Below are 57671 nucleotides of genomic sequence, written 5' to 3' on the forward strand. Positions count from 1 at the left end.
ATATTTATATTCCTGCACATGTCTACATTCATGATGCTGATAAAATATATCCGATTACAATTTGCTGGAAATCCTCAGATTTCAATGATTTGAAAGCGATTCAAAAAAGTAATCTTGAGGGTAAAAAAGTAGACTTCGAATGGTGTAAAGATTTTCCCTTCGATGAGTTAAAAAAAACACTAAGCCAAGAAAAAAAATATGAAAAAATAAACAATCTGAGTTACATCATTATCCCTAAGTATTATCCTGATTTAGTTATCAATTTTAATATTAAGAGACCATTATTTCAAAACGAAAAAGAAATCATTGAAAATATCTTTAAGAAAAATAAGAATGTTTACGTTTCTAACCTTATTGATGATTCAATCATGCTCGATTTTCAAGTTGATTCAATGAATTTTAAAGAAGAGGATTTTTATAAAGATATGGAATATCTCAAAACTTCAATCAAAGAGATATCAGAACAAGAGTTCTCGAATCAGATAGAAAACGTTGAAATAAGATAGTTATTTACATACAATAATATTATGGCTCTGTGGATACTTCTAATCGAAATTGGTCAGAAAGCCGGCCTATAAAAATTCAATTTTTGTCTTCCAAGATTTCAATACAAATCAACACTCCTTCCGTATAACTATATCCATATCCGAACCCATAGCTTCCACCCCCACTTACTTTTTCTGTATCAGATAAAAGCCGAGGTGAACTCGAAATACCTTGTGAACTATATTGATAATTGTAGCGACCTGATGTAATTGGAGAAATTGAGATAATTCTGACATTTTTAGAAGACCACTTTTCCACTTCGCTGTTTATATCATTAGACAATCGCTCTCCATCAATTTCCGAATCTGACCAACCAACAACTTTTTCTGATACGATTCTTTTTGTGATTGGCTTTTCAGCTCCTAACCAATTTCGTTTTGTTTCTCCGGTGGGAATATTTTCACTGACATTTTGCAGAATAGGCTTAAAATATGCTGGAATAAAAATGGTCTTTATCATTAGTTTTTTTAAATTATAGTTACTAACATAAAAATACGTAATAATGATTAAAAATCAAAGAAGTAAAGCTCTTTACCTTCATAAAAAAAGTCCCCAACTCATCCGGGGACTAAAAACTAATAACCATGAAAACTCAATTATAGATGAGATTCAATACAAATATATATATCTTGTTTTATAACGGAAAATATTTAAGAAAATTTAAGATTAATATTACGGATCATGTTTTCGCGCCGAAAATATGCATTATAAAACTACTTATTCTTTCAATGCATTTTCAACTTCCTCTATAAGCTCTTGCTTATCAGGTAAAATTGTTACATATTTTGAAGCAAATACATTATTTTCAAATCCTCCTAAGATATACTCTGCTGTGATATCGTCTTTTTCAGCGCACAGAATTATTCCTATTGGTGGATTATCATTATCATCGTTAATTTCTGTTTTGTAATAGTTTAAGTATGTATTTAATTGACCTCCGTCAGCAATGTTAAGTTTAGTTGTTTTAAGCTCGATGAGGATATACGATCGTAGAATCTTGTTGTAAAACACCATATCGACGTAATAATGGTTATTATTGATAGTTATTCTTTGCTGGGAACCGACAAACATAAATCCACGCCCTAATTCCAACAAAAAATCTTCGATATGCCTGATTAGTTTTGCTTCCAAATCTTTTTCTAAAATTGGCTTATTCTCAGGAATTCCAAGAAATTCAAAAACATAAGGATTTTTTAAAATATCACCCGCATTTGCTATTTCCTGTCCTTTTCGAGCTAATTCTAGAACTTTTTCTTTATTCTTAGACCCTTGTGAAAGCAAAAGTCTTTCATATAAGGAACTATCAATTTGTCTTTTCAATTCCCGAATAGACCAGTTTGAATTTACGGTTTCTTTCTCATAGAAACTACGTTTTGCTTTATCTTCTATAATTAAAAGCTCACAAAAATGTGTCCAGGTTAAGTGTCCAGTCAGCGACTGGACATCCGGATATTCGGTATAAAGCTTTCTCATATTAAAAAGGTTGGAACGAGAAAATCCTTTTCCAATTTCCTTTGTAAGAAGTTTTGATAAATTCAAAATTATCTGCCTTGATGACTGATTATCTAAATTATTCTTCTGTTCTGTATCGACAATCTCTTTACCGATTCTCCAATAAGTAAAAATCAATTCCTGATTGACACGTTGAGATAAACTTTTTCTTGACGATAAGATTATAGATTTAATATTTTCAACTAAATCTCTATCAATAACCGTTAATTTATCTATATCACTCATACTACAAAAATAGCAAAATATTAAATCCTTCTAAATATAAAATTGTACGCCACTCAATCCTTTGGCCCATAAGTGCACATTTAATTCTCAATCCAATCAAACTTCTTGTTGGCTACTAAATTTGATTTTATTAATTTGTTTATTGAATGCTCAACCGTTAACAAGCCTCTAGTTGTTTCTCCGGTTCTTTGAATAGCTTCATACCCTGAACAAGAATGATAATGCCTAAATATATTGAAAATACTTTGCTTTCTTAATTGAAGTGACATTTTTATATTTTGCAGATCAGCAACATTTATGATGGTCAGCGGGTGAATTTTATGCAATTCATTTTCTATTTCAATATTTTCGGAGAGAAGCAAACTCTCAAATTTGCGCTTAAATGCCATTGAAGTATAACCGGAACTGAAAATAAAATCATTTACAATCAAAGTGGGATATAGATGAACTTTTCTACTAAAATCAAATAAAGGATCTTTTATATAATGTTTGTAGTTATGGAATTCTTTAATAGTCTTTTTCGCAAGCTGTATTAAGCCATAATCTTTGTAAAATTTTTCAAAGTCAATTTTGTCAAAATCCTCAAGCGTTTTAACGGTTTTATACCCATTAACTAAGGGAAGGTAATTACTTTTTGCTTCTGCCAGTATAATCTTGTTTTTTTCACGAATATAGTAATCGGCATATTCAATTTCATTTCTTCCATCCAGTTTAAATTTTAAGTCATTAGTATGTCTGAAAACTACTCTTGGGTTATCTCTGAAGGCTTCTGAAAAAATATTTTCAATAAAGGGTTCAAAAAATTTATCCCCGATGAAATTTCCCCAATCATTTCTATTACAAATATTAAAAGGTTTTAAATAATCAAACCAGAAATCATTGATGAATAAAGAGTATGTTTTTTCAAGCAATAATTTATTGTCAAGAATTAAATAAGTTATTAAATTTCTATTATATTCATCACTTGCTCTAAATAAAGGATTCTTCTTGATTTCCATAAAATCGAAAATTTTTAAATCTGTTTTCTCAATTTTTCCAGTTACATTTCGTTTACTAAAAGCATCAAGGATATCTACATATTCCCTATTGTCTGCTAAAATATTAATGTAACTAACATCCAACTTATTGTCGAAGCTTTTAAAGTAGGTATAAGCTAAAAATTTGAAGAACTCTATCAAGGATTCAATCTTGAAAGTCTTTTTCAGATAATCAGAAAAATGTTTACCAAAAAATTCATCTTTCTCAATTGTTGTAAGTAATGAAAATGACTTATAAAGGAAATTGACGGGGTTAAGGCTATGATAATATTGATTTTGGGGTAATTCTTTAAACATAAAAAACTCGAAAAATCTTTCACCGAGTTTTTCATAACCACTTGACCTGTATTCTTGGTCAAATACCAAAACATTGCTGTTTACACATAGCAGATATCGAAGAATTTGCTCCCTATTCTGAATTGTATACCGAGGTGTCTTCTCTGTAAAATTGTTAGAATTTAAAATTTCCTGCAAAGCATAGAGACAGGTTACCCGCGAAAATAGAACATAATTTTGCGGTGTTTTTAAATATTCATTTATAAAATCTAAACAATTTGAATCCTCTAGGTTATTATGATTATCCAAAAATAAAAATCTTAAGCAAGCTACTTGCGTTTCGCGCGAATCATCTATGTATGAGCTATAGACAGGATTTATTTTTGAATTTATAGCTACAACCGTAGCAATGAGTTCTTCTTTTGGAATTTCTGCGATTAAATCCAAAGGTTTACTAGGAAAGGGCTCCTCGTAAGCTTCTGAAAATTTTATTAGATGTCCGAACATGGTTATTATTTAGTAGTTTAGCTTTATAGTGATGTTGTGAAAATTTCTCTCCAGGAAATATCTATTCTATTTCGATATTTATATAATCAAATTCCAGTTTCAAATTCTGTTTTAAAAATTCAATGTACTTTTTATCACTATCGTTTGCCGGATATTGTCCAACCACAATATGTTTTTTTGGCCTTTCATCGCAGTCATTAAATGAATATAGTAAAACCTGTCCCAGAGCTTCTTTTATACATTCAGAAGCATAAGATGATGATTTTACTTCATAAAAAGTAATGTAGTCCTTTTGAATAAGTTTTATATCAACAAAATTTTCTTCAGGAAACACGTTTTTTTCACCATATTGAGCACATAGTAACTTATACAGTGCTTGCTGAATCTTACCATGTTTCTTTTGAGCAATAAAAGAACGGGCTACAGTAGTCCTAATATGTTCTTCCGTATTTATTTTGCTTGCGGCTTTCCTTGACCGTAATTTTTTTCTTAGATGATGTATCGCAACCGCAACATCGACGGCATTTTCAGTATTTCCGAACTGGTCATAAAGTTGCCTCATAAAAGAATATACATCCAGATTTACAGGCTTATTTTGCATCATCACATTTTGTATTTGTGAAATTGTTGTACGCCGATTTGTTTTCAGACCAAAATGTTCAGCTATTTTAATTAAAACATCATTCTTGAAAATTGGGATAAGCCTCTCATTAGAATATAAAAACGCAACCTTCCACTTAAACAGATCAGGCAAAACTAAATCATCAATTTGCTCAAATTTTCCAAGTTCAGACAGCTGAATAATTTTTATGATTTCATCTTGTACTTTTTTAAATGCTGCTCCCCTCTCCTCTCCGTAAGCTGCCAACCAAGAATATTCATCATCATTTTCGTAATTTTTAGGTCTTTTGGCCTGATCCTGTCTTTGATAAATACCAAATTTTATAGAAGTCATCCCCTTTATACTTCCTAGCATTCGTGTTTTAGTTTCTACCCACTGGCAGAAAGTGTCTTTATTTTTTAATCCAACATATTCTTGTAAAGACATACTTTTAATGTTTTCAATAGGCCACCGATTTAGAAATTGGTCAAGTAGCTCTCTTAATTCATCGATATTCATTTATCAGCTTTTATCTTCAATATACAAAAACATATTGATACAAAATTTTTCATTTTTTTAAAACTGCATTAGCCCTACTAATTTACTATTTGTTGTCCCAAACGTCCTGAGGGGCTATTGTGTTTTCATTTCCACGACAATATGAATGCTATTTCGAAAAAGTTTGTTATCTTTATGAAAATACAAATATGAAAACAATGAAAATCTACAGCATCTTGGCTACAATATGTATTATTTTACTATCCATCTGGATTGTTATTCTACACAAAAATCTGAAAGAGACCGAAGAAGTTCTACAACAATGTTCCGAAAGATATTATAAAGAAATCAGTGAAAAATAAATGGAAAAGGAATTATCTTTTTACGAATTTACTCAGCTCCCAAAGGAAGAACAATACAACTTGGCATTCACCCTCGGCGAGTTCATCAATACGTCAGAGAAAGGCAATGTTAGATTTGCATTGTATAAACTTTTCAATTTCTATGTCGAAGCAGTTTATGATTCCAAGGAAAACAAAATTATTACCCTAACTAGCTTTTTGAAGTCTGACTAAAGAAAATAAAAAATATTACACCTATCGATGCAATGCCTTACGTAGCTATCACTTCTCTTAGAATAAATATTTTATTTCTTAGCTATTTCATGATTCTTTATAGGCTTTCTTGACTAATACTCCTTTTCGATCTTTTTTAAATTTTAGCATCTTATTTTTGTCTTCAACTCTACTGAAAAATTCTGACAATGAAATCTCAAAATAATCGCAGATTGCAAATAATTTACTACAAGTAATATTATGGTCAGTAGAAGTATACCGCTCCAAAGCAAGATTTTTTCCATATTCAGTAAAATATTCATTGTTAACATCTAACAATGCCTTGCCACTTTGTTTATAAAGGTCTTTAATTACTTCTGAAATTGCATCAGTTAATTCTGGAATTTTAGTTTGCTTTCTCATACTAACAAATGGAGTAATAAAAAACAACCTTAACAATTACACATATGTAAATTATTTTTATTATATTCGCATATTGAAACATCAAAATATTGATGTATTTTTGCGAAACTTTAAAAAAATATTAAAAGCATTCGCTTAGAATCTCGGATAGAAAAACTGGCACTTTTTAGCAACGAGACGATAAGCAGATTGCTCACGACCGCGCGGCGTGGGCTCTCTTATCTGTTGCAAGGTATGCCAGTACCCCTATCCAGTAAGTAGAGTTCCACGCCGTTTTTATTCTAATGCTGTCCGCCTACTCCACTATTTCTAAGCTGCTTTTACTATAAAGATTAGGCAGGTTACAATGGCAGCGCATCCATTGGGGCATTTTAGCTCACACCAATTTTCATTCATATTAAATTTCGACCTGTAGAGGCAGGGAGTTTTCTGCACTGGTAAGGCTTCCTCCAATACGGTCTTTAAAATCAAAAACTACTAAAAGACAGCTATTGAAAAACAAAAAAATAGATTTTGAGTCACGGTTCTGGTCTGGCAGTAAAACGAATTCAAGGATAAAACTTATTGAAAAATTCTTTCAATTCAACGACCTTGTTACTGCCAAAGAACTATTGAACCAAATTATGATTTATTCGGGCAAAAAGAAGTCTGTAATACCGGAAGATTCTTCGGCGATATTTCATTTTCATCAAGCTTTACGGTCTTTAGTTCGTGCTTGCTTTCTCCTATTGCAGAAAGAAAAAAGATGGAAAGTCAACGACCCAGCGGAGAATTATTCGCCATTAGCACAGGGTTCACTTTCAGATGGTGAATTTATAAACCCAATGCTGGTATTTCAAAAGGCTTTTGGAGAATACTCCATCAAAGATTTCGAGTACTACATTTCGGTGGCTGTCTATTTTTCGTTGGGTACCTATTCTCACACCGCTGAAAGTAAAATCTTTGTTCCATACCTGCATTTATGCAAAATGCTTGATGCATCATACCTCATCTTAGAAAGAGGAATCCAAAAGAAAAAATAACCATTAATCAAATAAGCAAAGAATGAATAACACTACTTAAGAATCCCCTAAAACATAATAAAAAAGCCCTTTCCGCAAAGTTGACGCTGGTTGGAAAGAGCAAAGTCTAATAAATTAAACTATATCAAAAGTATGAAAAAAAACTTTTGCAGGCTAGGCTGTATTCAACTTTCAGCCACTTTAACCCTGCTAGTCTCGGGAATGGCAATAGGACAAGTAAGAACCATCTCGGGAACGGTCACACAAAATGGGCAGCCAGTCAGTAATGTCTCGGTATTTCAGGAAGGCAGTACAGAAGTTACAATTACTAATTCTTCCGGGAAATATCAGATCCAAGTTGCCGGAAACAATCCCGTTCTTATTTTCAAACATCCAGATTATGCAGAACAACGGCTAGACATCGGAACAATATCCACTGCCAATATTGCTTTAAGCAATAGGGAAAGGCAAATTGAAGAAGTTGTGCTTAACGCAGGTTATTACAAAGTAAAAGAAAAAGAAAGTACGGGAAATATCGCGAAGGTTACAGCAAAAGAAATTGCAAACCAGCCTGTCACTAATGTTCTTTCTTCTATACAGGGGCGGGTTTCCGGAGTGAATATCACGCAAAGTACGGGAGTTCCCGGTGCTGGCTTTGATATTCAGATTCGTGGCAAAAACAGTCTGAGAAGTGCTGGAAACGAACCTTTATATATCATCGATGGTGTTCCATACGGAGGGCGTGTCAATGCACAAAACTCTGCCGCCATCCTTCCTTCCGGCAATATTAGCCCTCTAAACTCCATTAACCCCAACGATATCGAAAGCATTGAAATCCTTAAAGATGCTGATGCGACAGCCATCTACGGTACACGTGGTGCGAATGGCGTTGTTCTCGTCACGACTAAACGCGGCACAAAAGGACGGTTAGAAGTTTCCCTGAATACCAACTATGGACTAAGTAAGGTGGCAAACCATATGGAAATGATGAATACCGAGCAGTATATTTCAATGAGAAGGCAGGCTTATGCGAATTCTGGAATCGCTACCTATCCTTCCAATGCCTACGATATCAATGGAAAATGGGATCAATCGCGATATACAGATTGGCAAAAAGTCTTAATAGGCAATTGGGCAGAGTTACAGTCAACTATGATTTCGTTAAGTGGCGGAGGAGCCAACAGTAGCTTTTTAATTAGCGGAGGGCATACTGAGCAAACCACAGTTTTTCCGGGCAATTTTCGCTATAAGGTAAATACTTTGATGTCAAGCTACAATTATAAATCTCCTAATAAAAAGTTGACCCTCTCATTTACAAACAATTTCAGCACTTCTGATAATAATGTAATTAACACGGATCTCACCAACCGATCCCTGTTTTTAAGCCCCAATGCACCTGCTCTTTATAAGCCAGATGGAACATTAAATTGGGAAGATGGGACATTCGCCAATCCAATTGCTTCGCTGGAAGGCGTGTATAACAATACGATGAAACAGTTTAATCAAAGCCTTAATGTGGACTATTTAATAGGGCTTGGCTTAAATTTCAAAATAAATGGTGGTATGAACTTTCAGGACTTTGAAGAATTTGCCGTCAAACCAAACACAATGTACAACCCGGCTTCAACGTCAGGTTCCAGTCCACAATATTCAACTTCCTCAAAGGGTCTTAATAAAATATTCTCATTCATAGTAGAACCGCAATTATCGTGGAACAAAAAAATCAACAGACATGAACTGCAGGTCTTGGTAGGAAGTTCATTGCAAACGACAAGGAATCAGCAATCAGGCATAACAGGGACAGGATTTTCAAGCAACGCTTTACTGTACAATATTGCAGCGGCAACAACAAAGACATTCAGAGACGAAATCGATATTGATTATCGCTATGTTTCTCTATATGGAAGAGTAAATTATCAATTTGCAAACCGATATATACTTAATCTAACCGCAAGGCGGGACGGTTCCAGCCGCTTTGGTTCAGCTAACAGATTTGCAAACTTTGGAGCACTTGGCGCAGCATGGTTGTTCTCAGAAGAGAGCTTTTTAAAAAACAGCAGATGGCTCAGTACAGGAAAATTAAGAGGAAGCTTCGGTCTGACCGGAAGCGATGCTATCGGTGACTACCAGTTTCTTGATACATATACCTTATCAACAAGTTCCTACAATGATGTCGTAGGATTTTATCCATCAAGGCTTTACAATCCTTATTTCAGCTGGGAAAAAACAAAAAAACTGGAGGTTGCGATTCAGCTCGGCTTCTTGAAAGATAGGCTGATGCTCCAATCCGCATATTACCAAAACCGTTCATCCAATCAGTTGGTTGGAATCCCATTACCCGCTACAACAGGTTTTTCATCGGTGCAATCCAACCTGGATGCAACCGTTGAGAATACCGGATGGGAAGTAGAGCTGTCAGCACATCCTATCAGAGGTAATAAATGGAATTGGAGCTCTTCCTTCAATATCACGATTCCCAAAAGCAAACTGTTATCTTTTCCAGGACTGGAGGGTTCATCATACGCTAATACGTATGTAATAGGCTACCCCACTTCTATCGTCAAGCTATACCAATATGAAGGTATTGACCCCAGCACTGGATCATATCTCTTTAAAGACTACAATGGGGATGGCAAAATAAGCAGTCCCGATGACAATAAAGCCATTGAAAATATCGGAACGAAATTCTTTGGCGGATGGCAGAATGAAATTAGCTACAAAAACTTGAGCCTGTCATTCCTATTCCAGTTCGTAAAACAGACCAACTACAACTACATAAGTACTATGCCCTACCCCGGCAATATGAACAATCAGCCAGCTGCGTTTACAAATGTATGGTCTCAAAACAATCAAGGCGGTTTTATTATGCCTTACTCAGCCGGAACCAATGCACAGATTAATGCGCTTACAGCGAACTACATCGCAAGTACAGCAGCGATCGGCGATGCATCATTTATAAGGCTAAAAAATATCCAGTTAAACTACAAAATACCTGTTAGGTCTTCATGGATAAAGCAGGCTTTAGTATATGTTCAGGGACAAAATCTGGCGACATGGACGAACTATTTCGGTCTCGATCCCGAGTTTACGTCAACCGGATATCTTCCCCCTTTGAAAACTTATTCTTTAGGATGTCAAATAACTTTTTAAAATTATGAGAAATAAATATAACATACTTTTTCTTTTTGGGATCACAGCATTTAACTTTATCTCCTGCGACAATTTGATAGAGCCCGACCAGCCGACAAACCAAATTAGCAGTACAGATGTATATAGTGACGTCGGCAATGCCGATGCTGTATTAAGTAATTTATACGCGGAATTACAGTATAATTCCGTATTGTCTGGCGGGACAAGAGGCTTGGGAGCACTCTTGGGAAGTTACGCTGACGATCTCGATAATTATATGGCGGCGTCTCAAACGGCTTACCTGGACATATATAATACTCAGGTATTACCAACCAATACGGTTCTAAAAACATTGTGGACAAATGCATACAAAGAAATCTACATCTGTAACAGTATCATCGAAGGAGTATCAAAATCATCCTCTATAAAAGATGAGGATAAAAATAGAATTATCGGAGAGGCGGTTCTAATAAGATCAATAATTCATCTTCGGCTTACCCAGATCTTTGGGGACATCCCATATGTTACTTCTAGCGACTATACGATCAATCAAAGCATTGGAAAATCTGCTTCTGGACAGGTATTGATGAATATAATAAATGATCTTGAAACCGTAAAAGATTACCTTAAAAATGATTACCGAAATGCTGAAAGGATTTATCCCAATCGTTATATCGCTGTCATGCTGCTTTGTCAGTCTAATATGTTATTGGAACAATGGGAAAAAGCAAGAATGTATGCAGAGGAAATTATTGCCAGCCCTTTATATCAATTAAATACAGATCTCAATCTGACTTTTAAAAAAGATGGTAAGCATATCATGTGGCAATTGAAGCCGCTAAAAGCAGGTGATGCCACGGAAGAGGCAAAATTGTACTTAATTTCAAGTGTGCCGCAGAACTATGCATTATCTAACAACCTTGTAAGTACATTCACATCCACGGACCTGCGGAAATCGTTATGGATTAAAACAATAACCTCAGGGTCAAATACGTATTATGGTAGCATAAAATATAAAAATTCATCTTCAAATACAAACGAATATTCAATCGTATTCAGAATTGAAGAGGTGTATTGTATGATGGCTGAAATTTTGGCACGGCAAAATAACGTGAGCGATGCGCTTACTTATATTAACAAAATACGAAACAGAGCAGGTTTGGCCAACATAAGCAATACAATTTCAAAAGACCAATTGTTAAATGAAATATTAGCAGAAAAAAGAAGGGAATTTTTTACTGATGGTGGACTGAGATTTTTTGACCTAAAACGATTCGACAGATTGGGTGATCTTTCTCCCAATAAACCCAATTGGCAAAATTTCAGAAGCTTGTGGCCAATCCCACAGTCTGAACTCATCCTGAACCCAAATCTGAACCCGCAAAATCCTGGCTATTAATGAAAGTTTTGCTGAAAATATATTCGGGAATGGTGATGCTAATCTGCGTACAAATCCTGGGACAAATGTCAATAGACCTTCCCAAGAGATTTAGGAATACTGTGTATGATGTAAAATTCCTGAAGATATCACATAATGATAGATGGATTTGTTTTCAGAAGTCATACGATTCAAATAGTGATACCCTTGTAGTTGTCGACCGTCAAAAACCTAATAAGGAATTTTATCAAAAATCTGATGTTATTCCTCTATATACAACCTTTACGCCCAATGGATACCTGTTCTTGCGAGGACAAAAATCGTCTGAGCTGTTAAAACTTCCCTCTACTGCTAAAGTATCGTGGAACAATGTTAAAGATGCAGTTTACGACAGTGTTTTTAATGTTATCCTGCTGATACAAGATGATGATCTCCTAATTGCTGATCAGGAAGGAAAAACCATTAATATGGTAAAAAATGTAAGGTCTATTCTTACCTCAAAACAGCGGAAGTTTGCAGTTGTTTCAGAAGGAACCAAAGAATCTTTATATATGATTTCAGGAAAAGACATCTTTAAGATATACGAAGGGGAAGAAAAGATAAAGTTTGTACTTGACTCAAACCTGGAGAACACAATCATCCTGACAGAAAATAGCGCAAAAAAGAAAAACCAGATTGTTAGCCTAAGCAATACAGGTCAGGAATTACCAAAGCCATTTAGTGTCAGCCAGGAGGTTGACCTAAATATCAGATCAGCTAAAGTTTTCCCCGTTACTCAACACCAGTATTTCGTGACATTGACCGTGAACAAGAAACGAAATGATAAAAACGCTCCGGACATATGGTATTCTAATGACAGTAAGCTGGAAACAAAGTTCTATGATGATACTGTTGAGTGCAGTTATCTGTGGAGAACTGATTCAAATACAGGAGAGCTGCTCGGCTACGGTGATGAAGATAAAGCCGCTTACTTTGGTAATCCCGACTATTATTTTAAATACAATCCTTATAAAGGTCAGGACTATTCGACGAACGTTTTGACCTATGAAGCTGAATTGGTTGGAATTTCAACGAAAAAGCCTGCTCTTACAATAAAAAGCAATATTATTATTGCCTCAAAAACCGGAGAATTTATAATAACATTAGAAAATCAATACTGGAAATTATACAATCTTTCTGAACTATCACAAAAGCAACTGCCGGTGGAATATACGCGCTATCATAAATATGGCTTTCCACGATGCTATTTTGCAGATAATGGGGAAAAAATTTTGTTCGAATCCAAAGGATTATTATATGAATATGATATAAAAAAGGGTATCACGAAGAAGGTGCCACTGATTGATGGTTACGAAACTCAAATATTGAACGGTGAACGTTCCACTTTTATTAAGGAATTTTCAACTAATACATACGATGCTTCAAAACCAGTTATTATTCGGTTCTATAATCGTGAGGAAAACCGATCTGCGCTCGCACTATACAATGGAAAGTCCGTTCATATTGTTTTAAAGCCCACGGCTGAAAATATTAGCACTATTAATCTTGCCAGTGGCTCACAAGCAGTAACCTATACCAAAAATACAATGAAGGACGTTCCCACGATCTTTTACAACAATAGAAAAGAGCAAGAACTTTATATAACAAATAAGCATGACCTGTCAGCTTTACAGAATCTGAGATCGAAGACAGTACAATATTACGGTCCTGACGGAGAAAAGCTATATGGTATTCTTATCTATCCGCTGGATTACCATCAAGGGGTAAAGTACCCGATGCTCGTTAGTATCTATGAAAAACAAAGGTACTTTGAAAATAAGTATCTTAAAGATGGCTTTGAAGGGCCTTCCGATGGCATCAATATCAGAAATCTTATCCAAAAAGGCTATTTTGTGTATTTGCCGGACATTAGTCTTGGAAATAGAGGGACCGGTGAAGCGGCTTTGGCTTGTGTTCATAGCAGCCTTGATACGATAAAAGATATAAGTGAAATTGATTTTCGGAAAGTCGGCCTGATCGGATTCTCCCATGGAGGCTACGAGACCAACTATATTGCAACACAATCCGACCGCTTTGCCGCATATATTTCCGGAGCCGGAAACAGCGATTTGGTACGGTCTTACTTTTCATATAATTATCAATTTAATGGCCCGTTTTACTGGCAGTTCGAAAACGGTCAATATGAAATGCCCAAACCCTTTTTTTCAGACAAAGAGCTGTACATTAAAAATAGTCCGGTCTACAATGCCGATTCTGTAAGAGCTCCAATCCTTTTATGGACTGGTTCTAATGATCAGAATATTGATTGGCAACAGACTATAGAATATTTTCTCAGTCTAAAAAGAAGTGGTAGAACTGCATTTGCTATCGTTTATCCTAATGAAGGACACGGGCTTGCCAACACAAAAAATTTGCTGGATATAGCCGTTAGGATTGAAGACTGGTTTGATTTTTATCTGAAGGGAGACAACAGTGTTGACTGGATAGAAAAAGGATTATCAAAGAAGGATGCTGATTAGCATCCTTCAATTTTGATGTTAATTAATTTTGTGGAATCTCAAACAGATTGTTTGGGCAGCTGGTACCGCTAAGATCACGTAAATTCTCTGTACCCATTCCCACATTTGCCGTACAAATGACACTACCAGTATCACTGCATGAAATGTGGGTATTCTGGCATTCCTCCAGTTCACCTGGTCTGAATACATAACCGTCTTTTACAGCTTTGTGAGCATTTTTGTTCACATTGGTGGCAAAGGCGCTTCCTGCGCCAAAAATTACAACTACTGCCGGTAAGATGAATTTTCTAAGTGTTTTCATAATACAATTATTGTTTGTTATGCCTACTCTGATCGGGTTTTCGGCTTTCCCCATGTTTAAAATTACGGGCTAAAGTTTGCGCAATACGATAGCTGGTAATCTGTTTTCCTGCCAATACAAAAAGATACTGGTCAGTAACAAGCAGCTGAGACATCTTTTTACTTCCGCGGCGTTGTACATAAAAGCTGCCCCAATATTTTGAAGATTCGGTATCATAGACATCTACAATATCATTTTTATTCCATAGGTCCCTGGATTCATAGCGCCCCATTGTTCCTGATTGAATAAACAGCAGCCCTCTATGAGCAAAAGAATTAGGGTTTAGGACGACAGGTGGTGCTGACATCTTTTTCCTTCCGTCTTTTAACTGCACTACTCTGATTTTAGAAATGCTTACGGTATCTATGGTTTTGATCTTATCAATGTTTTCAAGATTCCTGCTGGTACCTAATGCCTGATTTCGGTAACTGTAAACATACCAGATCTTACCACCATATTCATCGTAATGTAGCTTACCATCCACATCAAAAATACCATCCACCTGTTTTTCAAGTATATTTGGATAGAGCTTCACTTTCTCTTTCGATTTAAGATTAAGGCTTCCCAAGATAAGCCCTCCTGTAGTATTGCTTTGGGTTCTTAACACAAAACTATCAGGTCCAATGGCGGCAAGTTGATCAAAATAAACATCTTGAAAACTTATCTGATTAATTTTACCACTGAAATCATTTGGTTCTGATCGATAAATCGCCGGAACAATTCCATCGTACATATACAGATACTTATCAGTCACTAAAGATCTTACTGCATGAAAAGTGTGAAGCTGATCTGGAACTAAACGTATAGTATCAACTTTTGCTAAATCCCTGTCAATAGCCAGAAGGACAAAAGGCGAAGTGGGATTACCCAAATAAATTCTACCATTTGTTGCGCCAGCAAAATAATACGAATTATATTTCAGGTCATAAGATTTTTCCTCTATGATAGGATGTTGTGGGAACCTTCGGATGAAGTTGTTTTTTTCTTTTATGATATGTTCTGATGAATAAAAAAGATAGGTTACAATCGAAGAAAATATCGCAATAATACAAAGTATTGATAAACTAGGTCCAACCAAAACATTCTGTCTATATTTTGCAATAATCAGTATTGCCAGAATCGCAGCCATAACACAAACAATATTGAAGATCAAATGTTCTGTCCAGCCCATTTTCTCCAATATACCGCCACACGAACAGGGTACAAAATCACTATAATGAAGAATAAGGTAAATATATACAGTAAATGAAGACATTATACCTAAAGAAGCATAAAGACCAATCGTCCTTAATTTCGGTATCACCAGTAGCAAAACGATAACCACTTCAGATATAATGGTAGCGTACGAAATAAAACCCGCATAAGCACTAAGCAAGGGAGATTGGGCAATCTGAACCTGGAAATTTTCAAAATCCCTCATTTTACTGACGCCTGCATAGCAAAATAAAAATATAAAAAAATAAGCAACAACTGCCGGAAAATAGTTAATTAGCTTTTTCATAGTATATCAAATTAGCGGATGGTTTCTATACGATGTAACAAAATCCTGAAGTGGTTTTAGTTTCCTATTATAAAAGACTATTGTTGTGGACTCATTCTCCAATTGTCGCGATCTTTTGGCGGGTCTTTTTTCTTAAATTCGCGCGCCGTCAAACTGTCACCCTTCTTCAGTAAAGAATTTTGTTCAAATGCAGCTTCATTGTTTTCTGTTAATGTTTCATTTTCCCGACAAGAATTTAATGCTAATAAGGTAGCTCCTGTCAAAATAATTGTTAAAAGTTGTTTCATGATCTAGGATTAAATAGTGAATAATCCCGGCCGGTTTTTTTTTAGAATTCTGCCAACGAATTTAGAGAAGCACGCATCATCGAGAAAGCGAGCATGGACCCAATTTATAAATTGTACCGGGTACAATTTATAAATCGTACCCCCCTTATCATTTTACAAAATACTAAAAATCAACAATTTACAACGCTTTTAAACATTATTTTAGCCTGCACTTAATTTTCACTTGTAAATTATATTTCTCTCAAAAAGAGAACATGAACAACGAGAACTCTCGTGGGCAATAATCTCAAAAATTGAAAGGAAAAAATTAGAAGATTTAACGATTTAGCATTAAATGCAGGACGAGAAAATGTCAATATTAGATGACGCAAATAGTCAGATAGCGGATATTATCTTTTTTATTGTAAAAAATACATTTTTACAGTCGATATTCTTGCAATTAAGCAAACACTTGTTTAAATTTATACTCAAATTATAAGAAACTATTAATTAACCTTGAACTCAGTAAAAAGTTGGGATGAAACTGGTAAATGAATTCTAATGCATTTATTAAAACATTTCAATTACATATCTAATTTCTTATATTAGAATTCTAAACATCGTAGATAATTTGAAAAAAATTTTATTTTTATTAACTTTTACCTGTAAAATATTATGTGGTCAGGATTTTTCTGATTACAGGATTCAGTACGATAATTATGAAGAAAATGACGTGCGAGCATTTACCTTTATAAACCAATACATAAAAAAAGCAAAGGAAGAGAAAAACTATACCGAATTAGCACAGGCTTACAAAGATGCTACAAGCTTTTCGCCTGACAAGAAATTACAATATGCTGACAGTATGATCTGGGCTGCTAGTAGAACAAGAAGCAAGGATTTAATTGGAAGCTCCTATCTAACTAAGGGTACTATTTACTATTTTAATTTAAAAAAATTCAAATTTGCTCTGAACGAATATCTAAAAGCTTGGAACTACTTAGAACATACTAACGACGAGTATCTTTATTATAAAAATCTATATCACATTGGCGTTGTTAAAAGTTACCTCGGCCACTATGAAGAAGCAGTAAAAGTATTTGAAAAATGCCGGGCACATTATGGTGCAGAAAAAGCAATCGCTAATCTTCCCAATCTATCTTATAACAATAAGAAAGGTTTTTTAAACAGCCTTCAACAAAATGCTTCATGCCTTGTAGAGCTGAACCGTTTGGAAGAAGCTCGTTTATTAATTAACGAGGGCTTAAAAAAGACTGCTGGCGACATAGATTTTTACATTGAAAGAAGTTACTTTTATAAGTTACAGGGAATCATTGACTTTAAAAACAAAAACTACAATAGAGCAATTTCAAACTTTAATAATGCCCTCGCAGGTGTAGAAAAGAAAAATGATTTCACTAACATTTCCGCTGTCTATTTCTATAAAGGAAAAAGTCTTCTGCATAAAAACAAACTCAATGAAGCTATACAATATTTTAAAAAAGTTGATTCCATCTTTAAAAAACATGAGTTCATCTTACCTGAAGTAAGAGAAAGTTATGAGATATTGATCAATTTTTCTAAAAATACAAATAATGATAAAAAGGAGCTCTACTATACTAAACAGTTACTTAAAGTAGACCACATTCTTTCGACTGACTTCAAATATCTGTCTGAAAAAATCCATAAAGAATACGATACTAAAGATCTGCTGCAAGCAAAAAGAAGATTGGAAATTTCTAGTACCAACGGATATAGTATAGCATTTGTATTATTTTTCTTCCTGCTCGTTCTTTTCCTTATATTGTTTTTCAGATGGCAAAATGAAAAAAGAATCCAAGAAAAATATAACGAACTGTTGGCAAAAATGAAATCCGATGCTGAGCAAAAGCCAGCTGAAAAAGTAGATTTTAAGTTAAAAAACTCAAAACTAAATGAAGAAAAAGCCAATGAACTTTTATCTAAGCTAACAGCGCTTGAACGAGATAATTTCTTTCTTGAAAAAAGTATGACACTTAATAAACTTTCAATAAAATTAAAAACAAATACAACTTATCTATCTGAAATTATAAATGACTACAAAGGTTGCAATTTTAACACCTATTTAAATCAGCTTAGAATAAGCTATATAACGCAAAAATTGTATGAAGATAAATTATGGCGTAAATATTCTACTAATGCGTTAAGTGCTGAAGCAGGATTCACCAACAAATCAAAATTTTCAAAGGCCTTCTACAACAGAAACGGGCTATCACCAATTGAATTCATAAGAAAAAGAAATAAGGAATTAGGTGATGATGTGTAAATACTTTCATTTTTATTTCCTACACCTGCTTTCGCCTCCAACTCTGAGCTTTTATCCACTTCTAATTAATACCCATTGCACGTACTTACCGCAGTAATCTGGCATTATTTCTCCTTTCGATATATAGATTACGGTACTAATGGTTCCATCAACCTCCCATTCACCACTTACAGTACATTTTTTACCTGTTGCTAAAGAAACTTTCAAATTTTAGTTATTGTTTTTTAATTCGACTAACACGATATCGAGAATCGGGATCACGAATTTAGAGAAGCAATGCTTTTCTTAATAATGCCAGGTGGTACGATTTATAAATTGTACCCGGTACAATTTATAAATCATCCATTACACCATCCAATACAATATATTGATTATCAGTATCTTTTAAAACAAAGATCATCTTAAGTAAATATTCAATTAACTAATACCTTCATCTATAACGGAAGTTGCTAATAGGCTTTAAAAGACCATCTAAAAAGTTCAATTCGTCACTATTAGTCCGAATTTTACGTGTTAATAAAAAATATGCATATGAATCGACAAGTTTTTAGAAAAAGAATTGATCAATTATGGAACAGTTTAATGACGTCAATAGACCAGATTAACAGAAGTGACTTAGATATTATCTTTCGAGCTGAGGAAATTCTTATGGAGACGGATAAATCTATTACAAGTTTGAAAACATTGTTACAACAATACTCTTTTTCAGACTGGAGCGACGAAATCTATTTCTTTAAAAATACCAAACCACAGTTTGTAGCAATCTACATTTATTACTCTAAAGTTCTATCAATAGAAGCCTCAAAACCATATGCCGATCCGCAGGCATTAAGGTCATATTACGAAAGTGAGCGAGCTGCTTTATTATATTTTTATAATGAGCAAAAAGAATTTATCAGCTATTATCGCAGAAAATCAACGTTTCTTGATAAAAAGTATTTCGTACGTTTCAAATTTGACTTTAAATTAAAACTCAGTCCAGAATTATATAATTACGATAAGGAGTTCTGCACATCACACGACCATATCGTTGCACAAATTATTGCAAATGACCTCTTAGATCAATATCTAATGGACAAGGTGAGTACAAAAGATAAAAACGACAGATTACCCATAAGTCAAGTCAGGAAACTAGAATGGACAGCTCCTAAAGTTGCCTTGATTGAATTGCTATATGCGCTTTATCAAACGAAGTGTTTTAACGGTGGTCAGTCAGATCTCGCGGAAATCTTTAGGTGGGCAGAGAGCTCATTAAACATTAACTTAGGTAATTACCATAAGACTTTAAGTGAAATTCGGTTACGAAAAGGGGAAAGAACTAAATTTATATCTTTACTAGACAAGAATTTGAAACATTTTCTTGATGATCTGGATATTTAATGGTGAAAAATCTTTAAAATTTTTCTCATACTGTGAAAAAATAGCATAACAAAAGCTTAAAGCAGATCAATTATTAAGCCTATAGAGCTATTTCTGATTTTCCATTTTAACAAAAGCCTGTCCTACAACTGGCTACAAAGAAATCTTTCGGTAGTAACGAAAAACTACCGAAAGATTTCTTTTCTGATTTGCAAATTTTGTCAAGTGATTAAAATTTGAACTATGGAAATATCTATTGTAACCAAAGAAGATCTTAAGCAGTTAGAAAAAGAACTGTTGGAAGAGATTAAACACCTGCTGGAAAATAGCACTCCAATACAAAAACAATGGCTTCGCAGCTCTGAGGTAAGAAAATTACTGAATATATCGTCCGGTACCTTACAAACTCTACGGATTAATGGTACTTTAACATATAGCAAGATCGGGGGCTCTCTGTTTTACAGCTACAAAGACATTCAAAAACTACTCGAACAGGTTACCAGCCATTAATATTCATTAATAATTAGCAGCAAAATGAAACAAGCTAAAAACATCTTCCGGTTGTTTGACAATGTAGTATCCGATGCACAAATGCTTCCTTCTCACATCAGTATGTACGTTTCACTTATTCAGTTATGGTCTGTTCACAACTTTAAAAATCCCTTTCGAATTCATCGCGAAGAAGTTATGAAGTTAAGCAGAATAAAATCACTCGCAACTTATCACAGATGTATAAAGCAATTAGATTCTGTCAGACTGATCAATTATTTGCCAAGCTATGATCCGTATAAAGGAAGCCTTATTGAAATTATTGAGGACAGAGAAGAGGCATCCCTGCAGATAAATAAATCTTCAGAAAAGGAATTTCATTTCGCCATACCTGAATTATTTATGGTTGAATTATATTTTCGTGAAAGGGATTTTTCTTCATCAGAAGCAAATAAATTTTATTCATACTACCAACTACGGCAATGGAAATTGTCAAATAATAAGTCTATGACCAGTTGGCAGGCCGCGGCTAGAAACTGGATTCAAAACACTAACAATGAAAAGAAAAAAACCAAAAACTATCTTAACTCAAATTCCCACCATCAATGAAAAACATAGATCCTCAAACACCGCTGTGGAAGCTCACTGTTGAAGAATATCTGGAAATCATAAAAAATTTCTGTTCTGAAACTACATATGAATACGGACTGAAGGGATTGGCAAAGATCCTTGGATGTTCAATTTCAAAAGCTTCTGAAATAAAGTCTTCCGGAATATTGGATGAAGCCATAATACAAAGGGGTAATATTATCATTATCGATAAGAAAAAAGCAATAGAACTCTTCGGTGGAAAGTAACGTGTACTATCTGGAACTTATACAAAAGTTTTGGTCTTTTAACCAAAAAGCACGGCTTAATACTACGGCTGTTGCAATGTATCTGTATCTTTTGAAATTGGCAAACGATAACGGAGGATACGAGGTTAGCATCACGGACTCGACGATCGCCGACGCATTGTCCCTTACCCGCAAAACGGTCAAGCCGACTAAGGACAAGCTGCGGGCTTTGGGGCTTCTACAATTTGAAAATAAAAGAGGGCATCCCTGTTCTTACAGATTATTGCTGGATTATGCCATACCTGTGTCAGAAAGTGCGACTATTCAAAACACCACTAGCAACCGTAAACCCATTGAGGCGATGGTTGATCATAAAGTGATTAGGTTATCAGATAACGACATCGGTGACATTGCCGTACAAAACGTCGAAGAGCCGTCGGTATGTTTCAATTCCGGAAGTTATCCTTCCTGGGAGGAATTTATTCAATATGCGCGAACACTCGAAGCTTACGATGTTACCCTGGATTCCGAGATCAGGAATAAATACCTTTTGTGGTTAGAAAACGATTGGAAAAATGCAGCTGGCAGGCCAATTACCAACTGGCGTTCTTCTCTGAAAAGTACTTTACCGTATATGAAGACACAAGTGACTAATACCAGTCCTCTATCTATGGAGTATATTTCTAAAATTAAACGTCCAAAAACATCATAAAAAACGATTCTGAAAGATTATTATGGCTATTCCGGAAAAAGACCTGAAGCTTATACGTAAAAAATTTGAGGCAAAGCCCGAAAAAAATCCAGACAGGATACGCCTTGGAAATCATTTCGTAGACGATTTTATTTTTGAAGATCAAGAGGCTGCTGACATACCGATCAATGCCTTGCGGGTGATCTTTAATATTATTTCGATTATCAGCAATGAGCAGTTTCGACCAGAAGACAGGCCCAAACAGCTTTCCCTTTTTGATGAAGAATTCGAAACCGATCATAATATTTTTGCGGCAATGAAAATCAGGAACAGTAAAATTTCCCCCAGTGGCTCAACAAAACAGGTGGTGGACGCCTATGAGTTTCTTGCCCGATTCAAAATGAGCTGGTATAAATCTGTAAACTCAAAAGGGAAAGAGATTAAAACATTCGGAGGACTTATTTCTAATCCGAGTTATGACAAGCGCGGATATACAAGTTTTCTCATAAGCAGCTATTGGTTAAAAAAGCTGATGATTATTCCAGAATATAACTATATTCTTTACAATTTGGTATATAATATCAGGAATAACAAGCATATAATCTTTGCAATTTGGCTTTCTAAAATTAACGAGAATGGAACAGTTTTAAAACTGTCGACCTTCAATAAAAAGTTCGGATTAAAGTATAAGAATGCTAACGATTTTTGCTTTAAATTTTTGAAACCTGCCAGAGAAAACCTTAACAGGTATAATAATCTGTCATTCAACTATCATTATAAAGGCGATTCTATTTTCATCCAGCCTTTCTATATTAAAAGCACCATTGACATATCGTCAAATTCTGTAAAGGGATCAGAACTGATCAGTACGGTACGTGATCAAAATAAAAAAATCACAAGAAGACTTCATTATTTCAAAAAAAGGTATGGCTTAAAGCAAGAAGAGATGCTGCGTTTTTCTTACCAGTACAGAACAATTTCTCAAACCCGTGAGCTGATAGAAAAAGCTTTTGCGACATTTATCAAAAAAAACAGATTGAACGGAATAAGTTCTACTCAGTTCCAGGGAACTGACTTTCTAAGAAAGATTCAGGAAATTATCATTGAATTGTATCGTGAAACAAAAATGGGAGAACTTCTGCCGAATGGCTATCCTGTCATTTTATGAATTCGGAATTGCACTCATTCCATTTTCGGAATTGCACTCATCCCCTTTCGGATTTGTACTCGCTGAAGTTAAAGAATTATTAAAACAGCGTTCTTTTCTCCGGAGATTTCGGAATTGCACTCATCCCCTATTTTACAAAAATTAAAAAATTGTGGATAAATATTAGATTTTGTGGATATAGTACAAAAAAGATGAAAATGAAAAAATACAATTCGGATTTGTACTCATTTGAAAAAAGCTCAGATTTCGGAATTGCGCTCATCTCTCTTTCGGAATTGCACTCATTCTCAAATCGGATTTCTACTCATCCGGAAAACCACCGCAATTGCTTACAGCAGCTAAATACAAGAAATTATTAAAAGTAAACTAAAAAGTAATTAAAAGTCTTTTTTTACTTAAAAGGAAATTGAGAAAAATATTTGCTCTAAAAAGAAAAAAAAATGAACTGCGAAGAAATCAAACAAAAGATCGACATTCGGACGGTTTTAGAAATGTTCGGCCGCTTTCCAGTAAAAGAAAATAAAAGGTCTGCATTTTACTTTGCACTGGACCGCGAAGAGAAAACACCCAGCCTTTCTGTTGATTTCATCAAAAATAAGGCATTTGACTTTGGTACCGGAAAAAGTTACGATGTGATTTCCATTGTACAGCAAATTAAAAAATGCTCTGTATCGGAAGCCTTGAAATATCTTTGCAGCTCTGATTTTTCTTACCAGAATCCGATTCATAAGGAAAAAAAAGGCGAGATCCGGTTAAAGGACAATTATAAAATTCTAGAGATTAAAGAAATTATTCACCCTGCCTTAATCCGCTATTTGAAATCAAGAAATGTTCTTGAACAAAAACATCTGGTTCAGGAGGTTCACTACGAACGCCAGGATAAAACATATTTCGGAATAGGATTTCAAAACGATTCAGGTGATTTTGAAATCCGTAATCCCTATTCTAAAATTTGTTTGGGAAGTAAAGACGTTTCCTGGATTAAAGTCCGAAGTAATTCAAAAAATGAAGTCGCCGTGTTTGAAGGCTTTTTCGATTATCTAACCTTTCGGAATCTTAGTAATGAAGATCATCCTAATTGTGATTGTTTGATTTTAAATTCTACGGCAATGCTTTTTAAAGCCAAAGAAAAGCTAAAAGACTACAATAAAATCATTCTGTTTCTTGATAATGATGCTAACGGAAAATCCGTAAGATCAATCATTGAAAAGGAATACAAAAATGTGGAAGATAGCTCTTTAATGTATGCAGATTATAAAGATTTAAACCAATGGTTTTGTGTACAAAAAGAAGTCCCTTAATATTATATTTATTTACATTATTTCATTTTAAATGATCAATTACTGTAATAAAAAAACCTGCTTTTCGCCGAATGCGAGGTCGGTCTGCCGAAGGCGGTTGTATTGATTAATCGGGCAAACAGATGGATGGGAACGAATTGGAAAGCCGAAGTGAGGAAGTTTGAAAGGGATTCATCAGGAAGAGTCTGTAAAAATATGCAGTCAGCCATATATTTGTCCTGTGTCGATAATGTCAAATCGCGCTTTGAAATTGCGGATATTATCGACGAGGTGGCAGTAGGTAGATGGTTAAGCCGAAACCAACCTAAATATTGGGTTGATTTTGGGAATAACAAACATTCAGGGCAGGTCTTGCTTTCAACTGTGGGGGAAATTCGACAACCCAACTCAGAAAAATACGAAACGGTTGCAAGTCTTCCTTATATAACAGAAGAGTTCGGAGAATTACTCTTGCAATCCGAAACTGAAGATGATTCACCGAGTTGCAGTTTAGCCGAAGCTTTGGAAAAACAGGACTTATATATCAATTCAACATTGGCACAAATGGGCTGTTCTCTCTTGTTTAGCCTATTTCGTGACGGGCTTACTGAAAACAGGGGATTTTTCCTCAATCTCAAAAACTTCCATTCTCAACCTATAAAATGCTAATAGTCGCCCGATGAAAACATCGGGCGGCAAAAATGCCATTCCTTCCTATGGTCGGAAACGCATTTTTGCAGTTTAAAGCGGATGCAATCCCATTTCTAAAACAAATCCTTGCTTTCTTTCCTGTTGTTTTGAAAAAAGATTGCGCAGTTATTAGGATGATGATTTACTGTCTTGTAAATCATCAATCTTTTGCATCAATTCTTTATAATGAATTTTCGAATGACAGTCTGCACAAACTGAAATTAAATCTTCCAACTTTTCATTAAATATGTTCTCATAAGTTAAATGATGCGCGTGAAATGCAGGTTTACATTTACATTGAGTGCAAATATATCCGTCTCTTTTGAAAACCAGTTCTCTTTTCGCCTTCCATTCCGGGGATTCAAGATATTTATGATATTGTCCCCTTGGAGAACTCAAATAATTGGAATACGATACATTTTCATATATAAGTTTTTTCTCAAAATCTATCCTTTCTTTCCGTTCTTCAAAACATTCCAAATCAAATTCTCCCCTAATGTCAATGTCCGGAGTGTATTTAACCGGAAAATTTCTTTTAGTTCCTCCACAGTTTTTACATTGTTCGTACAATCTAAAATTTGGGAAAAATTTAGCATCATTAACGACAATTTTATTGGGGTTTCTACAACAATCATCAGATAGTTTTATTTCTTCACATCCACAATTCCCGCATTTATAAATATCGTGGTACTCAGTTTCGTAATACTTTTCTACTTCTTCACTTTTACATCTCTTACAAATCATCTTGCTTTTTTTTAAAGGGGAAAACAAACATTGAATGCAGTTTATCTGACCGTCGGTTCGTTTTCAGTATGCAAAAGTACAAATCCCGTTTCTGCTCAAAAAAATCTTTTTGGGTTTCTAAAAAAATTCTCTGCACTTCACTAGATAATTTTTCCAGACACTCCTGAATCCTCACTGACAAAAAGATTTCATAGCCTTCATTCCAATGCTTCCATTCAGGTTTTGTCTGAAACGAAATTTCTATCGTCAAAAAGCAATGAAAAACGACAAGCTGGTCAAATAAAAAGCATAGCGTTCATTGACATTCCCGAAAAATTAAAAATCAAAATTGAAACCCAGCAGTTGTCGAAAATGAATTATTAACAATTTAAAATTTCACATTATGAAAAAACCTGACATTTCAGCGAATGAGTTTTATAACCATTTTATAGGCACAGAAAACTATTACAGGTATCCTTTTGGGTTACTGCTAACCGACGGTGTAAAAGCTGTCGCAGACGAAGAAAAATGCTATTGGTTTCTTGACGCCATCGCATCTTATCAGTTTGAAGAAAAATTTAAAAACCGTGAATTCCAGGTTTGGAAAATTGAAAGAATTGAAAATACCAAATTTAAACTTTCTGCAACCAACGGAAACAATAAGGTCTTAGTTAGTCAAGATATTGAGTTTTCAGATTTCTTCTTTAGCGAATTTACCATTTGGAAAGAAGGTGATGTGCTGCTTCTGCCAAGTGAGCATTAACCGTCAAACCTCACGATGTACAGGCTAATCGTGTTTTTATAATCTTAAAAATAAAATACTAATTATGGGAACATATTCGATTATTTATTTGAAAAAACCTGAAATGGCAAAAGAAGTTAATAATCTCCTGAAAGAAAAATATAACCTGAAATACGAATCATATAATGGAATTGAATACGGCATTTTCTTCACGCAGGAAATGTTTGATGAGGATCTGAGATTTATGAATAAAGATGAAGAAGGTAAACAAAACCTATCGCATTATCAACGCCCAATCTCCAAAGAAACCTACCATCTACTGTTATTTGGTATAGGCAATTGCTTTGGTGATATTGGAACATTTTGTGTTAAAATCTCCTGTATTGCCGAAGAAGAAATCAAAACAACTAAAGTTTTGCAGGAATTTTTCAAAACTCCTGAGTTTAAAAAGTATGTCAATATCAGAAAGTCTAAGAATCTACGTCAATTATTGAATACTGAAGTATAACTTGAGCTTATTAAGGAATTGGAAGTTAATTTCCAATTCCTTTTGTCCTTAAAATCGTATTTTCAAAGTATTTTCCTGTCAGCGGCAAAAATACAATTACTCCCTTCGGTCGGAAACGTATTTTTGCGGAAAAGGAGCAACCCTATTTCAGAGACAATGCCGTGCTGTGCCGTGTTGTTCTGAAAAAAGGTTGCAAATCACTTCTAAATGTCAGATATTTTTCCAAATAATTTGACAACTTTACTTATTATTTGTGACATTTTTTCTTTTCAGATTGTGACATTTTTTCACTGATAAGATTCTGGTATATCGTTTGAAAAATGATTGTTGTGTTCTTTAAATTTTATTGTTTAACCAAAAAAACGTTTGTTATGTCAATCGAAAAAAGAAACAATGGCAGTTTGCTCCCTGCAAATCCACGTACACTGTTCGATGACTTTTTCAGTCGCGAACTATTTAATTGGGGGCAATAATAATTTTTCTTCCACACGGACGACTCTCCCATCAGTGAACATTATGGAGAATCCAGAAAATTTTATGGTGGAAGTCGCCGCACCGGGCATGGAAAAACAAGATTTCCAAATTAGCCTGGATGGTAATCTCCTTACTATTTCTTCTTCAAAAAAGGATCAGAAAGAAGAGAACAACAGCAATTATACTCGCAGAGAGTTTAGCTATCAATCTTTTAGCCGAAGTTTTGAGCTTCCCAAAGACGTAGTAGATGATGAACATATTGAAGCTAAATACGAAAGCGGTGTTCTAAAACTCAATATTCCAAAGAAAGAGGAAGCAAAAAAACAACCTCCTAAACTTATAGAAGTTCAATAATCACTTCAGTTTTTTACAGTTGGTTTTTTATAATGAAGCCAACTCATATAATTTTTGATTTTCAATTGAGAAATTTAATCTTTTAACATTAAGTAAAATTTTAATTATTGTCATTACTAAACTAAAATCAACGATTATGAAAAAATTAAGCTTATTCACTTTTTTTGCATTTTTATTTGCTGCGATCATTTATTCTTGTAACAGTGATAGTTTCAACAGTATAAGCGGGGATGATACAGCAAAAATCTCAAACGAGAATTCTAAAACTTTAGCCAGAACATCTGAAGAAACGGACGGCTTCTCTTACATTAACTCCAAAGACCCTGCTTTCGATAATTTTTTAAGTTCACAAACCTATCAAAACCATAAAGACTATATTAATGGTCTTGGTCAGATGGATCTTAACTCCATATTATATAAGCAATATGAAGTTGATGGAAAAGTGTATGATTTCTTTGTGGTTTCGCTTTCGCGAAATGGTAAATTGGAAGGTAAGTTAGAAATTCTCGATCTTAAAGACACGCCGTTCCTCCCGAACAAAGATAAATATGCGCTGAATTATGCTGATTTATCATCCTATGATATGGATAGACAAACCGGCAGTATCAAACTTTACGATCTAAATTATGAAAACTTTATGCATACCAAAATGGATATTGATAAGGGGTATTATACTAATGTTGAAGGAGATGGGCTTTCTGATGAGCTGAGGGAAAAATATGCATACCTTGCAAATCCGGCTAAAAGTGCTAATTTAACTTCAAGACATTTATGTGACAGTAATGGCAATGGAAATATATCCTTTGGTGAATGCTATAGCTGTATTGTAAGAGCCATCAAGCAAAATTCTACATCTACAGCAATCTGTCATTCATATGAAGCGATGGGGTTACCTTGGTGGGGATCTTGCGGCGCATCAGTAACCGTATCGTGTGCAATCATTTCGTCAATATCTTAAAATATATATATGATGCTTTTTGAAGACCCAACTTATTTAATTATTGCATTTGCAGTATTTGCGGCATTAAACGTTGTTACAATCAGAGATATTCTTAAAAACAAAAATCTTTCAAAAAGACAAAGAAACAATTACATCTGGTTGCAGTTCGGCTTACCGATCATTGGTTCGATTATCTATTTTTCAGAAAAAAGTGATAAATCGCTTCACCTGAAAAAGTAGTTTCTGACCTGACATTTACAGATAAGCTGCCTCAGTTTTGAGGCAGCTTATTTATTAAGTATTCAACCCATCTTTATTCTAGGCAATCCAATTTCGTGTTCCTGCGGATAGGGCTGCCTGAAAGTCATACTGACATCTTCCCGCAAACTTCTTTCCATCTCTTTTGATTTGTTCTCATCCATTGAATACCTCGGATCGGCAATAAGGGGCATTTTGGCCATCCTTGTAATGGTTACGGTTGGAAAATGGTAATCCACTTCGGCGGTTCCAAGTAAAAGGTAGATTCCCCCTTCTTTAAAAGGAAATTTTTTCAGGCTGTCCGGAAAGTGCGCGGTATCAAAGTAGTCACCGTTCACATCAATCCAGGTTCCAAAATACATATCGTCTTTCTTGCCCGGATGGTTTTTCATTTTAATGGGTACGTGCTTCCTGGAAATCAAATAAGCCAGCATTCTAACTTGCTTCTTGTGATATTTTAAAAGATCCTTAACCAATACATCCCCTCTGTGTTTCGTCTTTAGTAAATCAAAAATAGAATAGGAAACCGGAAATCCTAATATCTCAATTTCATCAAAAGCATCTTCAAATGGATTTCTATCGATTGCCGGTAGCTCATAATTTTTTTGAGGTTCATCAAATAATGAGATAATCTTAGTTTTGTATTGATTTTTTGAAAGTAAGAATCTTGCCTCAATTAATAACTCGTGTTTTTGCTTTCCTGTGAATCTGAAAGCGCCGACAAAAATTAATATCTGCAGCGTTTCAATGCCGATATTAACTCTTTTGACAAAATCCTCTAAGGATTTGTAATCTCCATTCTCTTTTCTTTCCTCAGGAATAAATTGCTTGATAGATGCTTCCAGTTTCTCAATATGCATTAATCCTAAATAGACATCCGAGCCATAGACTGTCGTATGAAACTCACTAAGGTTAATGCACGGATTATGAATTGTAGCGCCTGACATCTTGGCTTCGTGAACATAGACCTCAGTGCGATAAAATCCTCCACCATTGTTAATTGCAGAAACCATAAACTCAATAGGATAATAAACTTTCAGATATAAACTTTGATAACTTTCCACCGCATAGGAAGCTGAATGGGCTTTACAGAACGAATATCCGGCGAAAGATTCAATTTGTCGGTAAACTTCCTGAGAGAGCTGGTCCGGGTGACCTTTTCTTTTACACGATTCAAAAAAATCATCTTTTAATTTCTGTAAAGCGGAAAGAGAACGTCCCTTTCCACTCATTGCCCTTCGGAGAACATCGCCATTAGCTGCTGATACTCCGCCAAAGTGCATCGCAACTTTTATGACGTCTTCCTGATAGACCATAATTCCATAGGTTTCCCCTAGTTCTTTTTCAAACACATCGTGAAAGTATTCAAATTGCCCCGGATGATTATGCCGGAAAATGTATTCACGCATCATTCCGCTTTGGGCAACTCCCGGGCGGATAATGGAAGATGCTGCTACCAATACTTTGTAATTGTCACATTTCAATCGTCGCAACAAGCCTCTCATCGCTGGTGATTCAATGTAGAAACAGCCAATGGTTTTTCCAACACTCAAATACTCATTACACTTTATTTCATCTTTCGAGATTCTTGTATCCTCAATATCTATGTGAATTCCTCTTTTTTCCTTAATCAAATTAACCGTATCTTTAATTGTTCCCAGCCCTCTCTGAGATAGAATATCGAACTTTTCCAATCCAATATCTTCTGCCGTATGCATATCAAATTGTACGATCGGAAATTCTTTTGGTGGGAATTCTAAAGCTGAATAATTGGTGATCGGTTCTTCAGAGATCAGAATCCCACAGGAATGCATACTTCTTTGATTAGGAAATCCTACCAAAAGTTGCTCATATTTATAAATGAGCTGAACCACTGAATTCTGGTCGTGTTGTTCTTTCGGTTTTTTAGAAAGCTGATCCAGTTCATCTTTAGGAAGTCCGAATACTTTTCCCAACTCTCTGAATCTTGATTTTCTTTTAAATTCCACATTAGTTCCGCAAAATGCCACGTGATCTTTTCCGTACTTTTTAAAAATATATTCTAAAATGACATCACGATTTTTCCAGCTCCAGTCGATATCAAAATCAGGAGGCGATTTACGGTTCAGGTTAAGAAAACGTTCAAAATAAAGATCAAGTTCTAAAGGACATATGTCTGTAATTCCAAGACAATAGGCAATAATGCTGTTAGCGCCGCTACCTCTGCCAACATGCATAAATCCCATCCGGTTGCTGTATTGAATAATATCCCAGGTGATGAGGAAGTAACCGCAAAAATTCAATTCATCAATAACTTTTAGTTCTTTTTCAACCCTTGCTTTCGCCAATTGACTATTATCAGGATATCTTTTACTTAAACCTTCATATGCTAACTGAGACAGTAATTTAAAATCATTTTCCCTGCTGTCAGTAAAATACTTTTTATTTTTAGGTGTATTAAATTCAAAATCAAAGCTGCACTCATTAACGATATGTTTAGTATTTTCAATAATTTCAGGGTAGTGTCCGAATTGACTCAAAAGCTTTTTCTTATCAATAAAACATTCATCTTTTCTGCAATAATCTTTTTCAGTCAGTTTAGTAAAAAGGGTATTGCCATCAATCGCCCTCAATACTTTATGAAGCTTATATTCTTCATCGGTTTTAAAGGTTACCGGATGAAGAATGACCATTTTATGTATTAAAGATTTGAGTTCGGAATTGATTAAAAGGTTTAATTCATTTTCTCTGACTCCAATAAACTCGTGTTCCAATAGTTTTTCAGGTATATTTTGTAAAGAGTAGATGACAAAACAATGTTCCAACGGAGGATTCATTTTCGGAATACTAATACCATCACAGTTGTAATCCGTCAAAAGCCTGTTGACTTCAGCAATGCCTTTAGGATTTTTAGCTAGACAGATATAATACTGCACATTTTCAACCCGTACATCGACCCCGACAACCGGTTTAATACCGTTATCCTGGCAAAGTCTATAAAACTGATAGATCCCGGTTACCGTATTGATGTCAGTCAATGCCAAAACTTTTAACTTATAATCAACAGCCAACTGCACTAAATCTTCAACAGAAATAGTCCCATAACGTAAGCTATGATAAGTATGGCAATTGAGAAACATAAGTTATTTTTAATTTAAAAGGCCCGAAGCACGTCCAACGCTTTTTACTCCAAACCTGTCTTTGATTTTATCCATTGTCTGGTATAATGAGATCAGTTCTTCCGTATCTTCGAAAAGATTCATCTGATGGCTTCCGTGAACAAGTCCGGTAAATTTTACCCCGACTAGACGAATTCTCATCCTGCGGGTATATACTTTTCTGAACAATTCTAAAACATATTTGAGCAAAGTATGATCTGCTGAAGTATAAGGTACTTTACATTGTTTAGTCTCTGTATCAAAGTTCGCATATCGTATTCTAACAGAAACGGTCGAGGTCAGCCATTGCTCGTGTCTCAGCTGGTAACAGAGCTGCTCTACCATTCCGGAGAGAATACTTCTGATATTCTGAACATCGATAGTATCTTCGGTAAAAGTTGTTTCCGTAGAAATAGATTTTCTTTCAGAATATTGAATGACAGGCGTATTGTCAATACCGTTGGCTTTCTTCCATAGTTCCGTTCCGTTCTTTCCGATCAGTTGCTGCAATACATCAACAGGCATTTGGGAAAGTGTCTCTATCTTTCTGACGCCTAATCTTGAAAGCAGCTGAAAGGTCACATCGCCGACCATCGGAATCTTTTTGACCGATAAAGGATTTAAAAAAGGCTGAATATATTCAGGCTTCACTTCAAATCTTCCGGCGGGTTTAGATTCACCAGTTCCAATTTTTGAAACGGTTTTATTGGTAGACAATGCAAAACTGATGGGTAATCCTGATTGCTTGGTCACGGCATCGGCAATTTCAGTTGTCCATTGATAACATCCGAAAAACTTATCCATTCCGGAGAGATCCAGATAAAATTCATCCACACTCGCTTTCTCTAAAACTGGCACTTTTTCCTGAATGATCTCTGTTACCATATGCGACATATTGGAGTAGTATTCCATATCGCCTTTAATGACCTGTGCTTCGGGACATAATCGCAGAGCCATTCTAATCGGCATTGCCGAACGTACCCCGAATTTTCTGGCTTCATAGGAACATGATGCCACTACTCCACGATCTCCACCTCCTATGATAACAGGCTGTTTCTCTAACACAGAGTGTCTCAGCCGCTCACAGGAAACAAAAAAAGTATCCAAATCCATATGTGCAATTGCTCGTCTCATTTGACAAAATTAGATACTAATTGTATCATTTTTTATATATTTGTAGATACAAATTGTATCAATGTCAATTTTTTCAGAAAACATCAGGTATTTAAGAGCTCAAAAAAAATTATCACAGCAAGAGCTGGCAAAAGAAATTTTTTTGAGTAGGGTGCGTTATTCGAAATACGAAGATGGTCGTTCAGAGGCTCCCTACGAAGTTTTGATCAGGATTTCGAAATATTTTAACATCAGTATTGACCTTTTACTTACAGTTGATATCAGGAAATATCCTTTGGAAGATATGATCAACCTTCCGGCGAATAAGGTGTTGCTTCCAATAGTTGTAGATACGGAAGGTAATAATTTTATTGAGATTGTTCCGCAGAAGGCTTCTATGGGATATCTGAAAGGCTTTAGTGACCCTGAATACATTGAAAACCTACAAAAAATATATTTTCCCTTCCTTAAGAATGGGAAATACAGAGGATTTTTAGCTGATGGTGATTCAATGCCTCCATTTGCCGACCAGTCTATTCTCATTGGTGAGTATGTTGAAAAACTAGAAGATTTAAAAGCCAACAAGGAATATATTTTTGTGACGCAGGAAGGGATTACCTATAAGACTTTTTTGAAAAGAAATAAAAAGTACATTACCGTTTTAGCGGACAATTCATTTTATGAACCATATAATATTGCTTTGGACGAGATTGCTCAGGTATGGCGCTACGTGAGAGGAATTTTGCCGCAGGATTATAAACCGCACACCCTGCCTGATAAAGCGAATTTGAAAAATTTAGTGGACGAAGCTAAAAAGAGTATTAGCAAACTGGAAAATAGCTTATTGAGATTAAGCCAAGAATAAAAAAACTTCCCCGAAGGGAAGTAAAAACACAAATGATGAAAAAACTCTCTATTAAGAGAGGGCGACAAATATATAAATAAATTGAATTACAGATCATGACTCAGCTCAGCTTATTCGATTCCGAAGATCTATACGAGTTTCCAAAAGACCTTTTGGAATTCAGAGAATTTTTTCTGAGCAAGGAAGAAGCAGACCTTTTGAAAGATAAACTGCTCCATTCTACACGTTGGGAGCAACGCACACAAAAAATGTACGACAAAACGGTAATAACGCCTCGTCTCACTGCGTGGTATGGTGATACAAAGTCTTACGATTCGGCTGATAATAATACAACTGTAAGGAATGAATGGACTCCTGAATTATATGCTCTAAAAGAAAGAATTGAAAAAGAATTCGGTTATCAGTTCAATGGTGTTTTGCTCAACCTATATCGCGATAATAATGATTCAGTAGCCTGGCACAGGGATAAGGAGAACCGTTATGGGAAACGCCCTGTCATTGCATCCATTAGTCTCGGACAAACCAGAAACTTTGATTTCAGAAAAAAGGATCATCATCAAAGCAAGTACAGCTTGCCGCTTCCAAACGGTTCACTGCTCATTATGAAAGGAGATTTGCAGGAGCATTGGGAGCATAGAATTGCTAAGTCAACTATTCCTATGAAAGAGAGAATCAATTTGACATTTAGGTTAATTAAGGTTTTATAACAGTCAATTGCATACTTTAGTACAATTTTTTTGGAAAAACTAAATCTTGGTTCAGAAATAAGTTATCCTAACTACCAGTAATTAAACAAATTCGAGATATTGATATTAAAAAACAGGAAGACTGAATCTTCCTGTTTTTCTATTGTTAATTAAAACTAATTTTTAATTATCGTTTGATTTACTAAGGTTTCGTTGTCTTTTGAAATATTTACTACATACATTCCTGTCGGAAAACCTTGTAGATCGAAAGAGTTTCCCGCTTTGGAAATTACAACGGCTCCCATACTGTTGGCAACAGTTATTTGATATTGTTCTTCTTGTTTCGAAATTACAGTTTTTCCCGAAACACAAGGTGGTTCAATATATTTCAATACAACATAGCTATCAGAAGTCTCTCCATTTTTTGCAATAGAAAATGTTTCACAAGGTGCAGCCGGCGGTGGTGTTATAGTTACTGTTTGAGTAGATGTTCCACAACCATTTGTTGCTTCTACTTTTACCTCCATAGACCAATTATTATTACTTCCTCGTGCAAATCCTTCAAGTTGATTATTATAGGTATGGAGAAATACACCATATTGGGGACTTGATGACAATTTTGTCCAGGTTACCTGAGTAATGCCCTGCTCGCTACCGACAGGTGTTGCATTACTATTACTTAAATAGAAATGAGATTCGTTGTAGTAAGTGGGATCGTTAATCTGGGACACGCTAAACATAGGTTTTCCTATCCAAACCTCCTTAGTAACCGTATTGCTTGCTCCACCCCCAGCAAGATATGCTTGTAACTTCAGTAAACCATTCGCATTTGCTTTAGGAGTAAGTGAGATTTGAGGCTGGTTACTAGGACCAATTATATCAACGAGGTTAGCGCCATTTATTACCGACCATTGGATTGTTGGTGCAAAACCTGTTGTATAAGTTGTGTTATTATTTCCACACAATAGTGCGTCTCCGCCTATTTTTACTTTGCTACCACACAAAAAAGCGGTAGTTAACTTTTGATCTTTGGTGGCTTCTGAGAATTGATTGAGAATAAACTGTCTATTCCTTGGGCTAAAATAGGTATGGCTTGTATTTTCTCCATAGTAACTTCCTATCTCCTCCGCTACAAAGTTTGCAAAAGGGATATTACTGGCATCGTCAACTGGTGAAAAAGTTTTCTGATATTCATTTTCTGTAAGCGTTGTATTTCCAAAATTGTAATCCAAAGCGCTGGGTGTTGGAACAAAAGAAAAATCAGTTGCAGTAATATGATTGCCGAGAAATTCAGGTAATGAAGATGTTGGAAATCTGTATTTCCCACCACCATATTTATCAATAGGCAGCACATTAGAGGGCTGATTTCTGCTTCCAGAAAGTAGGGTATGTTGAGCTGGGATTACCCATAAAATATCTTTTTTATATACTATCTTTCCATAATATAATTGCTTTGACTCATTAATGCTAGACATTGGTCGAGCAACAAAATCATAGTAATAGCGGGATTTTCCCGGAACAACAGAAAGTATTACCTGAGCAGGATCTAATGTTACGCCACCAATCAATGCCCCGATAAAATCTACAAACCAGCCTTTACTATTGTGATGCATTGTAACCAAATCCTGGAGGTTTTGATCGGTACCACATTCGCTTCCATTTGAAATAGCTACATTCCTAGTTTGCTGAGGATAACCTTTTGACTTTAAAGTTGCTTGCCAGGTGTTGTGGACAGAATTATCAATGCTATAGTTACTATTAATATAATTGATTAACATTTGCCTGGAAGCAGGAGTATCGGCAATCGTAAGAATGTCGCTTACAGGAGCACCACCAGTGAATATAGGCGAAAAAACATAATTAAGACCAGCAACAATGGGCGAACGAAGAAAAGTTTTTGAAATATGTCTAAGCATATATTGCAACCCTAAAGGTGTATTTGCGCCCAAATGGGGAGAATCGTGAGAAATGAATAATTTTGTATCGTGGTTTTCCCCGTTATCCTCCATATCCTTTAGCGCATATCGAGCAATAAGACCTCCCATACTTTGCCCTAAAACTACATTCTTCTCGCTTCCTATTTTATTCTGATTTACCCATCTGATTGCTTTTTTTAATAGTTCAGCATTATTTTGTATATAGTCAGTACCAATACCCCAATCTACATAGATGATATCGTAATTCCCTTCTAAATAGGATTTTAATGCAGTATTTTGCATACCTCCTCTATTTAAAAAATCATCAATATTATTATCTCCGCCTTCTTGTCTAGGTGCTGTTATATGACCTGTATCAAAGCCTTCTGCTACAATAAAAGGCTTTGTGATTTGAGTTTGCCCATTACGAAGTTTAATATATAGTGTAAGTTTTGGTTTATTTACAACCGTCGGGGGGAAAGGAATAAAATACTGATAATTTTCCAGTTGTACTTTCCAGTAATTGTTGGTGGACAAGTTAGCTGCAGCAGAAAAAGCTTGCCCATTGTCATTTATATCGACATATTTTTCCAAATCTCCAGTAACTGAAAATTTGTTTTTTGAGTATAGTATTTGTCCATTCGTTAATGTAAGTTTATATGTCCAGGTATATTCACCGGCAGAGGGATAACTAACAGGTATCATCTGACCCAATGTCACTGTCTGAAAGTTGGTGGCATCGGAAAATTTCACTTCGAGAATTGAGATTTCACTAGTGTAATTACTTAGAAACAGAGTAGGTGGAAAAACAACATTGAAATGTAGTTTGTTGTGACTGTTCGCAATTGGTGCCATTGCAAAAACTTTGTTGATCTCATAAGGATCTTGCCAGACATTATTTACGTAAACATCTAAAATTTTATTTTGAGGTGTTAACGTTAGAGATCCTGTAGAAATATTATTCAATCTATCAGTAGGCAGATTCGGAGCCATATTCTGAAAAGCTAGTTGATTGCTTTCTGAAAATTGGTTATATTTGAAATAGGTTCCACCTATCGGCAGTAGATCAATTGTCTGGTCCTGAAACCACTCACTTTGAAAATCAGCGGGAGATTTAAGAGCACTGCCATTCGACGATATTTTACTCATTACTAATGACCCGTAAATGTCATTTATGATTTTAGATGTGGTAAATGAACTATCCGTAGGAGTTCCATTATATTTCTTAAGATCCGCAAACTCTATTCCTGCATCCAGTAGTAGACCTGTTTGTATTTTTGTCTTGTCCAAATCTGAAAAGGGCAATAAAAGTGTAGATTCCAGGACCGGATTGACGGGATCACTCGGCTGCGCTACAAGTTGTGGACTAACTTGGACTTGTCCAAGTAGAAGCTTTGACAGCAATAGGAATGCTGCCAAAATACTTAATTTTGTTTTCATAGGTTAGTGTTTATTTAGTTTTTAATCGAACTTTTTATCAAAGCGTCCTTCTGTTATAGTAACAATATTCCCATTGCTATCTTCGGCTTTGAATTCAAATGTTCCAGAAACAATTTGGTTTTGAAGATCGAGTCTCGTTATTTTTATTCTACCGGTGTTGTTTGAGTTTGATGAGTAACTAACCTTATCATTACTTGTATAGCTTGCATAGTTGTAACCATCGTCAGGTGTTTGATTAACAACTTCATATGTTTGGTTAATCTCTAAGTTGGGGATTGATACAATTAGGTCAATAGATTCAGTGTATCTCTCAGGATCTTTTCTTAAATCTAATTTTATTAAATAATAGTTATTATTCAACTTTTCACAATAGGTGCCGGGTTGGTTAATCTTTTTTGTGGTAGCTACCCAAACTTTGCCATTTATTAATGCCCCTGCAGTGTTTTTACCGGATTGCGTTGCTTCTGGCAATACATTTTGATCCTGCTCATCATCTTTGCAAGAAGAAAAAAGTCCTATTGATAATAGAGCTACAAAAAGTAGATTTTTCATAAGAATGTAATTTCGTGGTTATTAAGAGTTTGTAAATTAACCATTTTTTTTCTTTACTTACAAATTTCTTTGATACAGTCATAGCAATGGGATTCAACCAATTCTTATATTGGAGAGTTTCGCATTTTCTAAAGTCAAATACAGTACAAATTCTTATACTTCGTAATTGACACCAACTCCAACTTAAATTGCATTGACAGATATAAAAAGTTTATATGATTTATGAAACTCACCTTAATATTAATGGTAATCAATAACTATACACCATTTCCAACCTTTGGTAAGATGGATGTAAATTTTCTATTTAGCTGTGTAAAAAAGCTACACAGAATTTCCAACATTACGTCAATTGAATGCAAGCTTTCGACCAAGATGAGTAAAATAACTACACGCAATTTCTGAACGTGGGTAAAATAGATACAAGCTTTTGTACTTAGCAACATACGAAACTGCACACATTTTCCAACTATATGTAAAATGAATACAAACTTTCGATTTAGATGGGTAAAATAACTACACGCAATTTCTGAACGTGAGTAAAATGAATACAAACTTTCTATTTGGATGCGTAAAATAGCTACACGCAATTTCAAAACGTGGGTAAAGTAGATACAAACTGAAAATCTATTATCTAAGTATTTTTTTCCTTTCAAAAGCAATACACGATAAAGATCACGCATCATCAACAGAATCAAACTTTTACAATTATTTTTCAGAACTCTTAAAACTACCCTCCTCTTTTTAGCAAGATGTGTCTTTGTATATACAAACTTTTCAAGTTGTACATCCAAAGACTCTCTTGCCTTTTTGCAAAAGGGGAAAAAACTTCGGAACTCGTTTTTTTCTTTATTGAAATCATATACAAATTCCAATTTATTCTTTATTAATCTCCACGATTTACAGATTAGACCAGAATGGTCTTATTTAGCCCAAGCCCTTTGAATACTATTGTTTTCACGATTTTGATGTTCCAACTTTGCAACAGAAATCATAATCAAAAAAGATGAAAACATATCTTTACTTTTTCTTTAGCTTATTGACCATATGGGTCTCGGGACAGGTTGGAATCAATACTGTATCACCAGAGACCACTTTGGACGTTACAGGGAAACCGGTTGATCCTAATCATTACGACGGGATTATTCCACCACGAATAACGGGAGATCAATTGTCCAGAAAATCATATTCAATTTCAAAAAGAGGAACCGTCGTATTTGTGACTGTTCCTGCTACAAACTTATCCGGGCAGGTTATCAATGTTAGAACTACCGGATTGTATTACTTCGATGGTACGGCCTGGCAACCTGTATCAAAAGATGTTGATCCGATAGAATATTACATTTTATTGACTTTCGATTCTAACAGCACGGCAAGTCTTGCCGCAACCTCCACCTGGACGGAACCAAGAAATCAATGGGCGAATACAAACAATTACCTGACCTCTTCTAAAAATTACACCATAGGCTCAAAAAACTTTGGAGGGCTTGAAGGATTTGTTGTATTCAGAAAAATCAACGGTATTGTTAATGTTCGTTTTCGTTTGCATCGAACCGACAATTCTACACCTGTTACGGGTAAGGCTCTTATTGATATTGAAGACATATTTAACGATATAGGTTATATTCCCAATCAAATTGTTCTCTTACACAACGAAAATTCAACCCAGTACTTTCCTGCATTGCTAGAAAATTACGCTATACAAATTCCTCAAAGCTCGCTGAACCAGATATCGACTTCCATTTACACTTACGGAGAAGTACAGGGGTATTCCAACTGGCGGGTTCCATATTTAAAGTAAGATTCTAAAAACCAAATGAAATTAAAACAACATAACACAATGAAAAACAATTTTCTCAAATTATTCTTTGTATTAATGACCACCAGTGTTTTTTCACAGGTCGGTATTAATACTCAGACACCAAAAGCCACTTTTGAAGTGGTCGGAAAGCCGGACGACGCGAATCATTTTGATGGTATTATTCCACCCCGTATTACAGGGGATCAGATCTCTGCAAAATCATTCTCTACTGCTCAGAAAGGGGCATTAATCTTTGTGACATCACCAGCTACTAATTTGGTGGGACAGGCGGCTCATATCGAAAAATCGGGCTTATATTGTTTCGACGGCCAGCAATGGATTCCTGTTTTGCAAAGCGATCCTTTAGAAATCGTCGCACTCAGAGGCAACACTTCCTCGGTTGAGTTGGTGGTGAAAAATAGTTTGAAACTTGATTTTGACCAAAAGGAAAATTATATCCTGGGAAAATCAAGAAGCCCCATCACAGGCGAATACAACTCTATTCTAGCTACCGATGCCAATATTACATCAGGAAAAGGTAACTCTGCCAGCGCTTATGCCATGTCCCAGGGAGAAGTTACCGGGAAATTGAACTATGGCGCTGGTGTATCAGCATTGAATGGAATTGCAAATAGCGTAATTTCAGGAAGCCGGAATATAGGGATAGGCGCCGGAGCCATGTCATACATTACTTCCGGAAATGATAATATATCGATCGGGTATTTATCGGGAACCGGGAACAGGACAGGCTCTAATAATGTGTTCATTGGAGCTGGTGCCGGAAGCCCCGCAACAGGAAACAGAAGTGTCAGCAATAAGTTAGCTATACATTCCACCCCCGTAACAACAAGCTCAACCAGCTTTTGGGACAGTATTACCAATAATTATACGGATTATAAATTTGCGTTGATCTCGGGGGATTTTTCTGAGCGATGGCTCAATATTAATGGTAAGCTAAGCGTGACACCATCACAAATGCCTAATGCAGATGGTGATCCGGCATATACCAAGAAAGTAGTTGCCAAAGCAGACGGTTCATTTGGGTTCGCCACAGAACTGATTCCTGCGCCACCTTCTAGCGGAACCTATATCCTTAAAAGTGTGAATGGCATTCCCAGCTGGAGTGTCCCATGAAGCAGGAGGGAAGTAGAAGTTCTGAAGTGATCTTTTTCAGGATCAAACTGGAAAGAAAGGCTGACTGGAAAAGAACGTGCAGAGAAAGAAACATCTCCCTGACCAGCCTGATTATCGATTCGGTGGAGAATAGACTGATGGATGATGAAAGAAGAAAAGTCCTGAACTTCATCGAAAAGCAGGATAACATCTTTGCCAGGATCGAAACCAATATCAACCAGGTGGCAAAGCTGGTTAACGGACAGAAGAACATTTCGGAAAAACAACTGGAATTATTTTCGAAACAACTCTCCGAGGTACAGAAGCTTAAAGCACAGCAAAACAAGATGTTTGAAAACATATACGCATTGCTTTCAAAATGATCGTCAAGCTTATGAAGCCAGCGGGAAATCATTTCCCTGGAATCAATTACAATGATAAGAAGGTAGAAAAAGGAAAAGGCGAACTGATGCTGATGAAAAACTTCCCTTCATTTATCAATAAAGACGGTGACAAGCAACAGGTAAGGGATTATTTAAAAGCGATATCCAAAAGTACGAAAGTACAAAAACCGCAATTCCATGCTGTAATCTCCACTAAATTTCAGGATCATACCAAAGAAGAGCTCACAGAGATCAGTGAAGATTTTATGAATAAAATGGGTTATGGGGAACAGCCTTACATAGCAGTTTTTCACAATGATACTGAGAACAATCACATCCATATTGTTTCCACAAGAGTAGATAAGCAGACCGGAAAAAAGATTGATGACAGTTACGAAAAGCTAAAGGCGCAAAAAGCTTTGACCAGGGTGATAGAAAAACTATATGGAATTAATGAGAAGGAAAAATTAGATAAACTCTTGAACTATAAAATTGGCTCTTTTCAGCAACTTAGGACTTTGCTTAACAGAAATGGTTATCAACTTAGCGAAAACACAAATGATGGAAGATCCGTTACCATTTCAAAAAACGGCATAGTACAACGAAGGTTCTCAGCTGATCAAATTGTTTTCAGCAATAAAATGAACGAGAAACGGGTAAAGCAGATCAGAGCCATTTTTTCAAAGTACAAAGGGCTGTATTCTAATAGAGTATTCAGGGTTGATGACTATAGAAAGCAGGAAGCCATGCTTCCGGAGGAAAAGCACAAAGATCATTGGAAACCGGAAATAGAATTTGAAAGCGAGCTTCAGAAAAAACTGAGGGACCTCTTCGGAATTGATGTCGTATTTCATCATAAGGATGGCAACAAACCTTTTGGTTATACATTGATCGATCACAAGACAGGCGCAGTTTATAAAGGCGGTGAAATCATGAAAATGGGTAGCTTATTTGAATTCACCTCGGCAATAATGAATAAAAGACTTTTTGAGCAGTTGAAAGATTACAGCATTCCCAATGCTGAAACCAAAAACGTACTGCTGAAATATTTGAAAGCAACCTATCCTGAAAATGAACTGAGCGATTATATGCTGTTTGACAATAAAAAACTGAAAAACAAAGAAATATTCAATAGGATCAGGAATGATGTAAAACAATATCTCAAAACCCAGGGTAAATATGATGTAAGCCTGGTGAGATCAGAGGACGGAAAATATTATGCTGTTCATTCCAAGCTGCATTTTATCGGAGAACTGCAATTGTTGATTGGCGAACAACAGTATCAAAAGTTTCTGAATCCGAAAATTAAAAGTGAAAAGCTGGCCGAAAGTAACACCGAAAAGGAATTTAAACAGGCCGTCAATGAAATGCTTTTTGAATGGCAGAATAGCTCAGGCGGAGCAAAAGACCTGGTGGAGGATGAGCGGAAAAAACGGAAGAAAAAAAAGAGATAAACGAGGTGCGTTCGATTGGGCCACCCGGAAACGAAATAGGCAGCAAAAAAACAAAAGCGATGATCATAACATTTGGAACACAAAAAGGAGGAACTGGTAAAACCACGCTTGCGATTGCTTTTGCCAATTATATTTCGGGAATGTCTGAAAGAAAGGTTAAAGTTTTCGATTTTGATTTTCAGAAATCTTTCTGTCATAAATGGCGAGAAGACGAGGAATCAGATCTGCCGAAGCTTTATGATGTAGAGATCATCGATGAGGACAACGAGCAGCCGTTCTCGGACTTTGAACATCTTATTGAAATGAAGGAAAGTGAAGATGTCCATCTTTTTGACCTGGCTGGAACCTTAGATGCGCGTTATAGTGATCTACTGATCTACAGTGATTTTATCGTAATCCCGTTTGAATATTCCAATGTCTCCGCTAAATCAACCCTTGTGTTTATCAATTTTTTAGGATTGCTCGAAAGCCAGGCAGAACGGATATTCATACGGTCGAAATACGATAAAGGCTATAAATACCAGAACCAGGAAGGTATGGATGCTGAGATCAGCAAATACGGAATACTGTTGAAAAGTCCTGTATTCAAAAGGAACTGTCTTCAGACCATTGATACAAGAAAACTGACTTATGAACAGAAATATGCTGTGAAAAATCCATTTATGGAATTGATTAATCACATTAACCAAACGCTGGAAATTAACCTATAATAATTCAACCTACTAAAAACACTTTACCCACGATGATCAAAATATGTATTACCATTCTGGCCGTTTATCTGCTCTATTACGCAGGAAATATCCTTTATGACCTTTTCCTTAAAAAGGACACTGTCTTAAAAGACGAAGAAGGTGAAGAATTCGCCCTCGCAGCCTTTGCTGAGGTAAATACGAATGAAATAATAGAGGTCAACATTGATGATGTGGAACAGCTCAGCACCCCAACTTCGTTCCACAAAAAAGAGCCTTTCCCTTCTACTGAAGAAGACACTGATGAAAACCGGCACCTTGATTACTACCGACAGAAATTTGAATCTGAGCAAGCTATCAATATGCTAGAAGATACGTATAACATCGATGAACATCCGACGACACAACACGATTCAACAGATCAAGAAGATAGTCAATACATTGAAAGCAGAGAGTTCTCAGAACTGCCTTCTCAAAATGATGAGATTCTCCAAGCTGAACAAAATAAAGAAGATGCTTCTCAAAGGCTGAAACAGCAATTTAACCAATTCCTCAATCTGGCTGAAACCCACGTCCAGGTACTTGCAGACCGTGACGGATTCAAGGTCTACCATTCAATGATCTAGAAAGGAAAACGACAATTTTCAATACACCAATGATCCGCTCTATTGAGTCGGATAGCACATTTCCTATGCCTTTTTCTAAGCAAAAACACAATTCAATATAAAATTTCAATATGATGAAAAACACGCACAAACGTTACCTGACAACAAAAAAATTATTCACCGCAGCATTGCTACTGCTAGCCGTTACACCAATGCTGGCGCAAGGCGGTGCAACAGCCATTTCAAACGCAGCCAATGATATTAAAGACTATTGGGACCCGATAAAGCTGATCTTAAAAGCCGTCGGCGGATTGGTTGGTTTTATTGGCGGTCTGAGAGTGTATAATAAATGGACCAACGGCGACCAGGACGTCAACAAAGAAATCCTGGGTTATGGCGGTGCCATGATCTTCCTGATCGTTGTTCCGGAATTCGTAACCTCCTTTTTTGCCTAAAATGGGATTCTACCTTTACAAGGGGCTGAAAAAGCCTCTTGTATTCTTCGGGCTTAAAGGCAAGTACATCATTTACGCCGTGGCAGTTATCGGCGCTGGCGTTGTTGCCGCCCTGGTACTATCCAAATTCGGATTGCTCGGCTCACTCCTGGGGCTTGCAACAACAGCCGGAGGTGTTTACCTGATCTTCAAAAGACAGGACAAATACGGTCTGTATAACAAGACCAAACACTTCGATCACATCTTCATTTTCCCAAAAAGACTAAACAATAATAAAATTTTAAAGAATGGCAACAGCAAAAAAACAAGTATTTGACATTCCGTTCATCGGCTACGATTACGGAAAGGATTTCAATTGGGATTTTGACGTGCTGTTTGGACAATACGGCAATCCCATCATCGGGATCAGAATCAAAAACATCGTTCAGCAGTATTCTGCTGATCCGGACAATTACCTGGAATTTCACACCGTATTAAATCAGGTGGTCTCCATTATAGGCGAAGGACGGATTGTTCAAAAACTGGATATATTCACTAAAAAGAAATATACTGCTGAGCCATCCACCCAATTCCTCCAGCAGAAATATTCAGATCATTTTGAAGGCAGACTCTTCAAAACTATTGAGACCATTTTGCTCTTTACTGATATAGTCGACGACAAACTGAAAAAGAAAAACAAACATTACAATTTTTCCGAAAAGAGTTATAAGGAGCTTCGTGATAAATCTCAGAAGGTATTTATGCTGTTAAAGCAGAATGACTGCGAGCCTGAATTTCTGTTTGAGAAAGATTTTGAATATTACATTTCCGGAGTTTTGTCTATGCAGTTTTCTGAGATTCCCACTTTTGACAATATCAAAAGTACCAACGCGTACTTGCAGATCGGAAACCGCTGTGTCAAAAACATTTCCTATGTCGATGTGGAAAATATTGACCTTCCTTCTGAAATAGAGTCCTACTCTATTCTAGGAGGCAATGGAGCTGCCGCGGAAACGGCCGTTGATAATTTTACCTTTATCAATGAGCTTGAAAACTATGAAACCATAGTTTACAATCAAGTCATAACGATTCCAATCCAGGCCCAGCAGCAAAGGGAGCTCGATAAGAAAAAGAAAAAACACGAAGGTGCAGCCAACAACTCGCCGTCCAATGCCATCATCGCAGAAGAGATCCAAACCTTGCTGCATAATATTGCCATTGACGGTCAGCTAGTGGTCAATGCTCATTTTTCCCTGATATTTTCAACAAACACTATGGAAGAAATGGAAGGAATCCAGTCCATGATTGAGAATAAGCTCTTCACAAAAGGGATTATCGTTTCAAAAAATGCCTACAACCAGATGGAGCTGTTTCGGGCAGCCATTCCGGGTAACGCCACAGAACTCAGGGAGTACGATCTTTTCATGACGACAAGCGAAGCGGCCTTGTGTTTTTTTTTTAAAGAAAGTTATCCCGTGAATGAAGAATCTAACTTCTACCTGAGATTTACAGATCGGCAGGGCGTTCCGTTAAAGGTTGATCCCGCTGATCTTCCAATGAAAACCGGGAGGATCAATAACCGAAACAAATTTGTTTTAGGACCATCCGGCTCCGGGAAGTCATTCCTGATGAACAATATTGTTGAGCAATACCTGACCTATAATTATGATGTGGTGATCGTAGATACCGGAGATTCTTATTCAGGAACCTGCAAATATAAAGGCGGTAGATATATTCAATACACCGAAGAAAAACCGATCACGATGAATCCTTTTCTAATGGATAAAAAAGAGTTTAATATCGAGAAAATTGAATTTTTAACCAACCTTATCTTCCTGATATGGCAAGGTCCGGATGCGACAGTATCGTCTGCACAGAAATCCATCCTGGATAATGTGCTGATGTCCTATTATCATCAATATTTCAATTCAGGAACCGAATGGTATAACCATAAAACTTCAGAAGAGCTCATTCTTTATCTCAACAAGTACAATATTCACGAAGAAGATGTTTTTGCCGAATATGAGAGCGAGGTCCAGGAGCAACGAACGTATTATGATATTTTAGGAATTGCTTTCGATGCCAGCCCGGATGAAGTGAAAGAAGCAGGAAGAAAATTATTGAAATTCTATCATCCGGATAAGAATGCCAATAATCCTGACTATGACAGTGAACAATTCTACAAAGTTTACGAGGCTTACGAAACGTTGAATGATATGGAGCGAAGAAAGATCTACGATGAAACACAACTCATCTTGATCAGATCTGCAGAAATTATTAAACATCCGGAGACGGCAGAAGATTGGAATGAATCGTTGAGAAAGGCAATTATCAAAAAGATCAAAGAACTTGAAGAAAAGTTGCCTGCCAAAGAGCTTTCCTTCAACGGATTCTATGATTACTGCGATAAATTCCTGCCGCTTTATCTTAATAATAAAAAGCACAACATTACGGAAAGAGAGTTCAATCTCAGGACGTTTTTGTTTGTATTGAGGGATTTTTATAAAGGCGGAAGATATGCGACCACATTGAATGAATCTGCCGATAATAAGCTGTTCGATGAAGCATTTATTGTCTTCGAAATCGACAACGTGAAGGACAATCCGAAATTGTTTCCGATCGTAACACTCATCATTATGGACACGTTTATTCAAAAGATGAGGCTACGTAAAGACCGAAGAAAAGCCCTCATCATTGAAGAGGCCTGGAAAGCGATTGCCAGTAAGCTGATGGGCGGATATATTCTGTATCTCTACAAAACTGTAAGGAAATTTTGGGGTGAAGCCGTAGTTGTAACGCAGGAATTGGATGACATCATTGGAAATGCCGTAGTCAAAGATTCCATTATCAACAATTCTGACACCTTTATCCTGTTAGACCAAACCAAGTTCAAGGACAATTTTGATCGCATAGCGTCTTTGTTATCGCTGAATAAAGTGGAGCAAAACAAGATCTTCACGATCAACAATCTCAACAATAAATTCGGCCGGAGCCGCTTCAAGGAATTTTACCTGAAGAGAGGTTCCAAGGGTGAGGTCTATGGCAATGAGGTGTCGCTTGAGCAGTATCTGACTTATACGACCGAGAAGCCTGAGAAATCAGCAGTTGAATATTATGTGCAACAGTATGGCAATTATGACGAGGCTTTGGTAAAGATTGTCTCGGACTTAAAAGCCTTTGGCGACAGTCTTGAAAACCTGGTGTCTTTAGTGAATTTGTACCAGAATCCTTTGGATCATAAAGTTGTCTCTTACTACCAAAGGATGAAGAAAAACCACCCAGGGAAAAATATTTTCAAGATCATCTCACAGGAATTGGAAGACCTTGATATCAGCTTTTCGGAATTGATAACTAATAAAGACTACCAATATGACGAAGTTTAGCATGCTATTTTTAGGGTTCTGTGGATTGCTATCCGCTCAGAATACCTACATCGATCCAACGGTAACCGCTGCAATGATTCTTTATTCGGAAAATCTGAAAGCCAAGCAGAATGAGGTTATTGATGAAACCTCGAAGTTAAAAGATGCGCAGACCTGGGTGGGAACGCAAATGGTTGCTGCCAATGACATTCAGAATAAAATACTGAAAGGCTTAAAAGAGGTTTCCGGAACATTACAAAACGGTATCCAGGTTAAGGAAATTTATTCCGAATTAAACAAATGCTATACGTATTCCTCGCAAGTGGTCCAGTTGGCATCACAGCATCCGCAGTATGCCATTTTTGGGGTAAAAGCTTCACAGAAAACCTATGAGCAAAGCCTGAAGATCGTAACGGATGTATCGGATATTTTGGCTTCGGGTGAGCTGAACTTGGCTACTGCCGGAGACCGCTACAAGATCCTGCACAACATTTCAGGGAATGTGAAAAACCTAAAGCTGTGGCTGTTGGCCATTAAGCTGCGACTGGAAAAAGCCAACAGGCTGGGATTCTGGAATTCCATTAATCCTTTTGCCGGATACATTAATACCGATAAGGCCATTGTGGATGATATTATGAACCGCTACAAACGGAATTTTTAAACTCAAAATGATGAAAAAGAACCTGATCTGTGCCCTGTTCCTTGCTGCAGCTTATTGCCTGTTGACATCATCAGGTGGTGGTTCTACGCCAGCGTGGCAACAGGAAAATGTTTCTTTCCCGATGATGGATCTTGAGATTAATGCTACAATGAAGGAACACGATCGGCAGAAAGAGATGCGGCAAAAGCAAACACTCAATGCGTCAGTAGAAACGGCTAACCAATCACAATGGAAAAACTTTAAGGAAAAAGTCACCAAAATCCAGGACAGGCTTCGTATCGTGTCATTTGCCATACAGGCGATTCCGGCAGGAGTAGCAGTGAGCAGGGAAATCACCAAGATAACGAATAACCAAACTGCGATCATTAATGAGATCAATACTGCGCCTTATTCCATCATTGCAGTTTTACCTTCACAGGTGCAGTTTGTAGATGATCTTCAAATGACCTTACGATTATTGACAGGAATTATTTTGTCATACGGAGCGATCAACCAGATGGAACAATCGGAGCGCAAGATCTTACTGGACTATGCTTTGGGAGAGGTCAAAGCGCTGAGCAGAAATTCCACGCATATGCTTTTAAAAATAAAGGATATAAAAGCTAAGGTTTTACGGAACAAAAGAACTTTCCAATACTATGTCAACAGGGACCGGCAGGTCGTGCAAGACATCATGAACAACATCAAATCCTTTTAGTTATGAAGAAAATATTCACCTTCAGTATTGTTTTGTTTTCGATTGCGGGAGTTCAGAGCCAGCAGATCGTAATTAACGACAAGTTGCTGTCACAGATCACGGTCAATCATGGGGTACGTTTAGCCAGTGAGCAGGCATTCCTGGATTCTTACAAAAAGCAAAAAGAATTATACGAGGATATTAAAAACAAAACAGCACAGGTCATTGCGATACAGGAATACATCTATCAGCAGTTGAAAAATGTCAATTCTGCATTAACCCAGAGTAAAAAATTGATGTACCTCTACCAGTATCTAGGGAAGATTGTCAGCAATTCCAATAAGATGCTGGACCTGTCCGCACAGCATCCTGAATATGCTATGCTGGTTTCAAAATATTATGTTGAAATAGGAAAACAGGTCGTCAAGCTCCAGCAGGAAGTTGCACAGGATATTATGAATGAAGATAAGGATTTCCTGATGGATTCAATGGATCGGGAAATGCTTATTGAAAAAGTGTTTACACGGGTAAGAAATATTCACGGCAACATTCTCTATATCATTTTAAGACTGGAAAATGCCAAGAAGATCCCATACCTGTATCAGGTTCCGGTTCTAAGGAATTACATCAATATCGATAGGGCAATCGTCGGAGATATTATTACTAAATACAAATACATCTTCAATTAAAATTATGGAAACATTAATAAAAAAAATACAGCTATTACAACTTCTGTTAGCTTCCTTCCTGATATTCGGACAAGTCAGTGTTAAGAGGCTGAACGATCCTTCCATCGTTGCCCAGCACAAGCGAATGACTTTTGAAAGCTGGGGAGACTGGCGGCCATATCCGAAATATTTCCTAGGCATCCAGACCAATTTTGCTTATGCGACGGTTTGGGGCATATGGGCTCCCAAGATCAACAGGGATTATAAAGATGGAGAAGATATCCGCCCCTTAAAACCTACCGGAGAACAAAATCTACGATTCGCACAGCTCAAGTTCCAGGAAGAAGAAGCCAAGAAGATCAAGGCTGCCTCCGATACGATCTACAAAAGAAGCGTTCAGGACCTGGCGCACTGGACTTCGGCCACAGTCGATGCAGATCCACTTTGGCTGCTGTATTACAAACGAATGCTCAAACCTGTTACCGAATTTCCGGACAACCCGCAGAATTTCATCGAATGGCGGCTGAAAGACCAACAGACCTATGAAATGCTCAATACAACCGGCACCTTAAAAAGATTACAGGAGGAACTGGATACGATCAAGGAAAAGTACTCATTGTCACGCTCGATGGATATGCCAAGGGGAAAACGCTTCATTATGTATCATGAAACGATAATCCGTTGGCGCAAATTTGTTCAGGAACTAAGGAAGTACAATAATAAAACAACGCTGCTTTTGGATTACAAAAACATCCTGAACAGTCATCTATCCACGGCATTGCCCAATCAATGGACGCCTGCTTCAGACAAAGGCATTGTTCAAAATGTAATGCAGAAATACAAAAACAGATATTAGCTATGAATAGAAAACCAACATTAATTTTATGCCTTCTGGCTATATTACTGCCGATAATGGGTTTTTGCCAGACTGACGGCGATTACAGTAACCTGCTTCAATTTCTAAAGGGTGATGGTGCTTTTGAAAAATGGTTTATGGAGGTCTTTACCAAACTGGATACCAATGTTCAGGACAATGCACAAGGCTCAGCATTAGTAGGAAGGGCGATTGGAGGATTGGGAGCATTGATGTATCTCGGCTATATGGGATGGCAGATGGCTGCCGGAGACCGTGAGTGGGAAATCACCCCGATGCTTAAACCGATACTTATTGGGTTTACCCTCGTCTATTGGACGGGATTTGTCAATCTGCTACAGGCGCCGTTTGAAGCCATCGCCGAACCCGGAATTGCTATTTTCAGTGATATAGAATCCGAGGTCAATGACCTGAGGATACAGCGATTCAAAAAACAACAACAATTATTGGATGCGGTCATTAAACTCAATGCAGAAGAAGATGCCAAACAGGAGGTAATTAACAATACTTCAAAAGATGCGGATGATTCCTGGTTTGATATCAGTGAGGGGATTGATAAACTGTTACAGCCTATCAAGGAATGGCAGATCAGGATGCAGTTCCAGATGCAGAAACTGGTCGCCGAAGTGATCGAGTTTGTCTGCCTTTCCATCCTTAGAATTTGCGTCTATCTCATCTTTTTCATTCAGAAGATCTGGGCTTATATTTTAATTATACTGGGACCCATCGCTGTCGGGATGGCACTGGTACCGGGATTTGAAAACTCCCTATACAGCTGGGTTTCTAAATTCATCAATATTAATCTCTATACGTTTGTGGCGTACACGATCATTAACATCGGTCAGCAGCTTATTGCTTCCGGTTACACCATGGAAATAGAACGATACGATACCTTACTGACCAACGGAACAGTCACCAACCTGGATGCTCTAATGGTCTACGTCAGCAATTCCGGAATGATCTATAACCAGCTCTTTACCTGTGTCGCCTACATCGTGACTGGTACTGGGGTATTAATGACCCCAACCATTGCAGACAGTATTGTTTCTGCTGGCGGAGCAGGTGCCATGACGAAAATGAAAAATGCAGCCGGAAAGGTGGCGAGCACTGCCAAAACTGCTGTAATGGCGGTAAAAACAGGAGGCGTATCTGCTGTAAAATCTGCAGCAGCGGGTTCTGCATCCGGAAGGGTGGAAAAGGCAATGAAAAATGGAAAATAAAATCAACTATTAATTATCAATTATAAAATACAGATGCTTATCAAAAATATAGAACACAGAATCAAGATCAATAAGATCGTTTCGTTGTCAGCCATTGGCTTTGCTGTATTTGTAGTCATTGCGGGGTTTTTCTTTTCATATCGGATGATCCAGGACTCCCGGAAGTCTATCTATGTTCTGGATAATGGAGTTCCGGTTTTAGCCAAACAAACAGATGTCCTTCTGAACAGGCCTGTTGAATACAAAGCACAGATCGAATTATTCCATCGGCTGTTCTTTACATTGGCTCCAGACGATGCCTACATCAAGGAGAATATTCAAAAGTCTCTTTATCTCATTGATGACAGCGGGAAAAAGGAATATACCAATCTTCGGGAAAAAGGCTTTTACAATCAAATCGTGGCTTCAAGCTCGATGGTGAGCATCCATGCTGATTCTATTCATCTTAGTATGGAGCAGAACAAATTTCAATTCTTCGGAAAGCAGATGATCACCAGGAAATCATCGGTCATCACCAGAAAGCTCATCACCGAAGGCTTCTTTGAGGACATCATCAGAAGTCCCAATAATCCACACGGCGTGCTGCTGAAAAACTGGCGTATCATCGACAACGAAGAAATCTCTAACCAAACTAAAAACTCGTACTAAAATGAATGCTTTTATAAAACAAACCGGGCAAAGATGGCTAGCCGGTGCAGTTAAAAATCCAAAAAGATTCTATATGTATTCAATGATTTTTCTTTCGGTTTCTTTCACTGGCTCGCTGATACAGGGAATTTTCTTTCCTTCTGATACCTCATTTAAAATAAAGCCCCCTGTTCTTTATTCCAACAAGGTCGTCAGTCAGAATCCTATTTCAGTCCAACATAAAGAAATGGAAAAGATTGTTGGCGAACTCAAATTACTAAAAACTAAGAGGGATGGGAATGCCTTACAAAAAGAGGATAGCTTGAGAATAGAGTTTCTCTTTAACCGATACCAGCAATTGAAAGATGGCCGGTAGCACCGGAGGCAATTTATTTAAAAATTAAAACGCAATGAAGAAAATTAATTTCAAACAGAAAAAATACGTGCTGCCGCTTTTGGCGCTGCCTTTCCTGCTTCTTTTCGGCTATGTCGGGGTGCAGCTTACTAAAGAGAATAAACCCAAAGACAAACCCAAAGAGCTTTCCCTTTCACTGGGAGAAACCAAGGATTCTATTATGAATAAGAATGACGCTTACGACGCATTTTTCAAAAAAGATGACAACCGGACAATGCTCGAAGGACTGGATAAGGAACAAGATAGCTTACTAAGCTATGATGATCAGTTGTCATTAGCACAAAAGAGAAAAATTGATTCCCTTAAAGCGGTGTCATCAAGGCAGAGCCGATATCAGGCCAAAGCAAACCCTTCATCATATTATGATCCAAAGCAGCATAATGAGGATAAAGATTTCAAAAGGTCTTCTGAAATTATCAGGATGCTGAATGATAAATATTATGGCAAATCAGAAACCAGCCACTCAACTGAAAATTCTAAAGGGACAAACAATGTCCAACCTGACCCTGTTAAATACCTGAAGCAGCAAATGCTCGTGATGGATTCCCTGGAAAAAGCCAGAGATCCAGAATATCAAAGCAAATTGGCAGCGGAACAAAGGCTCAAAGCCAATAAGGAAAAGATGGAAGAGTTTCTGAATTCCACATTTAATGTCAGCAAATCAGGAATTAACAGCGTGTTCAATGCTTTTTATAAAGAAAAGGAAAACAGCTTCATCAAGGCTGTTATTGACGAAAACAATAAAGGTTTTCTCGGCAGCAGGATAAGGTTCCGCTTATTGGAAGACATTTTTGTGGGCAAGCGGAAAATCAGTAAAGGCTCCATACTTTATGGACAGATCTCCGGATTTTCGATGCAAAGAGTTGATCTTAAAATTATATCTGTATTTACCAACGGTGAAATTTTTCCTGTCAATCTCTCCATCTACGATGTGGACGGAATGAAGGGTCTCTATGTACCGCAAAGCGTTTTCCGGGATATGATCCGGGAAATGGGAAGCAACTCGGTTCAGGGAACCCAAATGGATGTGGGCGGACAGGGATTCTTTACAAGCATCGGTTCCAAATTATTCACTTCCACCTCTAAATCAATAGCCAATCTAATCAAAACCAATAAAGCGAAACTAAAATACAACTCTTATGTATTCCTGATTGACGAAAAACAACTTAAAGATTCGCAAAACCAGCAAAATAAATAATATAATGAAAACCTTATTGTACAGCCTATTACTATTGACAACGCAAATTGTAACAGCGCAGACTGCGACTACTGAACAAATTATTTCTGAACTGCCGGAACTGGAGATCACGGAGGGCATCAATCTTCATATGATCTCTCCGGAGCCCATTCAGTATGTTGATCTATCTACCGATAAACTGACGGGCGATCTCCCGGCTAACAATATCGCCAGAATTAAAATTACCGACAACACTATCTCCGAAAAGGATAAAAAGAAACAAAACATTTCTTTTTTCAGCGGAGATACGGTGGGAATCATCACTGTTGTCGGGCAGTCCTTCATTGCACAGTACAAAGCAGTGTATAGAAACCAGGATAATCTCAATACGATAACCAATATCCACATTCAACCAGAAGCGATGCAGCCCATCGAGTTCGATAAAATGACTTTCTCAAACGGTGAACTGAGGAAATTTGCAATGGATATTATTCAGAATAAGGCTGAAAAAAATCCGCTCAGGAAAGAAAAAAATCTTAATCTCAGCATGCAGCTGAATAACGTCTACGTCGTTGGCGACTATATTTTTCTTGATATGACTTTTAAAAACAGTTCCAAGCTGAGCTATGACCTGGAAGACCTCAAATTCTCCATTGAGGATAAAAAGATTCATAAAGCGACCAACAATCAAAGCATCGAGATGACACCTGTCTTCCGGCTAAATCCTCAAAAGCACTTCAGGAAAAACCTCAGAAATATATATGTATTTAAAAAGTTCACCTATCCGAACTCCAAGGTTATGGTGATACGCTTAATTGAGGAACAGCTCTCCGGAAGGACTATTGAAATGAAGATCAATTATTCAGATATTCTTAAAGCTGACACTTTTTAAAACTTAATTATGGAGGTGTCTATTAGTTTAGAGCAAATGGTGAATGCTTTTTTTTATCTGATAATGGTGACTTCTGTAATTGTTTATGCCATACTGATTAATTCAATGATTAAAGGAAACAAGGAACGTGATGTCTTCCTTGATAGATTTAAACTGAAATATCAGGAGCAGCAAAATCAATTAAAGAACCTTGATCAAGATTACAGATATCTAAGAAAATTTTATGAATCAATTGAGAAGTTTAGCGAAGAAGCCAGCCGGTTTTATATTGTTGAGAAGACGGAAAAGCGAGCACAAGAATTAGTTGATCAGTTAAGTCGGTTGGACGAGAGCCTTATAGAAATGCAGAAACAACATGAAAACATGTTTAAAAAACAGCAGAAGCTGCATCGTGATTTACTTACGGAACACAAATTACTGAACGAATACTTTAATAACTATTCCTAATGCAAGAACAACAACATCAGATCAAGATCTACGGATTCCTGCAAAAGGCAGTCTATGCAGTCGTTGCACTGGATTGTACTTCGCTTTTTTACATGAGTGCTAATGTCCCGGTGGTCTCCAATCTATTGAAGAACTTCTCGAAAATGAGCTTTATTTATCCACCGGTAAATGCTAAAATAGCCACCTTTATTCTGATCGGGCTTGTTGCCATCGGGACCAGGGCAAAGAAAAAGAAAGATCTCAATATCGCCACGGAAATTGTCGTTCCAATGGTAACTGGATTAATGATGATGTTGGCGTCACTAATTTGGCAGGAAGAAGCAGGGAATACAAAACTTCCAAAAGTACTTCCCGGACTCAACCTATTCCAAGTCATCTATGCGGTTCTTTCTTTTATAGGAGCTGTTATCCTTCAGATGGGAGCTGATAGCATTTCTAAACTAGTACAGCAGAAAAGAGGAAAAGATAGATGGAACATTGTGGAAGAAAGTTTTGACCAGAATAAGGAGATGGTTAACACTGATACAAGTATCAATATTCCATATTTTTTCAGATATAATAATAAAACTTATAATGGTTATATCAATATTGATCCTTTTAGGGGTACTATTGTAATCGGAGTACCCGGTTCTGGAAAATCTTTTGGAGTGATCAATCCGGCGATTCGTCAGATGATCGCTAAAGGTTTCTGCCTCTGTATTTATGATTTTAAATTTCCGGACCTGGCGCAGATTGCCTATTATCATTATCTATTGAAAAAAAGTAAGCAATCTGATTACAATTATAGTTTCCACATCATCAACCTGAATGAAGTCGAAAGATCAAAAAGGGTTAATCCTTTTCATAAAAAGTATATCCAGACTTTGGCAGAAGCTCAGGAAATGGCAGAATCAATGGTTTCCTCACTCCAAAAAGGAGGAAGCAGCTCCGGTGGAGGATCAGACGCGTTCTTTACCCAATCAGCAATCAACTTTCTGTCATCCTGTATTTATTTCTTTGCCACGCTTGAAAACGGAAAATATTCGGACCTGCCACATATTCTTTCATTTATGAACCGCAGCTATCAAGAGATCTTTGATACGTTGTTTACCAATGAAGAAATTGGCTCATTGCTTTCACCCTTCAAAACGGCTTACGACAACAAAGCTTTTGATCAGCTGGAAGGGCAGATTGGAACTTTAAAGATCTTCCTTTCAAGGTTGGCTACCAAAGAAAGCTTTTGGGTTTTTTCGGGCGATGAAGTTGAATTGAAAATTACCGACAGAGAAAATCCGTCCATTCTTATTTTAGCATCTGATCCCGGAACACAGGATATCAATTCTGCTTTATATTCTTCA

54 protein-coding genes and 1 pseudogene (2 of these 55 running past the window's edge) are annotated in these 57671 nt (G+C 36.6%); 42 read left to right on the top strand and 13 right to left on the bottom strand.

Annotated features, from left to right (window positions below; all coding sequences use genetic code 11):
* Window positions 1-506 carry the 3' portion of a hypothetical protein gene (locus tag NBX25_RS08690; protein WP_041461440.1) on the top strand. It extends 268 nt beyond the left edge of the window, so the window shows 506 of its 774 coding nt (coding positions 269-774); the start codon falls outside the window, past its left edge; its stop codon occupies window positions 504-506.
* Window positions 507-582: 76 nt separating this feature from the next.
* Here the strand turns inward: NBX25_RS08690 and NBX25_RS08695 are convergent, their stop codons facing one another.
* The 4 genes from NBX25_RS08695 to NBX25_RS08710 all read right to left on the bottom strand — a co-directional run bounded on the left by NBX25_RS08695 (window position 583) and on the right by NBX25_RS08710 (window position 5223).
* A complete protein-coding gene (locus NBX25_RS08695; RefSeq protein WP_002978358.1) occupies window positions 583-1005 on the bottom strand; it encodes a hypothetical protein in 423 nt (140 codons plus the stop codon).
* Between the two features lie 258 nt (window positions 1006-1263).
* Window positions 1264-2283 (bottom strand): PDDEXK nuclease domain-containing protein, encoded by a 1020-nt coding sequence (locus NBX25_RS08700; RefSeq protein ID WP_002978357.1) that lies wholly within the window; start codon window positions 2281-2283, stop codon window positions 1264-1266.
* A gap of 80 nt (window positions 2284-2363) precedes the next feature.
* Window positions 2364-4103, bottom strand: a complete 1740-nt coding sequence (locus NBX25_RS08705; RefSeq protein WP_002978355.1) for a hypothetical protein — start codon at window positions 4101-4103, stop codon at window positions 2364-2366.
* Window positions 4104-4164: 61 nt separating this feature from the next.
* Window positions 4165-5223: a hypothetical protein gene (locus NBX25_RS08710; RefSeq protein WP_002978353.1), complete on the bottom strand. Its 1059-nt coding sequence runs from the start codon at window positions 5221-5223 to the stop codon at window positions 4165-4167.
* A gap of 188 nt (window positions 5224-5411) precedes the next feature.
* Between NBX25_RS08710 and NBX25_RS08715 the strand changes: the two genes are divergently transcribed.
* Window positions 5412-5564 carry a hypothetical protein gene (locus tag NBX25_RS08715; RefSeq protein ID WP_002978352.1) on the top strand — a complete coding sequence of 51 codons (153 nt, stop codon included), beginning with the start codon at window positions 5412-5414 and terminating at the stop codon, window positions 5562-5564.
* A gap of 300 nt (window positions 5565-5864) precedes the next feature.
* On the opposite strand, the gene NBX25_RS08720 is transcribed toward NBX25_RS08715, so the two are convergent.
* Complete coding sequence (locus NBX25_RS08720; RefSeq protein WP_002978349.1) at window positions 5865-6179, bottom strand: hypothetical protein; 315 nt, start codon at window positions 6177-6179, stop codon at window positions 5865-5867.
* A gap of 491 nt (window positions 6180-6670) precedes the next feature.
* Here NBX25_RS08720 and NBX25_RS08725 point away from each other — a divergent pair, with 491 nt between their 5' ends.
* The 4 genes from NBX25_RS08725 to NBX25_RS08740 all read left to right on the top strand — a co-directional run bounded on the left by NBX25_RS08725 (window position 6671) and on the right by NBX25_RS08740 (window position 14206).
* Window positions 6671-7201 (top strand): hypothetical protein, encoded by a 531-nt coding sequence (locus tag NBX25_RS08725; RefSeq protein WP_002978347.1) that lies wholly within the window; start codon window positions 6671-6673, stop codon window positions 7199-7201.
* Window positions 7202-7333: 132 nt separating this feature from the next.
* A complete protein-coding gene (locus NBX25_RS08730; protein ID WP_002978345.1) occupies window positions 7334-10330 on the top strand; it encodes a SusC/RagA family TonB-linked outer membrane protein in 2997 nt (998 codons plus the stop codon).
* 4 nt (window positions 10331-10334) lie between these two features.
* Window positions 10335-11708 (top strand): RagB/SusD family nutrient uptake outer membrane protein, encoded by a 1374-nt coding sequence (locus NBX25_RS08735; RefSeq protein WP_250253406.1) that lies wholly within the window; start codon window positions 10335-10337, stop codon window positions 11706-11708.
* Window positions 11708-14206 (top strand): alpha/beta hydrolase family protein, encoded by a 2499-nt coding sequence (locus NBX25_RS08740; protein WP_088583897.1) that lies wholly within the window; start codon window positions 11708-11710, stop codon window positions 14204-14206. Before NBX25_RS08735 ends, NBX25_RS08740 begins: the two co-directional genes overlap by 1 nt.
* 22 nt (window positions 14207-14228) lie before the next feature.
* Here the strand turns inward: NBX25_RS08740 and NBX25_RS08745 are convergent, their stop codons facing one another.
* The 3 genes from NBX25_RS08745 to NBX25_RS08755 form a co-directional block, all read right to left on the bottom strand.
* On the bottom strand, window positions 14229-14507 hold the full coding sequence (locus NBX25_RS08745) for a DUF6520 family protein (RefSeq protein ID WP_002978340.1): 279 nt from the start codon (window positions 14505-14507) through the stop codon (window positions 14229-14231).
* 7 nt (window positions 14508-14514) lie between these two features.
* The gene (locus NBX25_RS08750; protein WP_002978338.1) at window positions 14515-16047 is read right to left on the bottom strand and encodes a DoxX family protein; all 1533 of its coding nucleotides are present in this window, start codon (window positions 16045-16047) and stop codon (window positions 14515-14517) included.
* 77 nt (window positions 16048-16124) lie between these two features.
* Window positions 16125-16334 (bottom strand): hypothetical protein, encoded by a 210-nt coding sequence (locus NBX25_RS08755; protein ID WP_250253407.1) that lies wholly within the window; start codon window positions 16332-16334, stop codon window positions 16125-16127.
* Between the two features lie 610 nt (window positions 16335-16944).
* Between NBX25_RS08755 and NBX25_RS08760 the strand changes: the two genes are divergently transcribed.
* The 9 genes and pseudogenes from NBX25_RS08760 to NBX25_RS08800 form a co-directional block, all read left to right on the top strand.
* Complete coding sequence (locus NBX25_RS08760) at window positions 16945-18618, top strand: helix-turn-helix domain-containing protein (protein ID WP_088583898.1); 1674 nt, start codon at window positions 16945-16947, stop codon at window positions 18616-18618.
* Between the two features lie 531 nt (window positions 18619-19149).
* Window positions 19150-19998 carry an RteC domain-containing protein gene (locus NBX25_RS08765; RefSeq protein WP_041461437.1) on the top strand — a complete coding sequence of 283 codons (849 nt, stop codon included), beginning with the start codon at window positions 19150-19152 and terminating at the stop codon, window positions 19996-19998.
* 222 nt (window positions 19999-20220) lie between these two features.
* The gene (locus NBX25_RS08770) at window positions 20221-20487 is read left to right on the top strand and encodes a helix-turn-helix domain-containing protein (RefSeq protein ID WP_002978163.1); all 267 of its coding nucleotides are present in this window, start codon (window positions 20221-20223) and stop codon (window positions 20485-20487) included.
* A 24-nt stretch (window positions 20488-20511) separates the two neighbouring features.
* Entirely contained in the window at window positions 20512-21075 is a 564-nt protein-coding gene (locus NBX25_RS08775) for a hypothetical protein (protein ID WP_002978162.1), read from the top strand.
* Window positions 21072-21323: a DUF3853 family protein gene (locus tag NBX25_RS08780; RefSeq protein ID WP_002978160.1), complete on the top strand. Its 252-nt coding sequence runs from the start codon at window positions 21072-21074 to the stop codon at window positions 21321-21323. Before NBX25_RS08775 ends, NBX25_RS08780 begins: the two co-directional genes overlap by 4 nt.
* On the top strand, window positions 21313-22014 hold the full coding sequence (locus tag NBX25_RS08785; protein ID WP_002978158.1) for a helix-turn-helix domain-containing protein: 702 nt from the start codon (window positions 21313-21315) through the stop codon (window positions 22012-22014). Before NBX25_RS08780 ends, NBX25_RS08785 begins: the two co-directional genes overlap by 11 nt.
* 22 nt (window positions 22015-22036) lie before the next feature.
* Window positions 22037-23161: a hypothetical protein gene (locus NBX25_RS08790; RefSeq protein WP_002978156.1), complete on the top strand. Its 1125-nt coding sequence runs from the start codon at window positions 22037-22039 to the stop codon at window positions 23159-23161.
* Between the two features lie 440 nt (window positions 23162-23601).
* A complete protein-coding gene (locus NBX25_RS08795; RefSeq protein WP_002978152.1) occupies window positions 23602-24462 on the top strand; it encodes a DUF8464 domain-containing protein in 861 nt (286 codons plus the stop codon).
* A gap of 63 nt (window positions 24463-24525) precedes the next feature.
* Window positions 24526-25110, top strand: a pseudogene (locus NBX25_RS08800) (PRTRC system ThiF family protein); the annotation flags it as partial.
* A gap of 150 nt (window positions 25111-25260) precedes the next feature.
* Here NBX25_RS08800 and NBX25_RS08805 read toward each other — a convergent pair.
* Window positions 25261-25875 (bottom strand): hypothetical protein, encoded by a 615-nt coding sequence (locus NBX25_RS08805; RefSeq protein ID WP_002978148.1) that lies wholly within the window; start codon window positions 25873-25875, stop codon window positions 25261-25263.
* Window positions 25876-26257: 382 nt separating this feature from the next.
* Between NBX25_RS08805 and NBX25_RS08810 the strand changes: the two genes are divergently transcribed.
* The 5 genes from NBX25_RS08810 to NBX25_RS08830 all read left to right on the top strand — a co-directional run bounded on the left by NBX25_RS08810 (window position 26258) and on the right by NBX25_RS08830 (window position 29112).
* Window positions 26258-26617 carry a DUF6876 family protein gene (locus NBX25_RS08810; RefSeq protein ID WP_002978142.1) on the top strand — a complete coding sequence of 120 codons (360 nt, stop codon included), beginning with the start codon at window positions 26258-26260 and terminating at the stop codon, window positions 26615-26617.
* A 64-nt stretch (window positions 26618-26681) separates the two neighbouring features.
* Window positions 26682-27104, top strand: a complete 423-nt coding sequence (locus NBX25_RS08815; RefSeq protein ID WP_002978140.1) for a hypothetical protein — start codon at window positions 26682-26684, stop codon at window positions 27102-27104.
* Window positions 27105-27620: 516 nt separating this feature from the next.
* A complete protein-coding gene (locus NBX25_RS08820; RefSeq protein WP_002978137.1) occupies window positions 27621-27932 on the top strand; it encodes an Hsp20/alpha crystallin family protein in 312 nt (103 codons plus the stop codon).
* Window positions 27933-28068: 136 nt separating this feature from the next.
* A complete protein-coding gene (locus NBX25_RS08825) occupies window positions 28069-28890 on the top strand; it encodes a hypothetical protein (protein ID WP_002978135.1) in 822 nt (273 codons plus the stop codon).
* A gap of 9 nt (window positions 28891-28899) precedes the next feature.
* Window positions 28900-29112, top strand: a complete 213-nt coding sequence (locus NBX25_RS08830; RefSeq protein WP_002978133.1) for a hypothetical protein — start codon at window positions 28900-28902, stop codon at window positions 29110-29112.
* A 62-nt stretch (window positions 29113-29174) separates the two neighbouring features.
* Here NBX25_RS08830 and NBX25_RS08835 read toward each other — a convergent pair whose 3' ends face one another.
* Window positions 29175-32249, bottom strand: coding sequence for a DNA polymerase III subunit alpha (locus NBX25_RS08835; RefSeq protein WP_002978130.1), 3075 nt, complete (start codon window positions 32247-32249; stop codon window positions 29175-29177).
* Window positions 32250-32258: 9 nt separating this feature from the next.
* On the bottom strand, window positions 32259-33401 hold the full coding sequence (gene dinB, locus NBX25_RS08840; protein ID WP_002978128.1) for a DNA polymerase IV: 1143 nt from the start codon (window positions 33399-33401) through the stop codon (window positions 32259-32261).
* Window positions 33402-33462: 61 nt separating this feature from the next.
* On the opposite strand from dinB, the gene NBX25_RS08845 reads away from it, so the two are divergent.
* Both NBX25_RS08845 and NBX25_RS08850 read left to right on the top strand, forming a co-directional pair.
* Window positions 33463-34245: an XRE family transcriptional regulator gene (locus NBX25_RS08845; protein WP_002978126.1), complete on the top strand. Its 783-nt coding sequence runs from the start codon at window positions 33463-33465 to the stop codon at window positions 34243-34245.
* A gap of 95 nt (window positions 34246-34340) precedes the next feature.
* The gene (locus NBX25_RS08850; RefSeq protein ID WP_002978125.1) at window positions 34341-34952 is read left to right on the top strand and encodes an alpha-ketoglutarate-dependent dioxygenase AlkB family protein; all 612 of its coding nucleotides are present in this window, start codon (window positions 34341-34343) and stop codon (window positions 34950-34952) included.
* Between the two features lie 155 nt (window positions 34953-35107).
* Here the strand turns inward: NBX25_RS08850 and NBX25_RS08855 are convergent, their stop codons facing one another.
* Together NBX25_RS08855 and NBX25_RS08860 are read right to left on the bottom strand one after the other, a co-directional pair.
* Entirely contained in the window at window positions 35108-38287 is a 3180-nt protein-coding gene (locus tag NBX25_RS08855; RefSeq protein ID WP_002978123.1) for a T9SS type A sorting domain-containing protein, read from the bottom strand.
* 21 nt (window positions 38288-38308) lie between these two features.
* Entirely contained in the window at window positions 38309-38839 is a 531-nt protein-coding gene (locus NBX25_RS08860) for a Riean_0653 family protein (RefSeq protein WP_002978121.1), read from the bottom strand.
* A gap of 1003 nt (window positions 38840-39842) precedes the next feature.
* On the opposite strand from NBX25_RS08860, the gene NBX25_RS08865 reads away from it, so the two are divergent.
* The 20 genes from NBX25_RS08865 to NBX25_RS08960 all read left to right on the top strand — a co-directional run.
* Entirely contained in the window at window positions 39843-40637 is a 795-nt protein-coding gene (locus NBX25_RS08865; protein WP_088583901.1) for a phage tail-like protein, read from the top strand.
* Between the two features lie 39 nt (window positions 40638-40676).
* Complete coding sequence (locus NBX25_RS08870; protein WP_085951003.1) at window positions 40677-41771, top strand: phage tail-like protein; 1095 nt, start codon at window positions 40677-40679, stop codon at window positions 41769-41771.
* Window positions 41768-42133, top strand: coding sequence for a plasmid mobilization relaxosome protein MobC (mobC, locus tag NBX25_RS08875; RefSeq protein ID WP_002978113.1), 366 nt, complete (start codon window positions 41768-41770; stop codon window positions 42131-42133). The genes NBX25_RS08870 and mobC overlap by 4 nt, the downstream gene beginning before the upstream one ends.
* 11 nt (window positions 42134-42144) lie before the next feature.
* Window positions 42145-43587 carry a relaxase/mobilization nuclease domain-containing protein gene (locus NBX25_RS08880; protein ID WP_228370511.1) on the top strand — a complete coding sequence of 481 codons (1443 nt, stop codon included), beginning with the start codon at window positions 42145-42147 and terminating at the stop codon, window positions 43585-43587.
* 59 nt (window positions 43588-43646) lie between these two features.
* Window positions 43647-44297, top strand: coding sequence for a ParA family protein (locus tag NBX25_RS08885; RefSeq protein WP_088583902.1), 651 nt, complete (start codon window positions 43647-43649; stop codon window positions 44295-44297).
* 32 nt (window positions 44298-44329) lie between these two features.
* Window positions 44330-44902, top strand: coding sequence for a hypothetical protein (locus tag NBX25_RS08890; protein ID WP_002978107.1), 573 nt, complete (start codon window positions 44330-44332; stop codon window positions 44900-44902).
* Window positions 44903-45012: 110 nt separating this feature from the next.
* Entirely contained in the window at window positions 45013-45336 is a 324-nt protein-coding gene (locus tag NBX25_RS08895; protein WP_002978105.1) for a DUF4134 domain-containing protein, read from the top strand.
* A gap of 1 nt (window position 45337) precedes the next feature.
* Window positions 45338-45652, top strand: coding sequence for a DUF4133 domain-containing protein (locus NBX25_RS08900; RefSeq protein WP_002978103.1), 315 nt, complete (start codon window positions 45338-45340; stop codon window positions 45650-45652).
* Window positions 45624-48698, top strand: a complete 3075-nt coding sequence (locus tag NBX25_RS08905) for a TraG family conjugative transposon ATPase (RefSeq protein ID WP_002978102.1) — start codon at window positions 45624-45626, stop codon at window positions 48696-48698. The genes NBX25_RS08900 and NBX25_RS08905 overlap by 29 nt, the downstream gene beginning before the upstream one ends.
* Window positions 48685-49338: a hypothetical protein gene (locus NBX25_RS08910; protein ID WP_002978101.1), complete on the top strand. Its 654-nt coding sequence runs from the start codon at window positions 48685-48687 to the stop codon at window positions 49336-49338. The genes NBX25_RS08905 and NBX25_RS08910 overlap by 14 nt, the downstream gene beginning before the upstream one ends.
* 61 nt (window positions 49339-49399) lie before the next feature.
* Window positions 49400-50035 carry a hypothetical protein gene (locus tag NBX25_RS08915; RefSeq protein WP_250253408.1) on the top strand — a complete coding sequence of 212 codons (636 nt, stop codon included), beginning with the start codon at window positions 49400-49402 and terminating at the stop codon, window positions 50033-50035.
* A gap of 2 nt (window positions 50036-50037) precedes the next feature.
* Window positions 50038-50703: a hypothetical protein gene (locus NBX25_RS08920; protein ID WP_002978099.1), complete on the top strand. Its 666-nt coding sequence runs from the start codon at window positions 50038-50040 to the stop codon at window positions 50701-50703.
* 4 nt (window positions 50704-50707) lie between these two features.
* Window positions 50708-51538, top strand: a complete 831-nt coding sequence (locus NBX25_RS08925; RefSeq protein WP_250253409.1) for a hypothetical protein — start codon at window positions 50708-50710, stop codon at window positions 51536-51538.
* A gap of 2 nt (window positions 51539-51540) precedes the next feature.
* Entirely contained in the window at window positions 51541-52776 is a 1236-nt protein-coding gene (locus NBX25_RS08930; RefSeq protein ID WP_002978097.1) for a TraJ family protein, read from the top strand.
* Window positions 52777-52809: 33 nt separating this feature from the next.
* A complete protein-coding gene (gene traK / locus NBX25_RS08935) occupies window positions 52810-53424 on the top strand; it encodes a conjugative transposon protein TraK (RefSeq protein WP_002978096.1) in 615 nt (204 codons plus the stop codon).
* Between the two features lies 1 nt (window position 53425).
* On the top strand, window positions 53426-53779 hold the full coding sequence (locus NBX25_RS08940; protein WP_002978095.1) for a hypothetical protein: 354 nt from the start codon (window positions 53426-53428) through the stop codon (window positions 53777-53779).
* Between the two features lie 34 nt (window positions 53780-53813).
* Window positions 53814-55016 (top strand): conjugative transposon protein TraM, encoded by a 1203-nt coding sequence (gene traM, locus NBX25_RS08945; RefSeq protein WP_002978094.1) that lies wholly within the window; start codon window positions 53814-53816, stop codon window positions 55014-55016.
* Between the two features lie 4 nt (window positions 55017-55020).
* Window positions 55021-55887, top strand: a complete 867-nt coding sequence (gene traN / locus NBX25_RS08950) for a conjugative transposon protein TraN (protein ID WP_002978093.1) — start codon at window positions 55021-55023, stop codon at window positions 55885-55887.
* A 9-nt stretch (window positions 55888-55896) separates the two neighbouring features.
* Window positions 55897-56334: a hypothetical protein gene (locus NBX25_RS08955; protein ID WP_002978092.1), complete on the top strand. Its 438-nt coding sequence runs from the start codon at window positions 55897-55899 to the stop codon at window positions 56332-56334.
* Window positions 56334-57671 carry the 5' portion of a type IV secretion system DNA-binding domain-containing protein gene (locus tag NBX25_RS08960; RefSeq protein WP_250253410.1) on the top strand. Its footprint extends 657 nt past the window's final position, so only the first 1338 of its 1995 coding nucleotides appear in the window; its start codon is at window positions 56334-56336; its stop codon lies beyond the right edge, outside the window. The genes NBX25_RS08955 and NBX25_RS08960 overlap by 1 nt, the downstream gene beginning before the upstream one ends.

The sequence above is a fragment of the Chryseobacterium sp. Marseille-Q3244 genome (assembly GCF_940807095.1).
GTDB lineage: Bacteria > Bacteroidota > Bacteroidia > Flavobacteriales > Weeksellaceae > Chryseobacterium.

Excerpts from the sequence above, each read along its gene's own strand:
- NBX25_RS08695 (WP_002978358.1), bottom strand. The coding sequence starts at position 1,005 with ATGATAAAGACCATTTTTATTCCAGCATATTTTAAGCCTATTCTGCAA.
- NBX25_RS08700 (WP_002978357.1), bottom strand. The coding sequence starts at position 2,283 with ATGAGTGATATAGATAAATTAACGGTTATTGATAGAGATTTAGTTGAA.
- NBX25_RS08705 (WP_002978355.1), bottom strand. The coding sequence starts at position 4,103 with ATGTTCGGACATCTAATAAAATTTTCAGAAGCTTACGAGGAGCCCTTT.
- NBX25_RS08710 (WP_002978353.1), bottom strand. The coding sequence starts at position 5,223 with ATGAATATCGATGAATTAAGAGAGCTACTTGACCAATTTCTAAATCGG.
- NBX25_RS08715 (WP_002978352.1), top strand. The coding sequence starts at position 5,412 with ATGAAAACAATGAAAATCTACAGCATCTTGGCTACAATATGTATTATT.
- NBX25_RS08720 (WP_002978349.1), bottom strand. The coding sequence starts at position 6,179 with ATGAGAAAGCAAACTAAAATTCCAGAATTAACTGATGCAATTTCAGAA.
- NBX25_RS08730 (WP_002978345.1), top strand. The coding sequence starts at position 7,334 with ATGAAAAAAAACTTTTGCAGGCTAGGCTGTATTCAACTTTCAGCCACT.
- NBX25_RS08735 (WP_250253406.1), top strand. The coding sequence starts at position 10,335 with ATGAGAAATAAATATAACATACTTTTTCTTTTTGGGATCACAGCATTT.
- NBX25_RS08740 (WP_088583897.1), top strand. The coding sequence starts at position 11,708 with ATGAAAGTTTTGCTGAAAATATATTCGGGAATGGTGATGCTAATCTGC.
- NBX25_RS08745 (WP_002978340.1), bottom strand. The coding sequence starts at position 14,507 with ATGAAAACACTTAGAAAATTCATCTTACCGGCAGTAGTTGTAATTTTT.
- NBX25_RS08750 (WP_002978338.1), bottom strand. The coding sequence starts at position 16,047 with ATGAAAAAGCTAATTAACTATTTTCCGGCAGTTGTTGCTTATTTTTTT.
- NBX25_RS08755 (WP_250253407.1), bottom strand. The coding sequence starts at position 16,334 with ATGAAACAACTTTTAACAATTATTTTGACAGGAGCTACCTTATTAGCA.
- NBX25_RS08765 (WP_041461437.1), top strand. The coding sequence starts at position 19,150 with ATGAATCGACAAGTTTTTAGAAAAAGAATTGATCAATTATGGAACAGT.
- NBX25_RS08770 (WP_002978163.1), top strand. The coding sequence starts at position 20,221 with ATGGAAATATCTATTGTAACCAAAGAAGATCTTAAGCAGTTAGAAAAA.
- NBX25_RS08775 (WP_002978162.1), top strand. The coding sequence starts at position 20,512 with ATGAAACAAGCTAAAAACATCTTCCGGTTGTTTGACAATGTAGTATCC.
- NBX25_RS08780 (WP_002978160.1), top strand. The coding sequence starts at position 21,072 with ATGAAAAACATAGATCCTCAAACACCGCTGTGGAAGCTCACTGTTGAA.
- NBX25_RS08790 (WP_002978156.1), top strand. The coding sequence starts at position 22,037 with ATGGCTATTCCGGAAAAAGACCTGAAGCTTATACGTAAAAAATTTGAG.
- NBX25_RS08795 (WP_002978152.1), top strand. The coding sequence starts at position 23,602 with ATGAACTGCGAAGAAATCAAACAAAAGATCGACATTCGGACGGTTTTA.
- NBX25_RS08805 (WP_002978148.1), bottom strand. The coding sequence starts at position 25,875 with ATGATTTGTAAGAGATGTAAAAGTGAAGAAGTAGAAAAGTATTACGAA.
- NBX25_RS08810 (WP_002978142.1), top strand. The coding sequence starts at position 26,258 with ATGAAAAAACCTGACATTTCAGCGAATGAGTTTTATAACCATTTTATA.
- NBX25_RS08815 (WP_002978140.1), top strand. The coding sequence starts at position 26,682 with ATGGGAACATATTCGATTATTTATTTGAAAAAACCTGAAATGGCAAAA.
- NBX25_RS08820 (WP_002978137.1), top strand. The coding sequence starts at position 27,621 with ATGGAGAATCCAGAAAATTTTATGGTGGAAGTCGCCGCACCGGGCATG.
- NBX25_RS08825 (WP_002978135.1), top strand. The coding sequence starts at position 28,069 with ATGAAAAAATTAAGCTTATTCACTTTTTTTGCATTTTTATTTGCTGCG.
- NBX25_RS08830 (WP_002978133.1), top strand. The coding sequence starts at position 28,900 with ATGATGCTTTTTGAAGACCCAACTTATTTAATTATTGCATTTGCAGTA.
- NBX25_RS08835 (WP_002978130.1), bottom strand. The coding sequence starts at position 32,249 with ATGTTTCTCAATTGCCATACTTATCATAGCTTACGTTATGGGACTATT.
- dinB (WP_002978128.1), bottom strand. The coding sequence starts at position 33,401 with ATGAGACGAGCAATTGCACATATGGATTTGGATACTTTTTTTGTTTCC.
- NBX25_RS08845 (WP_002978126.1), top strand. The coding sequence starts at position 33,463 with ATGTCAATTTTTTCAGAAAACATCAGGTATTTAAGAGCTCAAAAAAAA.
- NBX25_RS08850 (WP_002978125.1), top strand. The coding sequence starts at position 34,341 with ATGACTCAGCTCAGCTTATTCGATTCCGAAGATCTATACGAGTTTCCA.
- NBX25_RS08855 (WP_002978123.1), bottom strand. The coding sequence starts at position 38,287 with ATGAAAACAAAATTAAGTATTTTGGCAGCATTCCTATTGCTGTCAAAG.
- NBX25_RS08860 (WP_002978121.1), bottom strand. The coding sequence starts at position 38,839 with ATGAAAAATCTACTTTTTGTAGCTCTATTATCAATAGGACTTTTTTCT.
- NBX25_RS08865 (WP_088583901.1), top strand. The coding sequence starts at position 39,843 with ATGAAAACATATCTTTACTTTTTCTTTAGCTTATTGACCATATGGGTC.
- NBX25_RS08870 (WP_085951003.1), top strand. The coding sequence starts at position 40,677 with ATGAAAAACAATTTTCTCAAATTATTCTTTGTATTAATGACCACCAGT.
- mobC (WP_002978113.1), top strand. The coding sequence starts at position 41,768 with ATGAAGCAGGAGGGAAGTAGAAGTTCTGAAGTGATCTTTTTCAGGATC.
- NBX25_RS08880 (WP_228370511.1), top strand. The coding sequence starts at position 42,145 with ATGAAGCCAGCGGGAAATCATTTCCCTGGAATCAATTACAATGATAAG.
- NBX25_RS08885 (WP_088583902.1), top strand. The coding sequence starts at position 43,647 with ATGATCATAACATTTGGAACACAAAAAGGAGGAACTGGTAAAACCACG.
- NBX25_RS08890 (WP_002978107.1), top strand. The coding sequence starts at position 44,330 with ATGATCAAAATATGTATTACCATTCTGGCCGTTTATCTGCTCTATTAC.
- NBX25_RS08895 (WP_002978105.1), top strand. The coding sequence starts at position 45,013 with ATGATGAAAAACACGCACAAACGTTACCTGACAACAAAAAAATTATTC.
- NBX25_RS08900 (WP_002978103.1), top strand. The coding sequence starts at position 45,338 with ATGGGATTCTACCTTTACAAGGGGCTGAAAAAGCCTCTTGTATTCTTC.
- NBX25_RS08905 (WP_002978102.1), top strand. The coding sequence starts at position 45,624 with ATGGCAACAGCAAAAAAACAAGTATTTGACATTCCGTTCATCGGCTAC.
- NBX25_RS08910 (WP_002978101.1), top strand. The coding sequence starts at position 48,685 with ATGACGAAGTTTAGCATGCTATTTTTAGGGTTCTGTGGATTGCTATCC.
- NBX25_RS08920 (WP_002978099.1), top strand. The coding sequence starts at position 50,038 with ATGAAGAAAATATTCACCTTCAGTATTGTTTTGTTTTCGATTGCGGGA.
- NBX25_RS08925 (WP_250253409.1), top strand. The coding sequence starts at position 50,708 with ATGGAAACATTAATAAAAAAAATACAGCTATTACAACTTCTGTTAGCT.
- NBX25_RS08930 (WP_002978097.1), top strand. The coding sequence starts at position 51,541 with ATGAATAGAAAACCAACATTAATTTTATGCCTTCTGGCTATATTACTG.
- traK (WP_002978096.1), top strand. The coding sequence starts at position 52,810 with ATGCTTATCAAAAATATAGAACACAGAATCAAGATCAATAAGATCGTT.
- NBX25_RS08940 (WP_002978095.1), top strand. The coding sequence starts at position 53,426 with ATGAATGCTTTTATAAAACAAACCGGGCAAAGATGGCTAGCCGGTGCA.
- traM (WP_002978094.1), top strand. The coding sequence starts at position 53,814 with ATGAAGAAAATTAATTTCAAACAGAAAAAATACGTGCTGCCGCTTTTG.
- traN (WP_002978093.1), top strand. The coding sequence starts at position 55,021 with ATGAAAACCTTATTGTACAGCCTATTACTATTGACAACGCAAATTGTA.
- NBX25_RS08955 (WP_002978092.1), top strand. The coding sequence starts at position 55,897 with ATGGAGGTGTCTATTAGTTTAGAGCAAATGGTGAATGCTTTTTTTTAT.